This window comes from Actinospineispora eucalypti (assembly GCF_039543365.1).
Taxonomy (GTDB): Bacteria; Actinomycetota; Actinomycetes; order Mycobacteriales; family Pseudonocardiaceae; genus Pseudonocardia; species Pseudonocardia eucalypti.
The window spans coordinates 1-57407 of sequence record NZ_BAABJP010000015.1; the positions used below are offsets into that span (position 1 = coordinate 1).

Annotated in this window: 52 protein-coding genes and 1 pseudogene (1 of these 53 running past the window's edge); 23 read left to right on the plus strand and 30 right to left on the minus strand. The window is 70.7% G+C overall.

Features of this window, described 5'->3' with window-relative positions; translation table 11 throughout:
* Nucleotides 1–180: 180 nt before the first annotated feature.
* Nucleotides 181–1818 (minus strand): NAD(P)-binding protein, encoded by a 1638-nt coding sequence (locus tag ABEB12_RS16065; protein ID WP_185059726.1) that lies wholly within the window; start codon nt 1816–1818, stop codon nt 181–183.
* Nucleotides 1819–1958: 140 nt separating this feature from the next.
* Here ABEB12_RS16065 and ABEB12_RS16070 point away from each other — a divergent pair, with 140 nt between their 5' ends.
* The 4 genes from ABEB12_RS16070 (at nt 1959) to ABEB12_RS16085 (ending at nt 6321) form a co-directional block, all read left to right on the plus strand.
* Nucleotides 1959–2600 (plus strand): TetR family transcriptional regulator, encoded by a 642-nt coding sequence (locus ABEB12_RS16070; RefSeq protein ID WP_185059724.1) that lies wholly within the window; start codon nt 1959–1961, stop codon nt 2598–2600.
* 70 nt (nt 2601–2670) lie between these two features.
* A complete protein-coding gene (locus tag ABEB12_RS16075; protein WP_185059722.1) occupies nt 2671–3663 on the plus strand; it encodes an LLM class flavin-dependent oxidoreductase in 993 nt (330 codons plus the stop codon).
* A gap of 148 nt (nt 3664–3811) precedes the next feature.
* On the plus strand, nt 3812–5113 hold the full coding sequence (locus tag ABEB12_RS16080) for an FAD-dependent oxidoreductase (protein ID WP_185059720.1): 1302 nt from the start codon (nt 3812–3814) through the stop codon (nt 5111–5113).
* A gap of 74 nt (nt 5114–5187) precedes the next feature.
* Nucleotides 5188–6321, plus strand: a complete 1134-nt coding sequence (locus ABEB12_RS16085) for a hypothetical protein (protein WP_185059718.1) — start codon at nt 5188–5190, stop codon at nt 6319–6321.
* A gap of 1249 nt (nt 6322–7570) precedes the next feature.
* Here the strand turns inward: ABEB12_RS16085 and ABEB12_RS16090 are convergent.
* From ABEB12_RS16090 to ABEB12_RS16105, 4 genes are all read right to left on the minus strand, one after another.
* Nucleotides 7571–7954, minus strand: a complete 384-nt coding sequence (locus tag ABEB12_RS16090) for a Rid family hydrolase (protein ID WP_185059716.1) — start codon at nt 7952–7954, stop codon at nt 7571–7573.
* Nucleotides 7941–9230, minus strand: coding sequence for an MFS transporter (locus ABEB12_RS16095; RefSeq protein WP_185059714.1), 1290 nt, complete (start codon nt 9228–9230; stop codon nt 7941–7943). Before ABEB12_RS16095 ends, ABEB12_RS16090 begins: the two co-directional genes overlap by 14 nt.
* Before the next feature lie 97 nt (nt 9231–9327).
* The gene (locus ABEB12_RS16100; RefSeq protein ID WP_185059712.1) at nt 9328–10281 is read right to left on the minus strand and encodes a DUF7064 domain-containing protein; all 954 of its coding nucleotides are present in this window, start codon (nt 10279–10281) and stop codon (nt 9328–9330) included.
* A gap of 1 nt (nt 10282) precedes the next feature.
* Nucleotides 10283–11998: a PEP-utilizing enzyme gene (locus ABEB12_RS16105; protein ID WP_185059710.1), complete on the minus strand. Its 1716-nt coding sequence runs from the start codon at nt 11996–11998 to the stop codon at nt 10283–10285.
* A gap of 99 nt (nt 11999–12097) precedes the next feature.
* Between ABEB12_RS16105 and ABEB12_RS16110 the strand changes: the two genes are divergently transcribed.
* A complete protein-coding gene (locus ABEB12_RS16110) occupies nt 12098–13291 on the plus strand; it encodes a cytochrome P450 (protein WP_221497588.1) in 1194 nt (397 codons plus the stop codon).
* On the plus strand, nt 13288–14436 hold the full coding sequence (locus tag ABEB12_RS16115; RefSeq protein WP_185059708.1) for a CoA transferase: 1149 nt from the start codon (nt 13288–13290) through the stop codon (nt 14434–14436). Before ABEB12_RS16110 ends, ABEB12_RS16115 begins: the two co-directional genes overlap by 4 nt.
* A gap of 428 nt (nt 14437–14864) precedes the next feature.
* On the opposite strand, the gene ABEB12_RS16120 is transcribed toward ABEB12_RS16115, so the two are convergent.
* The 5 genes from ABEB12_RS16120 to ABEB12_RS16140 all read right to left on the minus strand — a co-directional run bounded on the left by ABEB12_RS16120 (nt 14865) and on the right by ABEB12_RS16140 (nt 19866).
* Nucleotides 14865–15671, minus strand: coding sequence for a methylenetetrahydrofolate reductase (locus ABEB12_RS16120; protein WP_345702866.1), 807 nt, complete (start codon nt 15669–15671; stop codon nt 14865–14867).
* Nucleotides 15668–16855, minus strand: a complete 1188-nt coding sequence (locus tag ABEB12_RS16125) for a glycine cleavage T C-terminal barrel domain-containing protein (protein WP_185059706.1) — start codon at nt 16853–16855, stop codon at nt 15668–15670. The genes ABEB12_RS16120 and ABEB12_RS16125 overlap by 4 nt, the downstream gene beginning before the upstream one ends.
* Nucleotides 16856–17192: 337 nt before the next feature.
* On the minus strand, nt 17193–18362 hold the full coding sequence (locus ABEB12_RS16130) for a CoA transferase (protein ID WP_221497587.1): 1170 nt from the start codon (nt 18360–18362) through the stop codon (nt 17193–17195).
* Between the two features lie 4 nt (nt 18363–18366).
* Nucleotides 18367–19647, minus strand: a complete 1281-nt coding sequence (locus tag ABEB12_RS16135; protein WP_185059705.1) for a cytochrome P450 — start codon at nt 19645–19647, stop codon at nt 18367–18369.
* Between the two features lie 36 nt (nt 19648–19683).
* On the minus strand, nt 19684–19866 hold the full coding sequence (locus ABEB12_RS16140; RefSeq protein WP_185059703.1) for a ferredoxin: 183 nt from the start codon (nt 19864–19866) through the stop codon (nt 19684–19686).
* A gap of 103 nt (nt 19867–19969) precedes the next feature.
* Between ABEB12_RS16140 and ABEB12_RS16145 the strand changes: the two genes are divergently transcribed.
* From ABEB12_RS16145 to ABEB12_RS16155, 3 genes are read left to right on the plus strand one after another with little or no spacing between them, the layout of a single operon-like run.
* Nucleotides 19970–20386, plus strand: a complete 417-nt coding sequence (locus ABEB12_RS16145; RefSeq protein ID WP_185059701.1) for a hypothetical protein — start codon at nt 19970–19972, stop codon at nt 20384–20386.
* Complete coding sequence (locus ABEB12_RS16150) at nt 20387–21928, plus strand: AMP-binding protein (RefSeq protein WP_221497586.1); 1542 nt, start codon at nt 20387–20389, stop codon at nt 21926–21928.
* Nucleotides 21925–22701 carry an enoyl-CoA hydratase-related protein gene (locus ABEB12_RS16155; RefSeq protein ID WP_185059699.1) on the plus strand — a complete coding sequence of 259 codons (777 nt, stop codon included), beginning with the start codon at nt 21925–21927 and terminating at the stop codon, nt 22699–22701. The genes ABEB12_RS16150 and ABEB12_RS16155 overlap by 4 nt, the downstream gene beginning before the upstream one ends.
* 329 nt (nt 22702–23030) lie before the next feature.
* Here ABEB12_RS16155 and ABEB12_RS16160 read toward each other — a convergent pair whose 3' ends face one another.
* Both ABEB12_RS16160 and ABEB12_RS16165 read right to left on the minus strand, forming a co-directional pair.
* Nucleotides 23031–23507, minus strand: coding sequence for a pyridoxamine 5'-phosphate oxidase family protein (locus tag ABEB12_RS16160; RefSeq protein ID WP_185059697.1), 477 nt, complete (start codon nt 23505–23507; stop codon nt 23031–23033).
* Nucleotides 23504–24874: an FAD-dependent oxidoreductase gene (locus ABEB12_RS16165; protein ID WP_185059695.1), complete on the minus strand. Its 1371-nt coding sequence runs from the start codon at nt 24872–24874 to the stop codon at nt 23504–23506. Before ABEB12_RS16165 ends, ABEB12_RS16160 begins: the two co-directional genes overlap by 4 nt.
* Nucleotides 24875–24937: 63 nt before the next feature.
* Between ABEB12_RS16165 and ABEB12_RS16170 the strand changes: the two genes are divergently transcribed.
* The 8 genes from ABEB12_RS16170 to ABEB12_RS16205 all read left to right on the plus strand — a co-directional run bounded on the left by ABEB12_RS16170 (nt 24938) and on the right by ABEB12_RS16205 (nt 31569).
* Entirely contained in the window at nt 24938–26278 is a 1341-nt protein-coding gene (locus ABEB12_RS16170) for an FAD-dependent oxidoreductase (protein WP_185059693.1), read from the plus strand.
* A gap of 80 nt (nt 26279–26358) precedes the next feature.
* Nucleotides 26359–27087 (plus strand): hypothetical protein, encoded by a 729-nt coding sequence (locus ABEB12_RS16175; RefSeq protein ID WP_185059691.1) that lies wholly within the window; start codon nt 26359–26361, stop codon nt 27085–27087.
* A gap of 30 nt (nt 27088–27117) precedes the next feature.
* Nucleotides 27118–27732: a cytochrome c oxidase subunit 3 gene (locus tag ABEB12_RS16180; RefSeq protein WP_185059690.1), complete on the plus strand. Its 615-nt coding sequence runs from the start codon at nt 27118–27120 to the stop codon at nt 27730–27732.
* A gap of 8 nt (nt 27733–27740) precedes the next feature.
* The gene (locus ABEB12_RS16185; protein ID WP_221497585.1) at nt 27741–28031 is read left to right on the plus strand and encodes a cytochrome C oxidase subunit IV family protein; all 291 of its coding nucleotides are present in this window, start codon (nt 27741–27743) and stop codon (nt 28029–28031) included.
* 16 nt (nt 28032–28047) lie between these two features.
* The gene (locus ABEB12_RS16190) at nt 28048–30057 is read left to right on the plus strand and encodes an oxidoreductase (protein WP_185059688.1); all 2010 of its coding nucleotides are present in this window, start codon (nt 28048–28050) and stop codon (nt 30055–30057) included.
* A gap of 39 nt (nt 30058–30096) precedes the next feature.
* Complete coding sequence (locus tag ABEB12_RS16195) at nt 30097–30297, plus strand: type II toxin-antitoxin system VapB family antitoxin (RefSeq protein WP_345702867.1); 201 nt, start codon at nt 30097–30099, stop codon at nt 30295–30297.
* Complete coding sequence (gene vapC / locus ABEB12_RS16200) at nt 30294–30701, plus strand: type II toxin-antitoxin system VapC family toxin (RefSeq protein ID WP_185059686.1); 408 nt, start codon at nt 30294–30296, stop codon at nt 30699–30701. The genes ABEB12_RS16195 and vapC overlap by 4 nt, the downstream gene beginning before the upstream one ends.
* Before the next feature lie 70 nt (nt 30702–30771).
* On the plus strand, nt 30772–31569 hold the full coding sequence (locus ABEB12_RS16205; protein WP_185059684.1) for a hypothetical protein: 798 nt from the start codon (nt 30772–30774) through the stop codon (nt 31567–31569).
* On the opposite strand, the gene ABEB12_RS16210 is transcribed toward ABEB12_RS16205, so the two are convergent.
* The 13 genes from ABEB12_RS16210 to ABEB12_RS16270 form a co-directional block, all read right to left on the minus strand.
* Nucleotides 31566–32378: an ATP-binding cassette domain-containing protein gene (locus ABEB12_RS16210; RefSeq protein WP_185059682.1), complete on the minus strand. Its 813-nt coding sequence runs from the start codon at nt 32376–32378 to the stop codon at nt 31566–31568. The two genes, ABEB12_RS16205 and ABEB12_RS16210, sit on opposite strands and share 4 nt — an antisense overlap.
* Before the next feature lie 153 nt (nt 32379–32531).
* Nucleotides 32532–32876, minus strand: coding sequence for a hypothetical protein (locus tag ABEB12_RS16215; protein ID WP_185059680.1), 345 nt, complete (start codon nt 32874–32876; stop codon nt 32532–32534).
* A 551-nt stretch (nt 32877–33427) separates the two neighbouring features.
* Nucleotides 33428–34633: a peptidyl-prolyl cis-trans isomerase gene (locus tag ABEB12_RS16220; RefSeq protein ID WP_345702868.1), complete on the minus strand. Its 1206-nt coding sequence runs from the start codon at nt 34631–34633 to the stop codon at nt 33428–33430.
* The gene (locus tag ABEB12_RS16225) at nt 34630–37038 is read right to left on the minus strand and encodes an RND transporter family protein (RefSeq protein ID WP_185059679.1); all 2409 of its coding nucleotides are present in this window, start codon (nt 37036–37038) and stop codon (nt 34630–34632) included. The genes ABEB12_RS16220 and ABEB12_RS16225 overlap by 4 nt, the downstream gene beginning before the upstream one ends.
* On the minus strand, nt 37038–38354 hold the full coding sequence (locus tag ABEB12_RS16230) for an MlaD family protein (protein WP_185059677.1): 1317 nt from the start codon (nt 38352–38354) through the stop codon (nt 37038–37040). The genes ABEB12_RS16225 and ABEB12_RS16230 overlap by 1 nt, the downstream gene beginning before the upstream one ends.
* Complete coding sequence (locus tag ABEB12_RS16235; RefSeq protein WP_185059675.1) at nt 38351–39685, minus strand: MlaD family protein; 1335 nt, start codon at nt 39683–39685, stop codon at nt 38351–38353. The genes ABEB12_RS16230 and ABEB12_RS16235 overlap by 4 nt, the downstream gene beginning before the upstream one ends.
* Nucleotides 39682–41127 (minus strand): MlaD family protein, encoded by a 1446-nt coding sequence (locus ABEB12_RS16240; RefSeq protein WP_185059673.1) that lies wholly within the window; start codon nt 41125–41127, stop codon nt 39682–39684. Before ABEB12_RS16240 ends, ABEB12_RS16235 begins: the two co-directional genes overlap by 4 nt.
* Before the next feature lie 2 nt (nt 41128–41129).
* A complete protein-coding gene (locus ABEB12_RS16245) occupies nt 41130–42437 on the minus strand; it encodes an MlaD family protein (protein ID WP_185059671.1) in 1308 nt (435 codons plus the stop codon).
* 2 nt (nt 42438–42439) lie between these two features.
* The gene (locus ABEB12_RS16250) at nt 42440–43888 is read right to left on the minus strand and encodes an MlaD family protein (protein WP_185059670.1); all 1449 of its coding nucleotides are present in this window, start codon (nt 43886–43888) and stop codon (nt 42440–42442) included.
* Nucleotides 43885–45135: an MlaD family protein gene (locus tag ABEB12_RS16255; RefSeq protein WP_185059668.1), complete on the minus strand. Its 1251-nt coding sequence runs from the start codon at nt 45133–45135 to the stop codon at nt 43885–43887. The genes ABEB12_RS16250 and ABEB12_RS16255 overlap by 4 nt, the downstream gene beginning before the upstream one ends.
* An 85-nt stretch (nt 45136–45220) precedes the next feature.
* Nucleotides 45221–46069 (minus strand): ABC transporter permease, encoded by an 849-nt coding sequence (locus ABEB12_RS16260; RefSeq protein ID WP_345702869.1) that lies wholly within the window; start codon nt 46067–46069, stop codon nt 45221–45223.
* 13 nt (nt 46070–46082) lie between these two features.
* Nucleotides 46083–46925, minus strand: a complete 843-nt coding sequence (locus ABEB12_RS16265) for an MlaE family ABC transporter permease (RefSeq protein WP_345702870.1) — start codon at nt 46923–46925, stop codon at nt 46083–46085.
* 510 nt (nt 46926–47435) lie between these two features.
* Nucleotides 47436–48392 carry a prolipoprotein diacylglyceryl transferase gene (locus tag ABEB12_RS16270; RefSeq protein WP_185059666.1) on the minus strand — a complete coding sequence of 319 codons (957 nt, stop codon included), beginning with the start codon at nt 48390–48392 and terminating at the stop codon, nt 47436–47438.
* 575 nt (nt 48393–48967) lie between these two features.
* Here ABEB12_RS16270 and ABEB12_RS16275 point away from each other — a divergent pair.
* Nucleotides 48968–49939 carry a substrate-binding domain-containing protein gene (locus ABEB12_RS16275; protein WP_185059664.1) on the plus strand — a complete coding sequence of 324 codons (972 nt, stop codon included), beginning with the start codon at nt 48968–48970 and terminating at the stop codon, nt 49937–49939.
* Between the two features lie 21 nt (nt 49940–49960).
* Here ABEB12_RS16275 and ABEB12_RS16280 read toward each other — a convergent pair.
* A pseudogene (locus ABEB12_RS16280) lies at nt 49961–50878 on the minus strand (DMT family transporter); the annotation flags it as partial.
* Nucleotides 50879–50882: 4 nt separating this feature from the next.
* Between ABEB12_RS16280 and ABEB12_RS16285 the strand changes: the two are divergent.
* Complete coding sequence (locus tag ABEB12_RS16285) at nt 50883–51794, plus strand: LysR substrate-binding domain-containing protein (RefSeq protein ID WP_185059662.1); 912 nt, start codon at nt 50883–50885, stop codon at nt 51792–51794.
* Nucleotides 51795–51820: 26 nt separating this feature from the next.
* On the plus strand, nt 51821–52603 hold the full coding sequence (locus tag ABEB12_RS16290) for a GDSL-type esterase/lipase family protein (protein ID WP_185059660.1): 783 nt from the start codon (nt 51821–51823) through the stop codon (nt 52601–52603).
* 39 nt (nt 52604–52642) lie between these two features.
* On the opposite strand, the gene ABEB12_RS16295 is transcribed toward ABEB12_RS16290, so the two are convergent.
* Nucleotides 52643–52840, minus strand: coding sequence for a hypothetical protein (locus ABEB12_RS16295; protein WP_185059658.1), 198 nt, complete (start codon nt 52838–52840; stop codon nt 52643–52645).
* Complete coding sequence (locus ABEB12_RS16300) at nt 52837–54258, minus strand: amidase (protein ID WP_345702871.1); 1422 nt, start codon at nt 54256–54258, stop codon at nt 52837–52839. The genes ABEB12_RS16295 and ABEB12_RS16300 overlap by 4 nt, the downstream gene beginning before the upstream one ends.
* A 76-nt stretch (nt 54259–54334) precedes the next feature.
* On the opposite strand from ABEB12_RS16300, the gene ABEB12_RS16305 reads away from it, so the two are divergent.
* Nucleotides 54335–54742 carry a MerR family transcriptional regulator gene (locus ABEB12_RS16305; RefSeq protein ID WP_185059654.1) on the plus strand — a complete coding sequence of 136 codons (408 nt, stop codon included), beginning with the start codon at nt 54335–54337 and terminating at the stop codon, nt 54740–54742.
* A gap of 45 nt (nt 54743–54787) precedes the next feature.
* On the opposite strand, the gene ABEB12_RS16310 is transcribed toward ABEB12_RS16305, so the two are convergent.
* A complete protein-coding gene (locus ABEB12_RS16310) occupies nt 54788–55486 on the minus strand; it encodes a TetR/AcrR family transcriptional regulator C-terminal domain-containing protein (protein WP_185059652.1) in 699 nt (232 codons plus the stop codon).
* A gap of 86 nt (nt 55487–55572) precedes the next feature.
* Here ABEB12_RS16310 and ABEB12_RS16315 point away from each other — a divergent pair, with 86 nt between their 5' ends.
* Nucleotides 55573–56244 (plus strand): DUF2306 domain-containing protein, encoded by a 672-nt coding sequence (locus tag ABEB12_RS16315; RefSeq protein ID WP_185059650.1) that lies wholly within the window; start codon nt 55573–55575, stop codon nt 56242–56244.
* Here the strand turns inward: ABEB12_RS16315 and yczE are convergent.
* Entirely contained in the window at nt 56171–56827 is a 657-nt protein-coding gene (gene yczE, locus ABEB12_RS16320) for a membrane protein YczE (protein ID WP_425572253.1), read from the minus strand. The two genes, ABEB12_RS16315 and yczE, sit on opposite strands and share 74 nt — an antisense overlap.
* A 148-nt stretch (nt 56828–56975) precedes the next feature.
* On the opposite strand from yczE, the gene ABEB12_RS16325 reads away from it, so the two are divergent.
* Nucleotides 56976–57407, plus strand: the 5' portion of a protein-coding gene (locus ABEB12_RS16325) for an Hsp20 family protein (RefSeq protein ID WP_185059649.1). 63 nt of this gene lie beyond the right edge of the window; the window shows 432 of its 495 coding nt (coding positions 1–432); the start codon lies at nt 56976–56978; the stop codon falls past the right edge of the window.

Sequence of the window (57407 nt, forward strand, 5' to 3'; positions counted from 1 at the left end):
CTCCACCACCACAAGATCGAGACCCTACCACGAAAGATCACGAAGTGCGGCTGGAGTACTAGTCCGGTGCCGGTGGTGGCCTGCCCGAGCCGTCGCATGGCGGTCCAGTGCCGGCGCAGCTGCGCGGCTCGCTGGAATGCAAGTCGCGCATTGCGGAACGCGCGAACAACATCCAGGACACTAGCTCAGGTTGAAGCTCGGGTAGCCGGCCGACGCCTCCTCCTGGCACTTCCCGCGGTAGACGCCCACGCCTCCGGTGTAGGCCAGGACTCGTCGTGGCTTGCCCGGGACATTCGCCCCGGTCCACCAGGATGAGGACGAGGCGAGCAGGGTGGCCGCCGCGGTCTCCTCGTGGTGGTCGACCCAGGTGTCTTCGCCGGCCGCGGTTGCTTCGATGACGGTCTTGCCGCGCTTGCGGAGGTAGCGCACGGTCTCGCTGATCCATTCGGTTTGCTGCTGCAGGCACGTCGGTGCGTTGCACAGAGCCGCTCCGGGGGCCAGCGGGACCGAGGTGGTCAGCAGGTTCGGATAGCCGTGCACCGCGAGGCCCATCGTGGTGCGGATGTCCCGCCCCCAGTCCTCGGTCAGGCTGCGCCCGCCCCGGCCACGGATGTCAATCCTGGTCAAGGCGCCGGTGCCGGCGTCGAACCCGGTCGCCAGGATGATCACGTCCAACGCGTGCACGGTGCCGTCGGTCAGCTCGATGCCGTCCGGGACGATCCGGGCGATCGGGTTGTCCCGGACGCTGACCAGCTCGACGTTCTCCCGGTGGTAGACCTCCAGGTAGTTGGTCTCCAGCGGCACGCGGTGGGTGCCGAAGCCGTAGTCGCGGGGGATGAGGACGTCGCACAGGTACGGGTCCTTCAACCGCGCCCGCATCTTCTCCCGGATGAACTCGGACACGGCCTCGTTGGCCTCGGCGTCGAAGAAGACCTCGGCGAAGCCGCCCGCGTAGAGCTTGAGCGAGCCGTCCTCGTAGAGCTTCTCGAGCACCTCGTGGCGCTGCTCGGGGGTGAGCTCGGCCCAGGTGTACTCGAAGCTGTGCTCGAAACCGGTGAACGTGTGCGGCACGGTGTCCCGCAGCTCCTCGAAGCGCGCCTTGTAGGCGGCCTGGTCGGCCGGCCCGTACCGGGGGTTGTTCATCGGCAGCACGTACTGCGGGGTCCGTGCGAAGACCGTCAGGTGCTCCACCTGCTCGGCGATCGTCTGGATGACTTGGATCCCGGTCGCGCCGATGCCGACGACACCGACCCGCCGGCCGGACAGGTCCAGCCCCTCCCGAGGCCAGCGGGAGGTGTGCACCAGCCGGCCCCGGAAGTCGTCGCTTCCCTCGAAGACATCGGTCAGCGGGGCCGAGAGGGGACCCGCGCAGGCGATGAAGAACTGCGTGTCGATGACGTCCCCACGGTCGGTCCGGACGATCCATCGACCGCGGTCCTCGTCGAAGTGGGCGCTGACGATCGTCGTGTCGAGCTGGATGTCCCGGCGCAGGTCTAGCCGGTCGGCGACGTAGTGCAGCCAGCGTTCGATCTCGGGCTGGCCGGGGAAGCGCTCGCTCCAGCTCCACTCCTTGTACAGGTCCTCGGAGAAGAAGTACTGGTAGACGTAGCCCTCGCTGTCGAACCGCGCCCCGGGGTAGGCGTTCCAGTACCAGGTGCCGCCGACCTCGCCGGCCGCGTCGTACACCCGGACCCGCAGTCCTTGCTCCCGCAGCTGGTGAAGCTGGTAGAGGCCGGCGACGCCGGCGCCGAGGACGACCGCGTCCAGCTCGATGGTGACCTCGGTATCCGTGCCGGGCGTGGTCTGCGCGACGGTCATTGTCGGGACTCCCTCTCAGGCGGGCCGGAGGCGGCGCCCGTCATCATCTCGGACGACACTGTGTCGAGTCAAGCATCAATATGTTGCTTGAGTCGGCAGACTGTTGCCTGAGTCGAGCGTTCCGGCGGTACGCTCGCCGCATGACCTCGCCGCTGGCGCAGAGCCCGTCCACCCTGACCCGGCCGCGACGGACGCTGCGTGACCAGCAACGCGAGGTCACCCGTCAGCGCCTGCTGGACGCGGCGCGGCTGGTGTTCGAGCGGGAGGGCTACGGCAGGGCGACCGTCGGCGACATCACCAAGCAGGCCTCGATCAACCGGGCCACCTTCTACCTGCACTTCCCCAGCAAGGCGGCGCTGTTCGAGGCGCTCTTCGCCGGCGTCATGGCCGAGGCCGCCCGCTACTGGCGGCTGCTGGACACCGCGCTGACCGCCGACTCGCGCGCGGCCATCCGGGAGTGGCTGGCCAGCACGTTCGCCTGGTGGGACGAGCACGCGGCCATCCTCGGGCCGTGGCAGGAGGCGGCGGCCTCCGACCCGCGCATAGCGGCCGGCTGGAAGGGCATGTACGACCAGTTCGCCGACGAGCTAGAGCAGTACCTGGGGGCGCTCGCCGCGCCGGAGCGGGAGACCGCCCGAACCCGGATCCAGTTCCTGGTCGTCCAGCTCGACCAGATCTGTTTCCGGTGGCGGGTCCAGCGGGTACTCGACGCCGAGACCGACCAGTTGCTCGATCTGTTGACCGATATGTGGTGCTCGGTACTGCGAATCGCCGCTCCGTGACGCCCGGCCGGTCCCTCAACGCGTGATATCCACCTTCATCGGTCCTACGATCCGCGAACGGAGGAGCCTCGTGGAGGTTTCCTGCGCTTTCCCGACAGCCCTTGACTCGCCCGACAACATCGCGCTGGCCGAACGCCTTGGCTACGCCCGGGCCTGGGTCTACGACACGCCGCAGCAGAGCCCCGACGTGTGGATGACCCTGGCGCTGGCGGCGGTGCGGACCGAGCGCATCGGACTCGGCCCCGGCGTCCTGGTCCCGAGCCTGCGCCACCCGATGGTCAATGCCGCCGCGACCGCCACCCTTGCGGCGCTCGCGCCCGGCCGTACCGCCGTCGCTTTCGGGACCGGCTTCACCGGGCGCCGCGCGATGGGATATCGGGCGATCACCTGGTCGTACCTGGAGGCCTACGTCCGGGTGTTCCGCGGCCTGCTCAGGGGCGAGGTGGTCGAATGGGAGGGCGCCCAGATGCGGATGCTGCACCCCGACGGACATGCACCGGCCCGGCCCGTCGAGGTTCCTATTCTCATCGGAGCCCTCGGCCCCAAGGGACACAAGGTCGCCAACGAGCTCGGCGACGGCCTGTTCGTGACCATACAGCTGCCGGAGTTCATCACCGACTATTCATGGGTGCCGTATCTGGTTTGGGGGACGGTGCTCGACGAGGGCGAGGCTCAGGATTCCGAGCATGCCCGCAACGCCGGCGGTCCTGGCTGGGCTTTGGCTTATCACGGTGCCTACGAGTTCGAAGGGCCCGATGCCGTGCGTGAGCTTCCGGGCGGCAACGAATGGATGGAGGTGGTCGACAAGATGCCGGCGGATCGGCGCCACCTGGCCGTTCACGCGGGTCATTGCGTAGAGCTCAACCAGGCCGATCGGGCAGCGTGGTCGGCCGGTGGGCACTCGATGCTCCGGGACGTAACGGTGAGCGGCACCCGCGAGCAGGTCCGGCGCCGCCTGGACGACCTTGCTTCGAGCGGAGTCACGGAGGTCGTGTTCCAGCCTTGCGGTCCTGATACGGGTGCCGAGCTGGAAAGGTTCCTCGAGGCGGCGAGCGCCGTCTGACCGGGTTTCTCGCCCGCTCAGGCGGTGAGTCCTCCGCCGACCCTGGTGACGTCATCTAGCTGGGTCGAGATCGAGATAAATGCTCTAGCTTTCGATTATTGGATGTTAGAGTAAAACTCCTCCACTCGACGCGGGGAGACCGATCCTGATGAAGGCTGCTGTGGTTGGTGGTGGTCCGGCGGGCTGCGCGGCGGCGTACACGCTGCGCAAGCATGGCCACGAGGTGGTGTTGTTTGAGGCACAGGACGGCGTGGGCGGGCGGACTAGCCAGGTGCTCAAGGATGGGTTCAGCCTCGGCTCGGGCGCGTTGTTCCTGATGGGCGGCATCTACCCGCGCACCAATGCCATCCTCAAGGAACTGGGTCGCTACCAGGAGCTGGTGGCGTGGGACGCGGAGACCGAAGTGATCGACGCCGATGGGCAGCGCTACTCGGCGAAGTTCGACCAGGTGATGAGTTTCCTGCGGATGCCGGTCCTGACCTGGCGGGACAAGCTGCGCATCGCCACCGGGGTAGCCGCGCAGTTGGTCCGGCCCGGGCCGAAACTGTGCTTCGACGGCGCGGAGCTGGCGAAGTACGACGGCGGGGAGAACCTGGAGAGTTGGTCGCGGCGGGTGCTCGGTGAGCGGGGCACCAACTACATCACGGTCCCCTACATGGGGTTCTTGTATGCGGTGCCGATGAGCTGGCTGTCCCCGGCGCTGTTCCACGCGGTGGTCAAGCAGTTCTACCGGCTGGCGCTCTCCGTCCCGCCGAAGGGCGTCGGGCAGGTCTGCGACTGGTTGGTGGAGGGCAGCCCCGGGTTGGACCTGCGGTTGTCCACCCCGGTCGACAAGATCACCCAGGACGGCGCGGGCTATACGGTCACCGCGGGCGGCGAGCGGCACCCGGTGGACGCGGTGATCGTGGCGCCCGAACCGGGCGTGGCCGCCGACCTGCTGGTTGACCTGGTCGAGCCGGAATCGACGAAGAAACTGCGTGACTGCATGTACTCCGACTACGCCCACGTACAGCTCTGCTACAAGCGCAACCCCTGGCCGGACCACCGGGCCAGCGTGGCGCTGCCGGCCAACATGGAGCGCGACTGGGGCGCCTGCGTGCTACTCAGCAAACGCCATCCGTCCGCCGTTCCAGAGGGCGGCGAGGCGGTCGGGGTCTACTTCTACACCCCGCCGCTGGAGCGGATGAGCGACGAGGACATCGTGAACTCCGCGCGCAACGCCGTACTGGAGGTCTACGGACCCGGCCCGGAACCGGACTTCGTGGAGCTGTTCCACTACCGGCGCGGGCTGTCCATCGCCAACCCCGGGCACTACGGCACCCTGGACTCACTGCACGCCGAGATGCCCCCAGGCGTCTACCTGGCCGGCGACTACTTCGCACACGCCGGAGTGGAAGCACCGATCTTCAGCGGCGAGTTGGCGGCCAACCGGCTTATCCAGGCGCACTAGAGCCTGTTTGAAAAAGTGGATCTCCCCGTTGACCGTGCGTGTCAGTGAGGGGAGACGAGTGAGGTTTGCGGCCTGTGAGCGAGCGCGCTTTCGAGCAGCTTGACCTGTGGCTGGGAGCTAAAGGCTATGACTGCGACTCGTTGTTGCCGGGGATGGTCTCGCGACTGACCACCGGAGTCGACGGGCTGATGCTTACCCGGGACGACGAGTATGGGCGCTGGACTCGCGTACGGGTCAGGGAGCGGCGGTCCTGGAGTTGCTGGGTCACCGACCTGACCATCGGGGTGTCGCATGAAGGGCCGGCCTGGGTCTGGCTCGATGTCGACGCTCCGGAGGGCACGCAGGCGAGCGCCGGGAACCGGTTGCGGCGGCCGTGGACCAGCGTTCCCAGGCTGGCGCGGGGTTTGGTAGAGGTCGTGGATGCCCATGACGGATGCGCGCGGCTTCGGCCGTCCCCGGTGCATGTCACCCCCGAGCAGCTGCCGCGGCTGCTGGACAGCATCGCCGATCCCGGCCGGCGCGGCCTGGTCTTGGTGGCCGGGTCCGACGAGCGGCTGGAGTTGCCGCTGTGGGCCGACCACATCGCCACCTTGGCCCGTGAGACGGTCAGCTTGGCTGCCACCTACGTTTTGGACCCCGAGGCCACACGGCGGATGTCGCAGCGCGTCGAGCAGCGGTGTGCGATCGCGCCATGGACGCTGTGTGCGTTCCAACCCGGCGCGCGGGCGGGCGATCTGTTCGCCGGCCGACCTCGGATTGTCAGCTTCGAGGACCTCAGCAGCGATCACGGTGCGCGGCGCGTGGCGCGGCGGCTGGGCTGGTGGGCACGGTCGGCCACCGAACACGGCACGTTGCCGGCCGCAGCCACACGAGCTGCCCAGCTTCTGGACCAGGACACCCACCAGATACTCGGGAGGGGGCTGGCCCTCGGTGATCGTCGGCGATGGCCGGCGCCGCGACGGCCTCACGATGCGCACGCGAAGGTGCCGAGGCCACGTTCCCCGGGAGATGTCCCGCTCGGGTGGCCCCAACCTGATGTCGATCTGGCCGAGCGGCTCGCCTCACTCAGCCAACAGGTTCAGCGGCTCACGGCCGAGGGTGAGGCGCTGCGCGAACGTCTGGAAGATGAACAGCTGGCCCATGCCGAGACCTTCAACGAACGAGGTCCGGTCCTTGCCGCGACTTCGTTAATCTCGGCCAACCGTTGATCCGGAATCGCCCGCCGATCCGACGGAAGACGTCGAGGCTTCGCGATCTTGCTCGCCGGATTGTCCAGCATCGTGATCAGCCCGTCAGCTTTCGCGCGCCGGTACACGCAACGCAGTGCCGCGACCATGTGCTCGCCGGCCCCACGTCCCTCACGAGCATTACGACGGACGATCGCGCGTTGGCCGGTCTCACGAACCAATTGATCTAGCTCCGACGGCGATGGCTCATCCAGGCGACGCCTTCCCCACCGATCCACAATCCGGTTCCAGTACGGCCCATAGGTCCGGCGGGTGTTGTCGGTCACCGTCGCTTCCACGATCGGGACATACTCGGCGAAGGTCGGCACCGAACGGGACGGAGCCGCGCGAAAGAGATCCTCCGCCGATACCCCCATGCGCGCCAGCAACAAGCGGGCCGCTTCAATCTCCGCAGCTTGGTTCTGGCCAGCGCCAGAGGCGGTGACGCTCATCCTTGCGCCTCCGCTCCGCGGCAATTCGCGGCGCGAGCTAGCAAGCGATCGAGCACGGCAGGCGGATACAGCACCATCTGGTCCCGAGCCGGATCAGCTGCCAGCAACACCCGATCACCAGCGCTGAGCCCACACCACCGCCGCATCGCGGGCGGAAGCCGCAAATGCCCCCGATGCGTTAGGGCAAACTCACCGGCCGCATCAGCACGCACCACCAATTCGCCCCCAGCGCTGGCCTCTACTGACAAGCGAGCACCAGGCAGCCACCCCATCACCTGAGGGCACACCACATCCGAGACACGCCCCCGATCGTCGACAGACCCGAGCCCATACACCACATCGCCCACACGGCTCAGGGCGAACGAAGGCAGCGGCAGCGCCCGACCCCACACACGGCAGCCACGCGAAACCGCCTCCTGCCGCAGTGTCCGGTTAGGCATGCGCGGCGGGATCAACGGCTTGATCACGCCCGGCCCGCTCACCACCCACACCCCGCTGCGCGGTACCCGAGCCAGCGACCGGTCAAGGGAGGGTGGTTAAACCGGCCCTGACCACGACCACCAAGGTCGTGGCAGATGTGCCACCAATCGGCGACTGAGCCTGCGCTCGATGCGGCGGCCCCGCTCGACCCCCCGTAACCCCACCTTGAGCGATCACCCTGAGTAATCAGCGAACCGCCCCACCCAGCGAGCCGTCCAAGCGATCTGGAAACCCAACCGCCCACCCGAACGCGAGCCGCGATGTGAACATGGGTCACTCCTGGCACAGACGCCGAGTGGCTACGCGCCACCCGCGACCAGCTCGATCTCGACCAGGATGCCGGGCAGCGCCGAGCCCACCGTGGTGCGCGCCGGGTACGGCTCGGCGAAGTGCGCCCGGTAGACCCGCTCGAACCCGGCGAAGTCACGTTCCAGGTTCCGCAGGTGCACGCCGACGCGCACCACGTCGGCGAAGGTCAGGTCGGCCGCGCCGAGGACCGCCCGCAGGTTCTCCAGCGTGGCCTCGGTCTGCTCCTCGACCGTGTCGCCGCGCACCTGCCCGGTCGCCGGGTCGTGGGGGCCGAACCCGGCCGTGTACAGCAGGTCACCGACGCGGACGGCCTGGGAGTAGGAGGCCTTGGGCCGGGCGGCTCCGGGGACGTCGAGGTGCTCAAGCGCGGGCATGGGAGTCCTTTCGGGGTTGGGATGTGGCCGGCAGGTGGCGCCGCAGCGCCATGCCGGAGACGAGGGTGACCGCACATCCGGCGGCCATGTAGCAGGCGATGGGCAACGCACCGCCGAAGCGGGCCAGCATCGCGGTGGCCAGGAGCGGGGCGAACGCGCCGCCCAGCAGCGAGCCGAGCTGGATGCCCAGCGAGACGCCCGAGTAGCGGACGGCACCGGAGAACGCCTCGGAGAACATCGCCGGTTGGGCGCCGTACATCAGGCTGTGCAGCACGCCGAGGCCCACGACCAGGGCGAGCAGCAGCGCCCAGGTGGATCCGGTGTCCACCAGCGCCCAGAACGGGAACGCCCAGGCACCCAACAGCACCGCGCCGGCGCCGAAGACCCGGCGCCGGCCGAACCGGTCGGACGCCCAGCCGGCGGCCGGCAGGCAGATCAACTCGATCGCCGAGGCCACCAGCACAGCGGTCAGCACGATCCTCGGCGAGATGCCCGCGTGCGGCGCATAGGCCAGCAGGAAGGTGTTGAAGATGTAGTAGTTGAGGTTGATCGCCAGGTAGCAGCCGGCGGCGAGCATGATCGCCCTCGGGTGCCGGCGGACCGCTTCCAGCACCGGCGAACCGGCCTGCCCGGCCGGCCGGATCTCGCCGGTCTCCTCCAGCCGGGCCTGGATGAGCACCGCGACCGCAACGACCAGCAGGCTGGCCAGGAAGGGCAGCCGCCAGCCCCAGGCCCGGATCTCCTCCGGCGACAGGGCCGAGGCCACGGCGAGGAAGGCCAGGTTGGCCAGGATCACCCCGCCCGGCGCGCCCGCCGAGGCGAAGCTGCCGTACACCCCGCCCCGGTTGGCCGGCACCGCCTCGGTGGCCAGGACGACCACGCCGCCCTGCTGTCCGCCGACCGCCATGCCCTGCACGAAACGCAGCACGACCAGCGCGATCGGCGCGGCCACTCCGATCTCGGCGTATCCGGGCAGCAGGCCGATGAGCGTGGTCGCGCCGCCCATGGCCACCAGCGCGGCGATCAGCGCGCGCTTGCGCCCCCGGCTGTCCCCGATGTGCCCGAACAGCGCGCCGCCCAGCGGGCGGGCGACGAACGCGACCCCGAAGGTGGCGAAGGACAGCAGGGTGCCGACCAGCGGCAGCTGGCTCGGGAAGAACACCGACGGGAATACGGTCGCCGAGGCGGTGCCGTAGATGAAGAAGTCGTACCACTCGATGCTGGCGCAGACCCAGCTGGCCAGCGCCACCCTGATGGGGCGGCGTTCCGGCGTCATTGCCGTTCCGTTTCGGACATGTGCCTCAGTCTGAGGCGGTCCGATCAGACCGACAATGTGGCTTTCTTATGCTCAGCCTTCGCGCCGGCCGAAGGCTTCAGCGCTGGGAGAAGCCCTCCGTGTGGTTGGCGGCCAGGGACAGCGACGGCGCGGTCGAGCCGTTGCGGGCGTTGTTGGAGATCTCGAAGTCGCACACGGCGGTGCGGCCCTCGTGGGTGACCCGGCACAGCGAGTCCACGTAGTGCGCCGAGTGCAGCTTGGCCGCCACGCCGTCGATCAGCTCGGCCTCCAGGCGCAGCTCCTCGCCGCCCGGCAGGTACCAGGTGACCACGCCGCCGCGGTGGGTGTAGGCGTCCGGCTCCATGTAGGTGACCACGTCGACGTCCTCGGCGAAGGTGATCTCCCCGTCCCGCACCACGTAGCCGACCTTCACGAACGACCCGTCAGCGGCGTGCCAGACCGTCGAGCCGAAGGACAGCGCGGGGCCGAAGGTGCCGGAGACCCAGCGGTGCGAGAGCAGCGTGGCGGTCTTGCGCACGCCCCACGAGTGGTCCCGGTGGAAGGTCGCCTCGACCGGCCGCGTCGCCCCCTGGACGGTCACCGTGCCGACCGCCCGCCCGGACGACTCGTAGTGGTGCGCGGCGAACTCCTCCACCAGCGAGCCGCTGGACGGGAAGAAGCTGGTGATCGGGTAGAAGTCGTGCAGCTCCAACTCGAGGTCCAGGCCCGGCTCGTGCACCTCGATGCGCGGCACCGGGCCGTCCACATGCCACTCGCTGCCGCCGGCGCGGAAGCCCCGTTTGGTGCGCGGCTCGCGCATCGGCAGCTCGTCGTTGCTGCGCCGGTAGCGCAGCCCGTCGGAGCGGAACAGCGCGCACTGCAGGGCGGCCCGCCCACCGGGAGCCGCGTTCGGCTCGTGCCCGAGCCGGTGCACCCCGCCGATCCCGGCGGCCAGGTCGTACCAGTGCACGAAGACGCTTTCCTGCCAGTGCGGGTCGGTGGTGCCGATGTCGTGGGTGCCCTCGTCGCCTGTGTCGTACTGGACCGGCATGTCACTCCTCGTCGGTGTTCAACAGGACCTCGCCGGTGGACCCGTCGACCGTGACGGTGCTCCCGTCCCGGATCACGGCGGTACCGGCCTTCACGTTCACTACGCACGGGATGCCCAGCTCGCGGGCCACCACCGCGCCGTGGGAGAGCCCGCCGCCGATGTCCAGCACCACCGCGCCGGCGCAGGACAGCGCGGCCGCCCAGCCCGGGTCGACGGTCTTGGCCACCAGCACGTCACCGGGCTCGAAGTCGTCCAGCGGGTCGGTGAGCACCCGCGCGGTGGCGGTGACCCGGCCGGCCGAGGCGCCAACCCCGGTGAGCTTCGAGGCGTCCGGCCGCACGTCGTCCTCGGGCAGCAGGCCGCGCGCCCGGATCTCTCCGGCGGTGATCGGTACCGCGTAGCCCGGGCCGGCCTCGATCAGCTCGGGCATGGTCAGCTGCAGGCAGCGGCGGTGTTCCTCGACCCGCCGGGAGATCTCCGCCGGGACCGGGGCCCGGGCGCCGGCCAGCACGCCCTTGAGCTCGTCGTAGCGCAGGTAAACGGGTTCCGGTACCCCCCGCTCGACCAGTGCGGGACCGGCCGCCTCGAGCACCCGGCGCAGCTCGTCGAAGATCAGCACGATCGGGGTCTTGGCGTTCTCCCGCAGGGCCATCTGCCGGCGGGAGAAGGCGAGCAGCCGGGTCACCGCGGGGCGCAGCGCGCCACGCACCGACGCGTCCAGCTCGGCCTCGGCGGCCGCGCGCACCGAAGCGGCCCGGTCGCCCTCGACGGCCGGGCGGTGCAGCGCGCGGGCGACCATCGCTAGCAGCTGCTCGGGCTGCTGCCGCCAGGTCGGCTGGGACAGCTCCAGCTCGGGCGCGGTGTGGTGGCCGAAGCGGTCCAGGCCGGCGCGCAGCGCCACGTCGAACGCCGGGTCCAACCCGGTCACCTCGGCCGCCGGGTCGCCGGCGGTCAGCGCGGCGACCAGCTCGGGGCGCTGCCGGGCCAGCCCGGCCAGCCGGGCCACCAGCCGGCCGGCCTCGGCGCTCTCGTTGCCGCCCGACCCGGAGTGCAGCCGGTTGGTGAGGTCGGCGGCCGGCTTGCCGATGGCCTTGGTCAGCAGCTTCTGGCAGGCCTCGAAACTGGCGCTGGCGATCCCCGCGCCGATCATCAGGCTCTCCCAGGCCGACGTGGTGACCGACTCCAGGCGCAACAGCCAGGGCAGGCACTCCACCGGGTCGGGCGCGTCCGAGGGACGCATCGAGCGGATGGCCGCGATCTGCGCGTCGAACCGCCGCTGCGCGCCGGACGCCGACGCGGCCATCCCGACCAGCACCGGCCCGACGGTGCGCAGCGAGTCCAGCCGCTGCCGCGCCGCCGGCCGGGGCACCCGGAACGCCGGGTCCGGGCGCAGGCCCATGTACTGCTGGTAGATGGACTGCCGGGAGCTGCCGGGCAGCGCCGCGCCCAGGTTCGCCATCTGGTCGGCGTTGATGTAGATGTGCCCCCACATCGCCCACATGTAGGGCGCGGGGGCGTCGGACGGCTTCATCGCGCCCAACGTCTCCTCGAAGAACCGCCGCACCCCGGCGTCCTCGAACCGCACGATCAGGTCCTGACTCAGCGGGGTCAGCGCGCGGGGATACCCGTCCGCGGCGTTTGCCCTGGTCAGAACGGTGCGCTCGGCTGGCCAGGTGGTCAGCCAGTATTGCCAGTCGAACAGGTTCACCTCGGCCACCGGATTAATCTAACATCGTCGGGTAACTCGTCGACAAGGTTGGTAGGATTCTAACCTAACGGTGATGGCTTATGTCCCCCAAGCTGAGGAGAGTGGCCGGTGGCTGAACAACCCGAGAACGACCCGGGCACCCTCCTGAGCAGCTACGACATGTTCAGCCCGGAGCACGAGCGGGTGAAGTGGGGGGTGTTCGAGCACGCCCGCCAGGCCTGCCCGGTGGCGCACACCGACGCGGACGGCGGCGGGCAGTACGTCATCACCCGGTATGAGGACGTGCGCCGGGTGCTGGAGGACCCGGCGACCTTCTCCTCGGCCGGAGTGGCCCCCCGGCCGTCCCCGGTCACGCTGAACCCGCTGGACGCCGACCCGCCCTACCAGCTGGACCTGCGCAAGCTGCTCAACCCGCTGTTCTCCCGCACCTTCCTGATGAAGTTCGAGCCGCAGATGCGCAAGAGCGCCACCGCGCTCATCGACAACTGGGTGAGCCGCGGCCGGGTGGAGCTGATCAGTGAGTTCGCCGCGCCGTTCGTGGGCAGCGTGCTGGCCCAGATCGTGTTCAACGAGACCGACTCGACCAAGATGCAGCGGGCCATCGAGATCGTCACCGCGGTGGCCCTGAACAGCGACGACGAGTCCTACTTCAACCTCGCCTCATTGGCCGCCGAGTACATCGTGGAGCGCGAGGACAACCCGATCGACCGGGACGACGTGCTGAACGCGATCACCACCGGCACCGTGCTCGGCGGCCGGCCGCTCACCGAGGACGAGCGGCTGGGCGTGGTCACCGTGCTCTTCCTCGGCGGCCTGGACACCACCCGGGGCGCCATCGGCGCGATCGCCTACCACCTGGCCCGGCGCCCGGAGCTGGAGCACCGGGTGCGCGACCCGAAGTGGATACGCCAGGACATGGACGAGTTCATCCGCCTGGAGTCGCCGGTGGGCTGCCTCGGCCGCACCGCCACCCGGGACGTGGAGCTGGGCGGGGTGCGGATCAAGCAGGGCGAGCAGCTGCTGGTCCGGTTCGACTCGGCCAACCGGGACGACACCAAGTTCCCGGACGCCGCCGAGCTGCGGTTCGACACCGTGCGCAGCGGGCACGCCGGCTTCGGCCTCGGGGTACACCGCTGCCTGGGCGCGCACCTGGCCCGCATCCAGATCACCATCGCGTTCGACGAGCTGCTCAAGCGGATCACCAACCTGCGCTTCGCCTCCGGCGGCCCGGCCGACGTGCACTGGGCGCCCGGCATCGCCAACGGCCCGGAGGCGCTGGACCTGGCGTTCGATCTCGTATGAGCTCACCGCTGCACGGCGTCCGGGTGCTGGACCTGAGCGCGCTCGGCCCCGGGCCGTTCTGCTCGATGCTGCTCGCCGACTTCGGCGCCGACGTGGTCTCGGTGGAGCGCCCGGACACGCCGCCGTTCGACCCGGCCAAGTTCTTCGCCCGGGGCAAGCGCTCGGCGATCGTGGACCTGCGCGCTGACGGCGGCGCCGAGGTGATCGCCCGGCTGGCCGACCGGGCCGACGTCCTCCTGGAGAGCAACCGCCCGGGCACCATGGAACGGCGCGGCCTCGGGCCGGACGTGCTGTGCCGGCGCAACCCCCGGCTGATCTACACCCGGCTGACCGGCTGGGGGCAGACCGGCCCGTACGCCAACCGGGCCGGCCACGACATCAACTACCTCGGCGTCTCCGGGGTGCTGGGCGTGCTGGGCGGCCCGGACGCCCCGGCCCCGGTGCCGCCGCTGGCGCTGCTCGGCGACATCGCCGGCGGGTCGCTGTTCGCCACACTGGGCATCGTCATGGCGCTGTACCAGCGGATGGCCACCGGGCGCGGCCAGGTGATCGACTCGGCCATCGTGGACGGCGCCGCGCTGCTCAACACCCCGCAACTGGCCGAGCGGAACGCGGGCATCTGGGCCGGCCGGGCCGGTCACCTGCTGTCCGGTGCGGCGCCGTTCTACGGGGTGTACGAGTGCTCGGACGGCGCGCACTTCACGGTCGGCGCCATCGAGCCCAAGTTCTACGCGGCGTTCCTGGCCGGGCTGGGCCTGGAGGAGGAGGTACCCGCCGACCCGGCCAGCCAACTGGACCCGGCTCGCTGGCCGGCCCTGCGCGCCCGGGTGGCCGAAGTGTTCGCGGGCAAGCCCCGGGCGCACTGGTCCGCCGTGTTCGCCGAGCTGGACGGCTGCGGCGCCCCCCTGCTGGAGCTGGACGAGCTGCCCGACGACCCACACCTGCGTTCCCGGGGCACCGTCCGCCGCGAGGACGGCCAGCTGCACGCCGCCCCCGCCCCCCGCCTGTCCGACGCCCCACCGGAGTCGCGCCCGGCGCCCCGGGAGCGCGGCGAGCACACCCGCGCGGTCCTCACCGAAGCCGGCTTTGCCCCGGAGGAGATCGGCGCACTGGCTGCCACCGGCACCATCGTTCTTCCCGGCTGAGTGTTCGGCGCGGCCTACGCGAGCGTTTCGGTTCCGGCGGTGCCGGTTCAAAGAGCGCTTGGACGGCGCGGCTGGGCGGTCTGCCGCCGCTTCGGCGCGGCCCGTCACCCTTCGCCCGGTGCCGGTTCTCGCGGCTCGATCACGGAGCGTGCCCGGGTCGCCGGCGACCCGGGCGGTCGCCTTCATCGAGTGCTGGCCCAGTCGCTCTTGATCATGATTTTGCGGCGACTGAGCCACCACTCGGCGAAATGCGGCGCCGTACCTCCCCCGACACCCCTCCCTGTCGTCACCGTGCGTAGTGAAGAGGGAACCGGCACCCGGGCCAGAGGCGAGAGGCCGCTCCCAGGCGGCGGCAGACCGCCCAGCCGCGCCGTCCAAGCGCTCTTTGAACCGGAACCGCCCGGAACCGCAATACGGCGGGCCGGGACTCAGGCGGCGGCGCGGCGGCGGGCCTCGGCCAGCCAGCGCAGCGTGGGTTCTACCTGGTTGAAGGTGAACAGGTGCAACCCGGCGAACTCGCCGGAGTCCAGCTCGCCGAGCAGGGTGTCCGGGCGGTACCTACCGGGACGCAGCAACGTGCCGGCCACGCCCCGGTGCCCCAGGGCGAACCGCAGCGAGTCCCCCACTCCGATCCGCACGCCCAGGCGCAGCAACGTCCCCGCGTCCACCGCCCCCGGCAGCCCGACCAGCACCGGCAGCGCGATCCCCCGCCGCCGCGCTTCCGCCACAAAACCCCGCAGCGCGGCCGCGTCGAAGCACATCTGGGTCACCACGTAGTGCGCGAACCGCTGTTTCTCCCGCAACGCCGCCCAGAGCGCATCGTCCGGCACCGACGGGTGGCCCTCGGGATAGCCGGGCACGCCGATCCGGGTCAGCGAGTGGCCCAGCCGGTCCATCGCGCGCAGCAGCGCCGGCCCGTCCGGGAACTCGCCGGCCGGTACGACGGCATCCCCGGCCACCACGAACGCCTCCCGCACGCCGGCGCGGTCCAGCCGGCCCAGTGTCTCGGCCAGCTCGGCGGCATCCCGGACCTGCCGCGCGGCCAGGTGCGGCACCGCGCGGAAACCGCGCGCGGCCAGCCGTTCCACCAGATCCAGGGTGGGGGCGAGGCCACGCCGGGGCGCGCAGGTGACGGTGACCGTCGCCCCCTCCGGCAACCCCTCGAACCGGTCGGCCGCGTCACGCGTCGGCATCAGCTCGAGTTGGGGGGCGGCGAGCAGTTCCGCGACGCTCACCCCTTCGGAATCTCCTTGCCCGGGTCCACGAACGGCTTCGGCACCACCACCGCGCGCTGGCTACCGGTGGGCGTGGCGACGACCAGCTCGGTGCCCAGCTCACTCAGCCCGATCGGCACCATCGCCAGGCCGATGTTGTACTCCAGCCGGGGCGAGTGGCAGGCGCTGGTGACCGAGCCGACCAGCGTCCCGTCGCCGGTGCGCACCTCGAACGGCTCGATCATCGTGCCGTCCACGTAGGAACCGAGCGGCGGGCCGTCGATGCGCACACCGACCAGCTGGCGGGTGATGCCGCGCGCCTTGGCCTCGATGAGCGCCTGTTTGCCGATGAAGTCGGCCTCCTGCTCGAGGTCGACCATCCACCGGTAGTCGTAGCCGACTTCCAGGGGGTTGGTGTCCAGGGTGATGTCGCAGCCGTAGGCGAGCATGCCGCCCTCGATGCGCCGGATGTGCGAGGGCCCGATGGGCCGCAGGCCGTGCGGCTGGCCGACCCGCCAGACCACGTCCCACAGCTGGCCGGCGTTCTTGGTGGCCTCGTACAGGTAGATCTCGTAGCCGATCTCCGAGGTGTAGCCGGTGCGGCTGACCACGACGTCCAGCCCGTCCAGCCGGTAGTGCCGCAGGTGGTAGTAGCCGATGTCCAGAATGGTCGGCCCGAGCAGGTCCACCATCAGGTCCTTGGCCTTCGGCCCCTGGATCTGCACCGGCGACACGTCGATCTCCTTGACCGTGACGTTCCAGCCGCCGGCGTGCGCCACGCCGAGCGCCCAGAGCAGCACGTCGCTGTCCGCCAGGGACAGCCAGAACCGGTTCCGCTCCACCCGCAGCAGCACCGGGTCGTTGATGATCCCGCCGTCCGGCGCGGTGATGAACACGTACTTGCACTGGCCCACCGCGCACTTGGTCAGGTCGCGCGGCACCAGCAGGTTGGTGAAGTCGAACGCGTCCGGCCCGGAGATCTCCACCTGCCGCTCGACCCCGACGTCCCACAGCGTGACGCCGTTCAGCAGCGACCAGTACTCGCCGATCGGGTCGCCGTAGTGGCGCGGGTGGTACGTGTGGTTGTACACGCTGTAGGACGCCACGCCGTGTTCACGCGACTTCCAGAAGTACGGCGATTTCCGCAGCCGGGTGTACAGCAGCACCTTCGGCTCTTCGACCTTCGGCGTAACCAGCTCGGTCACCGGGCCTCCTCCGCGTTGAGGATATGTTGCGTATTACGCACTCTTTGCACATAAAGCAACAGCCGCCCCCACGATGGCGCGCGAAAGACCCCCCGTCAATACGCCAACCAGGCCACCCCCTTCACCCTGATTCAGTGGGTTCAGCACGGTGATTCAGTCACTTCAGCAGGCTGATTCAGTGGGTTCAGCAGGCTGATTCAGTCACTTCAGCTCACGGACGGACCGGACAGACCCGCGGAACCGACCGAACCCGCCTGCCGAAGTGACCGAACCGGACTGCGGAACCGACTGAATCACCCTGCTGAAGTGACTGAATCAGCGTGCTGAACGCACTGAATCAAGTGGTGGGGGTGGGGGTGGGGAGGTAGTGGGGGTTGTGTTCGCCCAGGAGGGGGGCGCCGCGGGTTAGGGCGCCGGGGGTGGCGGAGAGTTTGGGGACGACGCCGGGCATGGGGACGGTCTCGCCGCCCAGGCCGGGCTCGGGCACGTCGACGATCATTTCGCGCGCCTTGTAGTGCGGGTCGCCCAGGATGTCCCGCGCGGTGTAGATCCGGCCGGAGGGCACGCCCGCGTCGGCGAGCAGCGCGAGCAGCTCGTCGGCCGAATGATCACTGGTCCAGGCGGCGATCGCCTCGTCCAGCTCGGTCTGCGCGGCGCCCCGGCCGACGTGCGTGCCGTACGGCGAGTCGTCGGCCAACCAGTCGTCGCGGTCCATCGCCGAAGCCAGCCGGCGGAACACCGAGTCCTGGTTGGCGCCGATGATCAGCCACTCGCCGTCCCGGGTCGGGTAGACGCTGGACGGCGCGATGCCGGGCAGCAGCGCCCCGGTCGGGCCGCGTTCCCGGTCCAGCTTGACCAGCTCGGCGACGGTGGACTCCAGGTACATCCACATCGCCTCGTACAGCGCCACGTCGACCACCTGGCCCACCCCGGAGCCGCCGGGACGGTCCCGCCGCCACAACGCCATCAACGCCCCGACCAGCCCCTGCGTGCCGGCCAGCGCGTCGCCGATGGAGATCCCCACCCGCACCGGCGGGCGGCCCGGCTCGCCGGAAAGGTGCCGGAACCCGCTCATCGCCTCGGCCACCGAGCCGTAACCGGCCCGGTCCGCGTACGGGCCGTCCTGGCCGAACCCGGTGATCCGCACCATGATCAGCCGGGGGTTCACCGACGCCAGCTCGGAAGGACCCAGGTTCCAGCGCTCCATGGTGCCCGGCCGGAAGTTCTCCACCACGACGTCGGCCGTGGCGGCCAGCGTTCGGAACGCCTCCTGCCCGGCGGCCGACCGCAGGTCCAGGGTGACCGACTTCTTGCCCCGGCCGATGATCGACCAGTACAGCCCGACGCCCCGGTACAACCCACCCCACACCCGCATCGGGTCGCCGACCTCGGGGGGTTCGACCTTGATCACCTCGGCGCCGTGGTCGGCGAACAGGTGGCCGCAGAACGGGCCGCCGATGATGTGGCCGACCTCCAGGACCCGCAGGCCGTCCAGCGCTCCGGGCACCGGGTCAGCCCACCGACGAGGCGGCGCGCACCGGCAGCTTCTCGTCGAACCCGGTGAGCGACTTCGGACCGGGGGTGAACGTCGCGGGCATCGCGATGTACCCGTTGACCAGAGGGATCGTCGGGTAGCGGCGGACCGCGTCCAGGTCGATGGTGTAGTCCGGCAGCCGGCGCAGCACCTCCTGGAGCAGCAGGGTCATCTCCGCCGGGGCGAGGAAGGCCCCGAGGCAGCGGTGGATTCCGTTGCCGAAGGCCAGGTGTTTGCTGTTGTTGTCCCGGTCCAGCCGGATCTGGTCCGGTTCCGGGAACATCTCCGGGTCGTTGTTCGCCGAGCCCAGCGCGAGCAACACCCGGTCGCCGGGCCGCAGCTCGATCCCGCCCAGCTCCACCGGCTTGCGCACGGTGCGCGCGACCCCGGTGCCCGGGGTGAAGTAGCGCAGCATCTCGTCCACCGCGGTCGGGATCAGCGAGGGGTCGGCGGCCAGCGCGGTGCGCCTCTCCGGGTGCTCGCCCAGGTAGAGGAACATGCTGGCGATCAGCGCGGTGGACGTGTCGATCCCGCCGTTGAGCAGCATGAACAGCAGCTCGGTGACCAGCTCGTCGCCCAGCGGCCGCCCGTCCACCCGGGCACTGAGCAGGCGGTCCACGATGGTCTGGTCGTCGGCGTCGGCGGCGGCGCCGGACCCGACGCGCTCGCCGAGGGTCTCCCGCCGGTCGGCCACGGTGGCCCGCAGGTCGGCGAGCAGCTCCATCACCGCCTTCACCGAGCCCTTCTCCCGGTAGGCGGCCTTGTGCAGCGCGGTGGCGTAGAGCTCCCAGCGGTCCAGCGGCAGGCCGAAGTAGTCCAGGGAGACCAGCGCCGGCAGCGGGTTGGACAGGTCGTCCACGAAGTCGATCCGGCCGGACTCGATCACCCGGTCGACCACCCAGGTGACGATCTCCCGCATCCTCGGCAGATACGCGTTGATCGCCTTACTGGTGAACCGGGCCGCGACCAGCCGGCGGTAGGCCTGCGACTCCGGCGGGTCCATCTCCATGAAACCCATGCGCACCGGGTTCACCGGTACGGTCACGCCGCCGGTGCGGGAGCCGTCGAACTCGAGGTCGCGCCCGCAGGCGAAGGTCTCCGGATCGCGGAGCACCTGTTGCACGTCGGCGTACCGGGTGACGACCGAGAAGCCGCCGTGCGCGTCGCTGTGCGCCACCGGGCAGCTGCCGCGCAGCTCGGCGTAGGTCTCCCGCCAGTGCTCGGCGAAGTGTTCGGTGTGGTGATCGAACCGGGCCATGCCGCCACAATACCCAACGACGTTAGGTAAAGACAATCACCGGACATGGATGGCGTTCTCCGGACAGGTCAGCACGGCCTCGTCCACGTCGGCCTCGGCCGCCGGCGGCACCTCGTCCACCAGCACCAGACCCATGCCGAGGTCGTCGACGTCGAACACCTCGGGTGCGATCAGCGCGCAGCGCCCGTGTCCCTGACACTTGGCACCGTCGATACTCACGTGGCTCACGATGCCCGCCCCTTTCTGTCGCCGGCCGTTGCACACGCCGCCGGCGCCGCGCTAACCTAACGCCATTTGGTGAACCGGGTCAAGGAGGACTGGCGTGCCGGTATTCAGCTCCCAGCAGGAGGCCGAACAGGTGCTCAGCGAGTTCCTGGAGCACATCACTTCCGACCCGGAGCTGCGTCCCAAGTTCGTCGCCGCCGCCACCTCGTTCCGCGCCAACTACCACGACCCGGACTGCTTCGTCAGCCTGGCCACCACGGTGGACCCGCCGGCGGTGCGCAGCGGTGACGCCGCCAAGGCCAAGGAAGTCGACGTGAACATGTTCATGTCGGCCGACGACGGCCACAAGTTCTGGCTGGGCCAGCTGAACCTGCCGATGGCGCTGGCCCGCAAGAAGGTGCGGGTGGAGGGCCAGATACCCAAGCTGCTCAAGCTGCTGCCGGCGATGCAGCCGGCGTTCGGGATGTACCGCACCTTCCTCAAGGAGCGCGGCATGGAAGACAAGATCGGCTGAATGATGGGATTCGGCGCGCACGACTGGGTGGCCCGGCACGCGGACCACCAACCGGACGCCATGGCGCTGGGTTGCGCCGAGGACGGCCGGCGCCTGCGTTGGCGGGAGCTCGACCATCGGGTGGGCCGGCTGGCCTCGGTGCTCGCCGGGCTGGGGGTGGCCAAGGGCGACCGGGTCGCCCTGATCGCGGAGAACGACCCCCGGGTCTTCGAGGTGCAGTTCGCCGCGATGCGGCTGGGCGCCCTGTTCGTCCCGCTGAACTGGCGGCTGTCCACCCACGAGATGGCGGAGATCTGCCTGGACGCGGAACCCGCCGTGCTGGTGCACGACGCCACCTGGGCCGCCGCGGCCACCGAGATCGCGGAGAAGGCCGGCGTGGCCCGCCGGCTGGCCTGGGGTCTTCCGGCCGACGAGGCCGAGGACTACGAGGAAGGCCTGGCCGCCGCCGACTACCGGGACCCCCGGGGCACCACCACGCTGGACCTCGAGGACCCCACCCACATCCTCTACACCTCGGGCACCACCGGTAAGCCCAAGGGCGCACTGTCCACCTTCCGCACCCTGATCTGGCAGTCCCTGAACAACGCGCACACCACCGGCTACTCCCAGCCCGGCTGCCACCAGCTGAACGTCATGCCGCTGTTCCACGCGGGCGGCCTGCACGTGATGGCCAACCCGATCCTGTACTTCGGCGGCGCGGTCACCACGATGACCCGGTTCGTGCCCGACCTGGTGCTCGCCGCACTGACCTCGTCCGCTCCCCCGGTCACCCATTTCGCGGCGATCCCGCTGATGTACCAGGCGATCGCCGCCCAGCCCGCGTTCGCCTCGGCCGACCTGTCCCGCGCCCGGCACTTCATCGTGGCCGGCGCCATCGCCACCCCCGAACTGCTCCAGCTGTGGGCGGACAAGGGCACGCCGCTGCAACCCCAGTACGGCGGCACCGAGATGGGCCCGATGGCCACCGCGCTGGACCACGAGTTCGGCACCCTGGACAAGGCAAAGGCCGGGTCCACCGGGCGCAAGGCGTTCCACACCGACATCCGGCTGGTCTCGCCCACCGGGGAGGACGTGCCGGACGGGGAGACCGGGGAGATCTGGCTGCGCGGCCCCAGCGTCACGGTCGGCTACTGGCGGCGCTCCCGGGACGACTACTTCACCGGCGACTGGTTCCGCACCGGCGACGCCGCCCGCCGGGACGCCGACGGCTTCTACTACCTGGCCGGCCGGACCAAGGAGATGTACAAGTCGGGCGGGGAGAACGTCTACCCGGCCGAGGTGGAGAACGTGCTGTCCGTGCACCCTTCGGTCGCCGACGTCTCGGTGATCGGCGTGCCGGACCCGCGGTGGCAGGAGGTCGGGCTGGCCGTCGTGGTCCCGGTTCCGGGGGCGACCCCGACCCTGGACGAGCTGTGCGCCTTCGCCGAGGCCCGGCTGGCCCGGTTCAAGCTGCCCAAACGCCTGGTACTGGTGGACGAGCTGCCGCGCAACGTCACCGGCAAGGTGTCCCGGGCCGCGTTGAAGGAGCAGTACGGCCGGTGATCCACGAGAAGCTCGACGAGCACGGCGTGGCCGAGCTGGTGGTGGACAACCCGCCGGTCAACGCCTTCGACCTGGCCTCCATCGACGCGCTGATCTCCGCGCTGCGCGGGTACGGGTCGCCGGACTCCGGCGTGCGCGCGGTGGTGCTGCGCGGCGAGGGGCGCGGCTTCTGCGGCGGCGGGGACGTGAAGGAGGTGCAGCGGCTGCCCGGGTATGAGGGCATCCTCGGCCAGATTCACGGCTCGCAGAACCTCACCCTGGCGATCGCGGAATGCCCGGTGCCGGTGATCGGCGCCATCCACGGCTACTGCATCGGCCTGGGTGTGCTGGTGGCCGGCGTGTGCGACATCCTGCTCGCCTCACCCGGCACCCCGTTCGTGCTGGCCGAGGCCGACAACGGCGCCACCAGCGGCATCATCCAGGCGATCGGCCTGATGCCGGAGAAACGCCTGCGCGCCGCGCTGTTCACCTGCGAGCCGGTGCCGGCCGAGGAACTGGCCGCCTTCGGCTCCGTATTACGCCTGGTCGACCCGGAGGAGCTGCCCTCGGCGGCGCTGGCTCTGGCCCACACGGTGGCCGGCAAACGCACGGCGGTGATCCGCGGCCTCAAGTCCGCGATGGCCGGCAGCATCGGCCGGGACATCCGCACCGCCTACCGCCAGGAGCTGAGCTACACCCTGGAACTGAACATGTCCGGCGAGGCCCGCGACGCCCGTTCCGACTTCACCGAACACCGCCGCCCCGGCTACCTCCACGGCGAGTCGGGAAATTAGGTACAGCGAGTCGGGGATCTGGGTACGGCGAGTCGGGGCTTGAGGTACGGCGAGTCGGGGTTTGGGGTACAGCGAGTCGGGACTTGAGGTACAGCGAGTCGGGACTTGAGGTACGGCGCGGTTTTGGACGGCGAGCCCTCGCCGAGCGATTGCGCCGAAGGGACGGGCGACACCCGCGGCCGACGACCAGACTCCGCCGTCCGGGTTCTCTTGAACTCACGGCGGGCCCAACCGCACGGAACCGCGCGCACCCGCTCGTTCCCAAATCCCCGACTCGCCGTACCCCAAGCCCCGACTCGCCGTACCCAGATCCCCGACTCGCGGAGGGGTTAGGTGGTTGTGCGGGCCAGGGAGCCGTCGAAGGCGTTGGTGATCTTTTCCGGGGTGAAGCGGAGGACCACTCGGCCCGGGGAATCGGCCGCCGTTACGTGCGCCTCCTGCGCCTGCTCGTCCTCCGGGTCGTAGCGGCGGGCGATGTCGCGGAGCACCCGCAGCACCACCGACCGGTCCTCGATCACCGCGGTGTGCCCCTTGAAGGAGAGGGTCCTGGAGCGGCCGTGCGCGGCGACCACCACGCAGGATCGGGGGTCGCGGCGGACCGCCCGGACCCGGGCGCGGGAGGCCTCGGAGACCATCCAGAACTCGCCGTCCCGGTAGACGAAGGCCTGGGTGACCGCCGCCGGGTGCCCGGACGAGTTGGTCCAGCAGAAGGTGCAGTCGGTCTGCGAGTCGAGCAGCCGGGCCTGCCGCTCGGGACTCAGCGCGAAGCGGCTGGCGTCGGCCAGCGACTCGAACTTCGTGCTCACCGGGCCACCGCCGACCCGACGGAACCGCCGGCCAGCACCCGAGCCACGCGCCCAGCGGCCTCCTCGCCGGCCACCGCGCAGGCGTTGGTGGACGAGGCGGACAGGTAGTCGCCGGCCAGCTGTATCCGCCCGCCGGCGTCGGCCAGCTCACCCAGCCGCGCCACGTGGGTGTACCAACCCGGGTAGCTGCGCACCACGGCCGGGTCCCACCGGTCCAGGCGGGCGAACACCAGGTCCTCCTCGATGCTCGGCACCACCTTCGCCATCGCCGGCAGCATCTCGGCGATCACCTCGTCGTCGGTCCGCAAACGCCGCGACGAGCTCCACTCGTGCAGCCAGTAGGTGGAGAGCAGCCCGGCCGAAGGGGACGGCACGCACGCCTCGCCGGCGTTGTGGCTGAACACCACCACGCACAGGTTCTCGTCCTCGGCGCGCGGCACCGGCACCACCAGCGACGGCTCCGAGGGCCGCCGGCGCAGCGCGAAGTGGCCGGCGTAGGTGACGCAGTAGCGCAGCTTCGAGGTCAAGATTTCGCGCCGCGAAGCGTCCAGCCCCGGGTAGAGCGCGGGCACCACCGCGCCGGACACCGCGAGCACGCAGGCGTCCGCCGACTCGACCCGCGAGACGCCGTCCGGGCCGGTCCAGCTCACCCGCACGCCGTCCGGCTCGTCGGTCACCGAGGTCACCCGCGCCGAGAGCCGCACGTCCAGCCGCGAAGCCAGTTCGCGAACCAGGAAGTCGATGCCGCCCGGGTAGCGCATCATCCCCGAGCCGACGAAGTTCACCGCCGCGAAGAAGAAGTCCACGATGGACACCGTGTCCGCGTTGCACGTGAACAGCGCGCGCAGGATCGGTTCCACCAGGTAGTCGCGCACCTCCGGGCTGAGCCGGCGCTCGCAGTACTCGGCCACGGTCTCCGTGTCGAACCGGGCCGCCGCGCCCAGGTTGGCGTAGCTGAGCGAGCCCTTCATGCGCAGCGCGTCCACCAGCATCCGGCGCAGCAGCAGCTTCCCGCGCACCGACAGCAGGGACGTGCGCAGGCCGTCCACCAGCATCCCCGGGCCGCTGGCCCGCAGCCGGTGCATCCGCCCGTCCCGGGGCACGCCGAGCACCACCGGCATGGCGCCGATCCGCCCGCCGAGCCCCACGTCCTGAGCCAGCCCGCGCACGGCGGCGTAGGAGGAGGGCAGGATGTTGGCCGCCCGGTTCACCACGTAACCGTCTCGGCGGACGCTGCTCATCTTTCCGCCGACCGCGTCCGAGGCCTCCAGTACGAGCACCTCGAAGCCGCGATCCCGCAGCCGGTACGCGCAGCTCAGGCCGGTGATACCGGCCCCGACAACCACCACTCGCTGACCCGGGGACATACCAGTATCCTATCGCTGTATGGTTTTTCGCACTAGTGAGCCCTCGGCTCCGGAGGGAGTGCCATGCCCGAGGTGATCGTGGTCGGCGCCGGGGCGGCCGGCGTGTCCGCCGCGTTCTGGCTACGAAGGGCGGGCGTCACCGTGCGGATACTCGAAAAGGGCAACCAGGTCGGCGGGCGGGTGCGCACCGTGGCGCGCGACGGCTTCCGGTTCGACGTCTCCGCCGGGGCCCTGCCCACCACCTACGCGGCCATGCTGCGGCTGATCGACGCGGTCGGCGCGCGCGGCGAGATCGAGCACCGGGGCGCGGTGATCGGCGCGCTGCGGGACGGCCGGGTGCACCGGATCGCCCGGCGCAACCCGCTCACCTTCCTGTCCGCCCGGCACATCCCGGCCCGGGACAAGGCCTCGCTGTGGCGCCTCGGCCGGGACCTGGCGAAGGCGTACCGCTCGATCAACTACACCGACCTGGGCAGCGCCGCGCACCTGGACACCCGGACCATGCACGACTACTGCGTGGCCAACTACCCGGACTCGGTCCGGGAGAACCTGCTCGAGCCGATCACCCGCGCGCTGCTGCTCACCGAGCCGGAGCAGAGCTCGGTGGTGGACCTGTTCGCCGCCTGCCGCAGCCTGCTGGTGGCCGGGCACATCGTCACCCACCCCGCCGGCCTGGGCTTCTTCCTGGACCGCGCGGCCGCCGAGCTGGACATCCGGCTGGAAGCCCAGGTCGAAGAGGTGCGGACCCAGGCCGACGAACGGGTCCAGGTGCGCTGGACGGAGAACGACCAGCCACACGAGAGCACGGTGGACGGGGTGGTGCTCGCGGTCCCGGCGGGCGCGGCCGTCGAGATGTACCCGGACCTGGACCCGGCGCGCCGCAAGTACCTGGAGAACCTGCGCTACTCGACGTCCATCGTGGTCTCCCTGGGCGTCGAACCGGCACCGGACGAAACCGCGTCGATGGTGCTCATCCCGCGCGACCTGGAGCCGGACCTGTGCGTGGTCGGGCTCGGGCACAACCTGGCCCCCGGGCGCGCCCCGGCCGGCACCGGCATCCTGACCGCCTACTGGATGACCGACTGGAGCACCCGCCACTACGGCGACCCGGACGAAGAGGTGGTCGCGGCCACCCGGGCGACGATCAACCGGCTGCTGCCCGGCTGGGCGGACCGGGTGCGCGCGTCCCACGTGGCCCGGTGGAACCCGGCCCTGGTGGCCAGCGAGGTGGGCACCTACGCCGGCCTGGTGGACTTCCACGCGCACGCCGACCCCGCCGCGCGCATCCAGCTGGCCGGCGACTACCACGCGCAGACCAGCGTCAACGCCTCGATCGCGGCCGGCGAGCGGGCGGCCGCCGATCTGGCCCACACGCTGCGTCACGCACCGGCCACGGCGGGGTGAGCCGAATTGACCCGGACGTCAAATCCTGAGAATCTAACACCGTTAGCCAGCGGCTACCAACCACGAACGAAGGTCTGGCGATGAACGCGACAACACAGCGGTTGTGCGCCTGGAGCGGAACACTGATGATCCTGGTGTTCTGCATCGGTTTCTGGTGGATCGGCGGGATGGTGCCGCCGCCGGCACCCAGCTGGTCGGCGACCGAGGTGGCCCGGTTCTACGCCGACAACGTGACCAGCATCCGGATCGGCCTGGTGATCTCCCTGCTGGGCACCGGGTTCGGTTTCCCGTACGCGGTGGCCATCCTGCTGCAGGTGCGCCGCATCGAGGGCCGGTGGTCCCCGCTGGCCTTCACCCAGCTCGGCGCCGGGTGGACCACCCCGCTGCTGCTCGGCCTGCCCATGTTCGTCATGGCGGCGGCCGCGTACCGGCCGGAACGCGACCCGGAGCTCACCCAGGCCCTCAACGACCTGGCCTGGCTGCCGTTCGTCGGGTTCGCCGCGCCGGCCGCGATCCAGTCGCTCGCCATCGGCCTGGCCATCCTGCGCGACCACCGGGAACGCCCGGTGCTGGCCCGCTGGGTCGGGTACTACAACGTGTGGCTGGCCATCGGTTTCCTGGTCGGCGCGCTGGTCATGTGCTTCCACACCGGACCGTTCGCCTGGAACGGGGTTATTGCTTTCTGGTTAGCACTCACTATCTTTGGTACGTGGTTCCCGGTGATGGGGTACGTGCTGCACCGCGCGATCGGCGAGCAGGAGGCCGAAGCGGCGGTTAGCGTCCCCCATCAGGAACCACAGACGGCCTGACCGCTACCGCCGAGTGGAACTGGGAGACCCGTGACCACGCTTTCGAAGAACGTCCAGCGGCCCGAAGCATCCGGCAAACCGGCAAAACACCTGCCCGGCGAGGAAGGCACCTGGGTCTTCATCTTCGGCGACATGATGGTGTTCGCCGTCTTCTTCTGTACCTACCTGTACTACCGGGGGCTGGAACCGGAGCTGTTCAACGAGTCGCAACAGCAGCTGCGGCAGATCTACGGCGTGGTGAACACGCTGTTGCTGCTGACCAGCTCGCTGTTCGTGGTGGTCGGCATCCGGGCCATCCGGAAGCGGGTCGCCGGCGTCGCGCCGTGGATGTTCAGCGGGGCGCTGGTGTGCGGCCTCGGGTTCTCCCTGATGAAGTTCCTGGAGTACAGCGAGAAGCTGGGCAAGGGCCTCACACCCAACACCAACAGCTTCTTCATGTACTTCTACGTGCTCACCGGCCTGCACTTCTTCCACCTGATCATCGGCATGGCGGTGCTGGTCTACCTGATCGTGAAGTCGCGGGCGGCAGAAACAACCCAGCTGACCACCAAGCAGTTCGCCTTCGTGGAGGGCGGGGCCTGCTTCTGGCACATGGTGGACCTGCTGTGGATCGTGCTGTTCCCGCTGCTCTACCTGGTGAAGTGAGGTTGGGAGTGACCACTGCATCGAGCACCCCGCTGAGCCTGCTCCGCGCGCGGTTCACCGGCATCTGGTTCGTGCTGATCGCGGCCACCCTGCTGTCCTTCTGGCTGGGCACCGACCACGGCATCGACTCGCCCCAGGCGCGGTCGGTGCTGATCTTCCTGGTGGCCTTCGTCAAGGTCCGGTTCGTGGGGCTGTACTTCATGGAGCTGAAGGACGCACCGCTGCCGCTGCGGCTGATCCTGGAGGCCTACTGCGTGGTGATCTGCGCGGCGGTGATCGGCTTCTACCTCTTCGCCTGAGCCACCGGGGGTCGGCGTGTACGAGCACGTGCTGAGCCCGTTCCGGATCGGCCGGGTGGAGCTGCGCAACCGGGTGGTCCGCACGTCGCAGGGCACCGGGTTGGCCGCCGGCCAGCAGGTCAGCGACGAGCTGGTCGAGTTCCTGGTGGCCCGGGCCAAGGGCGGCGTGGCGCTGGCGTTCGCCGACATCGGGCAGATCCACTGGAGCTCGCCGGGCATGATCGACCTGTCCAGCGACCGCTGCCTGCCCGGGCTGCGCCGGCTCACCGAGGCGTCCCACGCGCACGGCATGCACCTGTTCCAGCAGGTCTGGCACGGCGGCCCGACCCAGCTGGCCTGGGACAGCTCCGCGCCGTGGGCGGCCTCGCACGTGCCCGACCCCGGGCTGGGCATGCTGCCGGTGCCGATGACCCAGGCGATGATCGACGAGCTGACCGGGTGTTTCGTCGCCGCCTCGGTGCGCGCCATGGAGGGCGGCATCGACGGGATCGAGCTGCACGCCGGCCACGGCTACCTGTTCTCCTCGTTCCTCTCCCCGGCCACCAACCTGCGCACCGACCGGTACGGCGGCTCGGCCGAGAACCGGTCCCGGTTCCTGTTCGAGGTGCTGCGCAAGATCCGCGCCGCCGTGGGCCCGGACTACCCGGTGGGCGTGCGGGTCTCCCCGGACGGCCCGGCCGACCAAACGACCACGGAAGACCTGGTCGAGCTGACCGGGCGGCTGGAGCGCTCCGGCCTGATCGACTTCCTGGACGTCTCGCTGGGCTCCCACTACGGGCGTGACCTGTTGATGGGCGGCGGCCACGAGCCGCCGGGCTACCAGCTGCCGTCCAGCGAGAAGATCACCCGGCAGACCGCGCTGCCCACCATCGTGGCCGGCCGGTTCCACACGCTCGAGCAGGCCGACCGGGTCGTCGCGTCCGGGGCGGCCGACCTGGTGTCCATGGTGCGGGCCACGCTGGCCGAGCCGGAACTGGTGGTGAAGTCGGCGGACGGGCGCACCGGCGAGGTGCGGCCGTGCATCGCCTGCCTGCAGAGCTGCGCCGGCGGGCTGAACACCCGGGCCCGCGCGATGTGCGCGGTGAACCCCGCCGCCGGCCGCGAGCTGACCCACGGCGACGCGCTCATCCCGGTCGCGCCGAGGTCGCTGCGCGTGGTGGTGGTCGGCGGCGGGCCGGCCGGCATGGAAGCGGCCCGGGCGGCCGCCATCGCCGGGCACCGGGTCACCCTGCTGGAAGCCGCCGACCAGCTTGGCGGGCAGCTGAGGCTGGCCCCGCGCCCCGAGCTCCACGCCCTGGCGGACTTCTACGCCGGCGAGCTGGCCCGGCGCGGGGTGGACGTGCGGCTGGGGGTCCACGCGTCGGCCGAGGACGTGGCGCGGCCGCGGCCGGACGCGGTGCTGGTGGCCACCGGAACCACGCCGCGCCGGGACGGCTTCCAGACCCTGCGCCCCGCCCTCCCACTGCCCGGCCTGGCCGAGGTCAGGGCGCACACCGGCTGGGACGTGCTGCGCGGCACCGCCGAGCTGGGGCCCACCGTGCTGCTGCTGGACGAGATCGGGCACTACGAGTCGGTGGACGTGGCCCGGCGGCTGGTCGACGAGGGTCACCGGGTGCTGCAGGTGAGCCGGTTCGCGCTGGTGGCGGCCAACCTGGAGATGCGCTGGGAGATGGTCGGCGCACCGCTGCTGGCCCGGCTGATGCGGGGCGACTTCACCTTCTTCCCGCGCAGCGTGCTGCGCGGCCTCGAGGCACCGGGCCGGGCGGAGATCGCCCCGCACGAGGCGCCGTGGCGGGCGCACACGGTCGACTTCGACGACCTGGTACTGATGTCCGGCGGGGTGCCGGACCGGGTACTGGTCGATTCGTTGAAAGGGGTCGCTCCGGTGCTGCGGGTGATCGGCGACGCGAACAGCCCGCGCCGCCTGGAGGTGGCCTTCGTGGAGGGCCGCCAGTCGGTGGACGCGCTGACCCCCGAGTGGTCGCCGCCGCTGGCCCGCTACGGCTGGTCCGGATCGGCCACGTAATAACACACCATTCATACACCTGAGGTGTAAACTTGGTGTGTGCGGACGAACATCGACATCGACGACGAGGTGCTGGAAATGGTCATGCACCGATACCGGTTGCGCACCAAGACCGAGGCCGTGGATCTCGCCCTGCGCCGGCTGGCCGGCGAGCCGATGAGCCGGGAAGAGGCGCTGGGCATGCGGGGCGCGAACGCGATCGGCGAGCCGCCGGCCGACGGGTTCCCGGCGCCCCGGTGATACTCGCCGACACCTCGGCGTGGGTAGAGTACGACCGGGCCACCGGAAGCGCGGTCGATCTGCGGCTCACCGAGCTCATCGACAGCGCCGGGCCGGTCGCGGTGACCGAGCCGGTGATGATGGAGGTGTTGTGCGGCGCCCGGGACAACTACCGGGAACGCGACCTGCGCCGCCTGCTGGACCGCTTCGAGCTGCTGCGCTTCGAGGCGACCAGCGACTTCGCCGGGGCGATGCAGATCTACCGGGCATGCCGCCGCGCCGGGGTCACGCCCCGGGGGCTGGTCGACTGCATGATCGCCTCCGTCGCGCTGCGGAACAACGCCGCCGTACTGGCCCGCGACGGGGACTTCCCCCACATCGCCAAGGTGATGGCCCTCGACCTCGACCCGGCAACACCCCACTGACCGCTGCTCAAAGGCGCATCTTCCGGCATAATCCTAACAACGTTGGTTTATGCGACGAGAAGGAGCGAGCGTGGGGATTCCGGGAGCGCAGCCGCCGTGGGACATGGTGATGAACTCGACCGGCCAGGTCATCTTCACCGTGTTCGTGATCATCCCGTGGGTGGCGCTCATCGCACTGGCCGTGCGGGCACTGCTGCGGGACCGGCAGGCCGCTCCGATGCTGTTCCTGCTCGGCGGCGCGTGCTCCATCGTGATGGAGCCGGTGGTCGACGTGATGGGAATGTGCTTCTTCCCGTTGCACGGCCAGTGGGTCGGCCTGGAGACGTTCGCCGGCCGGCCCGTGCCGATGTTCATGTGGCCGGTGTACAGCTGGTTCGTCGGCGGCCAGGCGTTCCTGCTCTGGCGCATGCTGCAGCGCGGGAACATGACCGGGCGACGGCTGTGGACGCACTGGTTCACCGCCTGGGGCGTGAACATCGTGCTGGAGACGCCCGGCGTGCTGATGGGCGTGTACACCTACTACGGCGCGCAGCCGTTCAACTTCTGGGGCCTGCCGCTGTGGTGGCCGGCGGTGAACGCCACCATGCCGATCGTCGCCGCGTTCCTGGTGCACATGTCGATGCCGTACCTGCGCGGCTGGCGGCTGCTGGCCATCGTGCCGCTGGCACCGATGGCAGACGGGCTGGTCAACGGCGGACTGGCCTGGCCGACCTGGAGCGCGCTACACAGCGACATCGGCTACGCCGCCACCTATCCGGCCTCGCTGGTCACCCTGGGGCTGGCCATGCTGGCGGTCTGGGTGCTCGCCAACCACCTGCCGAAGCAGGCGCCAGCGAGTACGGAAGAGCGGGTCCAGGTGGCGGCTTAGTCCATGCCGAGGGGGCCGGCGGATTCGCCGGAGAGGAACTGGCGAACAAACGGGTCCTCGGAAGCGAACGCCTCCTCGGCCTCCCCGTAGTGGACGACCTTGCCCTTCCAGATCAGCCCCACATAGTCACTGACCTTGCGCGCGGTCCGAATATCGTGAGTCACCAACATGTAGGTGCCCCGATGCTCCGCGTGCATATCCAAAATCAAGTCGTTCAACAAGCTGGTCCGCACCGGGTCCAGACCCGAGTCCGGCTCATCGAAGAACACGATCGACGGATCCATCACCAACGCCCGCGCGAAACCCGCCCGCTTGCGCATACCACCGGACACCTCGTTCGGCAGCTTCGACCACGACCGCTCCAGGCCCACCTCGGTGAGCCGCTTCATCACGATCTCCCGGATCTCGTCCTCGGACTTGTCCGTGTGCTTACGCAACGGGAACGCGGTGTTGTCATAAATGTTCATCGACCCGAACAACGCGCCGTCCTGGAACAACACACCCATCCGGGTCCGCAGCTCGTAGCGCTCCTTCTCGGAGATCTTCCACAGATCCTCCCCGAAAATCAGCACCTCACCGTCGTCCGGCTCCAGCAACCCCACCAAGTGCTTGATCAACACCGACTTACCGGTACCCGAAGGCCCCAAAATCGTGGTGATCGCATCATCCTGGAACTGCAGATCCAGACCGGCCAGCACGTGGAAGTTGCCGAACGACTTGTAGACGTTCCGCACCTCCATGCTGTGCGTGGTATCGCCGTTCGTGGTCGGCGCCGCACCCTGGTTGCCCACGGTCTGGTTGGAGGACATGCCACCCCCTGTTGAGATGAACCGGCCGTCGATCTCGCGCCGAACAGCCTGTCTATGATGCCGGCCACAGCATACGTGAACAACGCTTGGTTATGGACGTCAGGCCGACACTACACCGGAGCGGGTGGTGATCTCTCTACCTCTTGCGGGTTATCACTGCTGAGGGAGCCCGTCCGCCCCCTGACCGGGGGGTGCACCGGTCACCCTGGAGGTGGACGGGGAACCGGTTCCCGCGGCGGAATGCGACGGGTTCTCCCCAACGGCGCTGGGCTGGCGGACACCGCCCCAGCGGTTGTAGGCGCGCTTGTTCAGCTTCGGGCGGTAGCGCAGCAGCCGGTCGCCGCCGGGGTCCGCGTCCGGGCCGAAGAACATCACGATGTCGATCAGCACCGCGACCACGAACACCACGATCATCAGGGTCACCGACGCCACCGTGACCATGTGCGACCCCTGGATGGCGAACAGCAGGACGATCAGACCGATCGCGATCAGCGTCATCCGCCCCGCCTCCCCTCGAACAGGTCATCAGGCTACCCGAGGTAGGCGTTGCAACAGTAGGACGAAATCGACGCATGATCGCCATCGATGCGGTGGCGGCTCAAAACCGGCCTCGACGGCGCGGCCGGGCAGTCCGCCGCGCCGTCGATGCGGCCGTTCTAATCCAGGTGTCCGCAGCCTTGCTACGCACTGTGACCATCGGGGTGGCTTCCGGACGAGTCCGCGCCCAGCTCTACTCACCGAGCGCAGGCCCAGTCCGGTTCGATCATGGGATTCACCGGACTCAGCTTGCGCTCGATGAAGTCGTCCGCCCCGGACAGCCGCAGTCCAACCACGGTCCGTAACCAAGGCCCGGAACACCGGCACCCAACGCAAGCGGCCGCACCCAAGCCGCGACACACCGCCCACCCGCGCCGTCCAAGCCGATCTCCAGACCGCCGCCGGCCTCGCCCGACGCCGCAAAGGAAGCCGTCACGCCGCACAGGCCGCACCATATGCGGCGTCACGGCTTGTTATGCGGCGTCGTTGCTCGAGCGGGCGCCGGGGGCGGGCTACCGGCCCGGCGCCGGAGCGGCCCCAGGTGCCGGAGCCGGGGCGGCCGGGGCAGGCACGCCCGGAGCGGGGGCTGGGGCGCCGGGAGCCGCGGGGGCGGGGGCGCCCGGAGCGGGAGCGGCCGGGGCGCCGGGGGCCGCGGGGGTGCGCTGGTCGGGGGGCGGGCCGAGGCCGGTCGGGTCGTCGGGGCGGTAGGCGTCGGCGTACCGCACGCTCACGTCCTCGAGGCGCTCGTGCAGCCAGTTGTTCCAGACCTCGCCCTGCTTGGTCTGGTAGAGGTACGAGCGCAGCATGTCGCGCATCTGGTCGAGGGCGAGGGGCGTGCCGGGGGCGACCTCGAGCACCTGGCCGACGCCCCAGATGCCGGTCTGGGTCTTCACCGGGCCGAAGTAGGTGTTCGGGCCGGGGGTGGCGAACGCGGCGTCCGCGAAGGGGCGGTCGGTGACCTGGTCGTGGGTGGCCACGCCCAGCTCGCCGCCGACGTCCTTGGTCTTGCTGTCCTGGGACCACTGCTTGGCCGCGGCGGCGAAGTCGGCACCCTGGTCCAGCTGAGCGCGAACCTGCTTGGCCTCGTCCTCGGTCTGCACCGCGATGATCCGCAGGTGCCGCTTCTCCGGGCTGACCATCTCGGCCTTGCGCTGCTCGTAGGTCTGCGCGATCTCCTGGTCGGTCGGCGGCTTGACGTCCTTGGTCACCTGCTCGAACAGCCGGCCGCTGGCCTGGCGCCGCTTCAGCTCGTCCAGGAAGTCCCGCTCGGTGACGCCGGCCTGTTGCAGCCCGGCGAGGAACTGGTCCCGGCCGCCGGGGAAGCCCCGCTCCATCAGCTGGTTCAGGTTGTCGCTGGCGGTCTTGTCGGCGATGACGATCTTGCGCTCGGCGGCGGCCTGGTCGACCACGGTCTGCACGGCGATCGCCTTGGCCACCGCGCGGTGGTACTTGTCCAGCGTGGCCGGGTCGTTGGGCGGCGCGCCGAGGCCCTCCAGCAGGCCGTACAGCTTGGCCCGGGTGACCAGCTCCGGCTCGGTGAGCACCGTGTCGCCGGCCCGGAACACCGCGCCGTCCGGCACGCCGTAGATCCGGTCCAGCGCGATCGCGGTGCCGGACCCCAGGGCCAGCAGCCCGAGCAGCACGATGCCGACGACCATCCCGGCCAGCCCGGACGGCAGCACCGGGTGTCGGCGCACCCAGGTCAGCAGGGAATTCATGCCTTCACCTCCACAGCGTCCGCCGATCGGCCGGACGGAACCGGGTCAACCTCGGCGGCCCTCGGGGGGACCAGCCAGACGACCAGCTTGGCAGCCAGATACGAGAGCACCACGGCCGCCCCCAGCACCAGGCCGAACTCCCGCACCACCCACAGCCGGGACGGCACCAGCGCCAGGTAGCCGAGCACCGAGGTGGCGCACGCGATGCCGACGCTGCGCCACAGCCAGCGCCGGGCGGTGCGGCGGGCCTCGGTGAGCAGCGCGACGAACTCGCAGCCGGTGACGCTGACCAGGGAACCCAGTCCGATGGTCAGCGGGCTCAGCGCCAGGCCGAGCGCCCAGATCACGCCCAGCCCCCAGCCGGTGGCCAGCAGCGCCGCCGCCACCGCGCGCGCCGCGTCCCAGCGCCGGCGCAGGCCCAGCGCGAGCACCAGGCCGGCGATCACGATGCCGGCCAGGTTGGCCAGGTACCGGTCGTCCAGCAGCAGTTGGTAGCCGCGCGCGGCGGCCACCGGCAGGCCGACCACCTCGGCCTTGAACCCGGGCGGCGGCGGGGGCAGCGCGGCCGTGACGTCGCGCAGCATGCGCTGCTGCGCACCCAGGTCCTGCAGCCGCACCCCGTACATCAGCAGCGCGGCCGACCGGTCCGGCTTGACGATCGACGAGCTCAGGTAGGGCGGGATCAACGCGACGGCCGAGTCCACCTGGCCGGGCGTGGGATCCGGCCCGAGGAAGCCGAACAGGTTCGGCACCCCGACCACCGGCCGCAGCTGCTCGGCGAACCGGGTGGCCAGCACGTCCTGCGTGGCGCTCGCCCACCTCAGCGCGTCCGCGCTGAGCGTGTCCGGGCCGGACAGCCGGACACTGATCTCAGCGGAGGCGCCGAGCGCGGACTCCACGATGGACGCGTCGTTCAGCGCGGGCAGGCCGGCGGCCAGGTCGGTCGGGTTGGCCGCCACGTTCACCCGGGGCAGCGCCACCCAGCCGACCAGCGCCAGCGCCGAGGCCAGCACGGCGGTGCCGATCCGCGCGGCCCGTGGCACCGACCCGGCGGCGGCAATCCCCGCGGCCCGTGGCGCCGGCGGGGCGGCCGGCCGGGGCGCCGGCTCTTCCGGCATCGCGGCCGGCCGGGGCGCCGGCTCCTCCGGCATCGCGGCCGACGGGGGCCAGTACCGGTTCAGCAGCAGGGCGACGCCGACCGTGGCCAGCACACCCAGGCACAGCGCGTAGCCGAGGTCGCGGACGAACGGCAGCGGGGACAGGGCCAGCGCCAGGAAGGCCACCGACGACGCCACCGACATGACCACGATGCGCCGCCGGTTGGGCACCGCCGCCAGGTAGAGGGGGAACGAGCTCCCGATGCCGAGCAGCAGCGGCAGCAGCACCACCGCGCCGAACGACAGCGGATGGCCCGACCAGCCGAAGAGGCCGACCGTCGCCGCGCTGCCCAGCAGCGAGGCCACCAACGGCCGCAGTCGCTGCCACCGGTTACCCGGCGCGGGAACCAGCAGGTAGCGCAGCAGCACCGCGAACGCGACCAGCGCACCGATCAGCGGTGACTGCTTGGCCACCTCCCCGGCCAGCGACGCGGTGACCGTGGGCACCCCGCTGACGGTGACCGAGGTGGTGTCCAGCCGGGCGCCCGCCACGGTGTCCCGGATGGCCTGCACCAGCCGCTGGGTGCCGTCCTGGTCCAGGTCCTCGCGCGGGCGGACCAGGACCACCGCGGTGTCCGGGCTGGGCACGATGAACCGCCAGTTGGGCCGCGTCTGGCCGTCGTCGCCGAACAGCACGGTCTGGGTGAACGACGGGTTGGACAGCGTGGGCAGCCCCACCTTGAACCCGTAGACCAGCAGCGGCGCGTAGCGCACGTTGACCTCGGTGAGTGCCGCCTGGCCGGCCTGCGCCACGTCGGCCGGCGACCTGCCGGCCGCCCGCGCGGCCTCCTCGGCGCCCGCCCGCGCGGCCTCCCGCTTCTGCACGATGGACAGGATGAAGTTGTGCCCGGCGTCCGCCAGCTGCTTGAGCACCGTGCCGGGGCCGTAGACGGCGGCCACGTCCGGGAGCTGGGCCAACGACTCCTCGGCGCGCAGCAGTGCCTGGGTGTTCCGGCCCTCCCGGACGAACTGGTAGTTCTGCGAGTAGCGGAGCATGACGATGACCGGGTCACCGCCGAAGTCCCGGGCCTTCTGCTCGACGGCGGCCATCGCCGGGTCGCCGGCCGGCAGGAAGGACTCGGTGCTGGTGTCCACCCGGACCATCGGGATCCCGGCGACGAGCACCAGCCCGAGCACGCCGAGCAGCACGGCGGCCACGCCGCGCCAGCCGTCCCTACGGATCGCCGCGCCCCCCGCCGGCCAGTGCTTCCCCAGCCGGCGGGAGAACCGCGGTAACCGCCCGAACATCAATTGTCGCGGTGGATCCGGGGGAACTCGCCGGTGAACGGCTTGAGCGGCTTGTCGTAGCTCCCCGGAGCCGGGTACGGGTTCTTGATGAAGATCGAGCTGGGCATCTTGATCGGGTTCGGGCGCAGCGAGCGCGCCCCGACGTACGGCTTGAGCCGCACGCTGATCTCACCGTCCGGGTCGAAGTAGTGCAGCGTGCCGCCGAAGTTGGTGAAGAAGGCGGTGATCTCCTTGCCGTACGGCCGGATGTAGCGCAGCGCCGGGTTCAGGTCCTTCAGCACGCTGGTGGCCGGCGGCAGGAAGTCGTGCGTCTCGTCCTTGAACTTCCCGGTGCGGTGCAGCGTGGGCGGCGCGTCGTCGAGGATGTCGTCCAGCGGCCCCATGGCCCGGCGCAGGTCGTGCGTGGCGTCGGGCAGGTCGTCCAGCGCCTCGCTCAGGTCGGGCGCCGCGTCGCGCAGGTCCCGGGCGATCGGGCGCAGCGCGTGCGAGATGTCGCTGATGTCGTCGCTGGCGGCGGTGGCACTGTCCAGCACGCCGGGCAGCTTACGCATGGCCGCCTCGAGCGCCGGACGCTGCCCCGCGGTGGCCGAGGTGAGCCGGTCCGCGCTGGAAACCAGCTGGGCGATCTGCCCCTGGCCGACGTCGGCCGCGTCCATCACCGAGGACAGCTGCCGGGACACCTTTTCCAGGTCGGCGGACTGGTCGGACAGCGACTGGAGCACCGTGTCGCCGTTGCGGCCCAGGTCGGACAGCCCGGCCATGATCCCGGAGATGTCCTGCTGCCGGCCGTCGGTGCCGGTGGACAGCTGCCGGACCACGCCGCCGAGGGCGTCCCGGGTGGGCTTGTCCAGGCTGGCCAGCACGTCGCGCAGCTGCACGGTCGGCTTGACCGCCGACTCCGGCAGCACGGTGCCGGACGGGTAGGTGTTGGGCCCGGTGCCCGGCTCGATCCGCACCATCGGCTGGCCGGTCAGCGACTTCTCACTGATCTGCACCTTGGTGCCCTCGTGCAGCGGGGCCACCGCGTCGTCCAGGGCCAGGGTCAGCCGGATCTTGTCGTTGGCCACCCGGTCGATGGCGTCCACCTTGCCGACCGGCACGCCGGCGGTGTACACGTCCACGAACGGCACCACGTTGGCCACGGTCGGCACGTCGAACGCGACCTTGTAGTCCCGCTGCTTGCTGAAACCGGGCACGTAACCACCCGCGTTCGCGTACAGGTAGCCGGTCAGCGCCGCGATGCCGAGCACGAAGGCCAGCAGCGTGACGGTCCGGTAGACCGGCGCGGAGATCTTGCTCTTGCCCGGGGCGCTCACCGGCACTCACCACTTCCCTTGGGGGGGTACGGCAGACCGGTGGTGACGCTGGGCGCGTCCTGGTACCGGTTGGTCAGCGCTTCGCCCGCCCCCGCCTTGTGCATGCCGCCGAGCGGGCTGGTGGGGTCGAAGGTGAGGAAGCCGCGGGGGAAGGCCCCGTTGATGTCCCGGGTGCCGAAGCTGGAGTTCGTGTTGTAGGTGAAGGCGCCGAAGTCGTACATCCAGGGCGCGATCTTCTGGGTGTACTCGTCCAGGCAGGCGGTCACCGGCCGGAGGTCGTCGAACGCCTCCTTGAGGTCACCGATGCTGGCCTTCAGGTCCTTCACGAACGGCTTGGCCTTGTCCACCACCGGCCGGGCCGAGTCGACCGTGTCGTCCAGCGGGTCCAGCGCGTCCCGCAGCTCGCTCAGCGCCTTGGGCAGCTCGTCCGAGGCGTCCTTGACGTGGTCGAGGGTCGGGTTCAGCTGCTGGCTCAGCTCGGAGGTGTTGTGCAGCGCGCGCTTCAACGCGTCCGTGGTGCCGGGCAGCTCGGCCAGGGTGCGGCCGAACTCGTCGTTGCGCTCGGCCAGCGTGCCGAGCGTGTACTGGGTGGAGTCCACCAGGCTGGTCAGCCGGGCGTCGTTGCGGCCCAGACCGGTGGTCAGCTGGGAGAGCCCGCTGACCAGCTTCTCGATGTTGTCGTGCCGCTTGGCCAGCCGGTCCACCACGGGCTTGAGCGTGTTCAGCGACTGGTCGGCGGCGCGCAGCCCGACCGGCAGCGTCTCCGGCGCGTTGGCCAGCGCGTTGTCCGACTCGGCGAGCAGGCTGGTGAGCGCCGCGCGGGCCTTGTCGTCCAGCTTGTCCAGCACCTCGTCGGCCTGGATCGGCCGGGAGGTCTGGGACAGCGGGATCAGGTCACCGGAGTTGAGCGGCTTGCCGGGCGGGCCGCCCGGGTTCAGCGTGAGGTACATCTGGTTCAGCGGGTTCACCGGGCGCAACACCGCGCGGGCGTTGTCGTAGACGGTGTGACCGGGCTCCAGTTCCATGGTGATGATCGAGGTGTTGCGGTCGGTCGGCTCCACCTTGGTGATCAGCCCGATCTTCACCCCGGCGATCCGCACCTCCTGGGCGTTGCCCGGGCTGATGGCGATCGCGTCGGCCAGCTCCGCCCGGACCTGGTAGCGCTCCACCCACGGCAGGGTGAAGTTCACCTGCGACAACAGGAACCCGGCCGAACCGAGGCCCAGCGCCACCATGACCACCAGGGCCAGCACGTCCCGGCCGAGGCCCGGCACGGTGCGCAGCCGGCGCCAGCGCTCGGCCAGCGTCTTGTGCGTACGGGGCGTGCTCATTTCCCTGGTCCTTTACCTAGCAGGCCGTTGGGATCAACCACCGGGGCAGGTACGCCCGGATCGGGCGCGGGCACCCGGAAGCCCTGTCCGGTGCCGGGGATGATCGGCGGGTTCTTCGAGCCGCCGTCCGGTCCCTGCGACGGGAGCCCGAACATGGAGTGCAGCATCCGCTCGAAGCTCTCCGCCGCCGTGCCGTGGCCGAGCACCGTGGAGCTGGAGCCGGCGAACTCGAAGCCGAGCATGTGTGCCGTGCTGTCGCTGTACTGGGTCAGGCCGTTGGTGTTGGTCAGCAGGTACATGAGCTCCTGGTAGAACTTGGAGCCGGTGCGGCCGCCGTTGGTGTACTTCGGCCCCTCGCCCTTGAACTCGCTGTTCAGCTCCTTGAGGATCGGGCCGTTGACCGTGTCCAGCGGGCGGCCCTGGATGTCGTCCAGCACCTCGATGCCCTTGCGCACCGTGGGCACCAGCTTGTCCAGCAGCGGCCGGGCCTCGTGCAGCACCTCGCGCAGGTCGGAGGCCAGCGGGCGCAGGTCCTCCAGCACCGGCTCCAGGCGCTTCAACGTCGGGTCCAGCTCGCGCACGGCGGGCCGGGCGTCGTCGGCGGTGTCGATCAGCTTGTCCAGCGTGGTGTTCAGGTCGGCCGCGCCCCGGCGGGTGGACCGCAGGGTGTCCGGCAGGTCGGCGATGGTCCTCGCCAGCGGGCCGGAGTTGGCGCCCAGGGTGTTCGAGGTGTTGGCCAGCGAGTCCACCACCGCGCGCAACTGGCCCGGCTTGGCGCTGAGCACCTTGGCCAGCTGGTCGGCGTTGGTGGTCAGGGCGGCCAGGTCGCCGTCCTTGTTCACGCCGCGTGCCGCGTCCAGCACCACGCCGGCCGGCCGCAGGGTGTCCGGGGCATCCTTGACCAGCTTCTTCATCTCGCCGCCGAGGCCGGCCTTGAGCGTGGTGTCCAGCCGCTCGGTCATCCCCTGCAGGCCCTTCTGGGCCTCCGGCGGGATGGCCGCGAGCACCTTGTCCAGCTCGACCGGCAGCTTGGCCCGCTCCGGCGGGATCGTGCCGGTGAACTCGCCCGGCTGCCCGCCGCTGGTCAGCTCGATGTAGTACTTGCCGCCCAGGATGGTGACCGGCCGGATGGTCGCGCTCGGCTCGGTGCCGAGCAGCTTGCGGGTGCCGTGGGCCACCTTCAGCGTCACGGTGACCGGGCCGTTCTCCTGCTGCTCGATGCTCTGCACCTTGCCGACCGGCGACCCGGCGATCTTCACCTCGGTGTCGTTCGCGGTCATCCGGTAGTTCTCGGCCAGCTGCACGGTGACCGTCTCACCCGGGGTGAGCGCGGTGATCAGGTCGTTCTTGTAGGAGAGCAGCACGCCGATCACGGCGGCCAGGCCCAGCATGACGAACGCGGCCAACACCGGGCGCGTACGGAGGAATCGGGAAATCCGCATGGCTACTTGCCCACCGCCTTCTGGACTCCCCGGCCCAGGGCGTCACCGGGGATGAATGCGCCGTCCTGGTCCCGGATCTGGAGGTTCTGCCGGGGCTTCGGGTACGGCAGCACCGAGTCCTTGATCGGCAGGTCGGTGAGCGAGGTGGCCGACGGCATGGCCAGCGCGCCCCGGAAGTGGTGCGTCCAGCCCTCGTGCGACACGATCAGGCTGCCCACGTCGGTGAAGAACGAACCGATGTCCAGCGCGTACGGCTTCATGTACTGCAGCGGCACCGCCGCGTCCTTCAACCCGCCGCCCAACCGGGGCACGAACGGCCGCAGGTCGGAGAAGGTGTCCTTCAGGTTGCTCACCGCCGGCTTGGCGTCGTCGGCGAAGTCCGGCACGCCGTGGAACGGCTCCTGGGCCTCCCGGAAGGTGCCGCGCAGGTCGTCGGTGGACCGGCCCAGCGCCCCGGCGCCCGGGGTCAGGTCGCGGGTGCCGGCGGTCAGGTCGGCCAGCACCGGCCGGGCGTTGTCCAGCGCGCCGCGCGCGGTGCGCAGCGTGTTGGGCGCCTTGGCCAGGGTGGCGCCCAGCGCCTTCCCGTCGTCAGTGCCGATGGCCCGCAGGGTCTGGTCGGTCTGCCGCAGCAGCTCGCCCAGGATCTGCTCCCGGCCGGTGAACCGGCTGGACACCCGGTCGGTGCTGCGCAGCAGCCCGGGCAGGTCGGTGCGGTCGGAGACCAGCGTGACGCTCAGCTTCCGCACGCTGTCCTCGGTGGTCGGCAGCGAGGCCAGGAAGTCGTGGAAGCCGGGGCCGTAGTCGCCCATCAGCATGCCCCCGCCGATCTGGCGCAGCGCGTTGCCCAGGGCGTCCCGGGTCGGCTGGTCGAACACGTCCAGCACCTCGACCAGGTCGTGGGTGGACTCGGTCTGGCCGACCGGCAGCACCGCGCCGCCGAGCAGGCCGCTGGCCTCGGTGCCCGGGCGCAGCTCGACGAACTTCTGCGCCAGCGAGGACTGGTCCCAGATGCCGGCGTAGCCGTCCTTGTACATCGGGACGCCGCCGGTGACGTCCATGACCACCACCGGCTTGCCGTCGACCAGGTCCACGGCGGCCACCTGGCCGATCTTCAGGCCGTTCTGCCGGACCTCGGAGCCCGGCGCGAGCTGGCCGATGTTCTCGAAGGCGGCCCGGATCTGGGTGGGTTCGGTCCACGGCAGCCGCGCCTGGTTCGCGGTCACCGCGACAACCATGACCATCGCAAGGGCGAACAGGGCGAACAGACCGATGACGAACCGGCGGGCGGCGTACTTGGTGGGAGCAGACATGACTACTTACCCCCGCCCAGCAGCGATTCGAACATGTTGCCTTCCTGCCTCGGCGTCAGCCCGGAGGCGCCGCCCGAGTCCTTGTTCTTCGGCGGCGTGTAGTCCGGCGGGGCATCGCTCTTCGGCTGGGTGTCCGGGGTGATCGGCGCCAGGCCCGGTATCCCGGGCAGCCCGGGCGTGGCCTTCTGGCCGTAGGTCCCGCTGGGGTCCTGGCGGACCGGGTTGAACGGTGCGTCCCGGCCCGTCGAGGGCAACCCGCCCGCCCCGATACGGGCCAGCTCGTTCGGCTCGAAGTTGAGGATGGCGCGGAAGTGGTGCCCGATGCCGTCGTAGTCGGCGGTCGCCATGGCCCAGTTGCCGACCGTGGTCATCAGGTTCTCCAGCTGGCCGGCCTCGCCCGGCTTGTGCTTCATCACCTGGTGGCCGATGGTGCCCACCGAGTCGCTCACCTGGGCCAGCGCCCGGGCGGCCTCCACCAGGTCGTCCACCACCGGGCGGCCGTCGTCCAGCATGGTGTTGAGCCGGTCCATCACCTCGGGCACCGCGTCCAGCGCGGGCTCGGCGGCGTGCGAGAAGTCGTGCAGCTCCTCGCTCACGTCCTCCAGGTTGTCGGTGATCGGCCGGATGTCCCGGAGCACGTCACCGGCGTGGTCGGCGGTGCCGGACAGCTCGTTCAAGGTGCCCCGCGCGCTGGAAAGCGTGCTCGGGGCCTCCACCAGGGTGTCGTTCAGTGCCTGCCGGTTGGCGGCCACCGCACCCAGGGTCCGGTTGGCGCTGTCCACCAGCGGGTCGATCGGCGGCGCGAAGTGGTCCAGGTTGCGCTGCACCTGCACGATGAAGTGGTCGAGCAGGGCGTTGTGCTTGTCCAGCAGCGCGGAGATGTCGTCCACGCTCCGGAACGTCGGCTCCAGGCCGCGCAGCGCCTTGGCCGTGGTGTCCCCGTTGCCCTCCAGGCCCTGGCCCAGCGTGCTGACCATGGCGGCCAGCGCGGTGGAGGTGGGCTTGTCCAGCGTGTTCAGCAGCTGGTCGAGGTCGACCGCCGCGCTGGTGTGCTCCAGGGTGATGGTCGCCGGCTCCGGCATCACCGGGGCGGACGGGGTGCCCTTGTTCAGCGCGATGAACCGCTCACCGAGGAGGCTGACCGGCTCGATCTTGGCGCTGGCATCGGTGTGCAGCGGGAAGATCGAGCGCTCCACCTCCATGGTCACCTGTGACTTGCCGTCCACCAGGTTGATCGCGGTGATGGTGCCGATCTGGGCGCCGTTCATCTGCACCCGGTTGCCCACCACCAGCGGGCTGGAGTCGGTGAACGTCGCGGTCAACGTGGGGTTCTTGTTGCCGCCGAAGGTGCTGAACGCGAACCAGGCGACCAGCGCGGCCACCACCAGCACGCCCAGGACCACAACCAGGCGCCGGCCCAGCGACGTCTTCACGGCCAGGGGGCTGCTCATTTCGGGCCACGCTCCTCTTTCGGGCCGTCGGGGTTCGCGTCCCACCACGGCTGGTCGGAGTTGATCCCCGGCGGGACCTGGCGCTTCGGCCAGTAGCCCGGGACCCCGACGTCCGGCACGTTGCCCAGGCTGTACGGGCCTTCCACCACGATGGCCCTGGCGAACATGCCCACCGAGTCGTAGGTGGCGAAGCCGTTGGCCCAGTTGCCCAGGAAGCCGATCACCTCGGGCGTGTACGGGCGGATGAAGGTCACCGCCGGGCCGGCCTTGTCCAGCGTGGTGCGCAGCTGGGGCAGCACCTCGTTGGCCTTGTCCAGGAACTCGGGGGCGTCCTCGAGCAGCTTGTCCGCGTCCTTCAGCACCGGCACCAGGTCGTCCAGCGCGGGCTTCAGGTCGTGCATGACGTGCTTGAGGTCGTGCGCGACGCCGGGCAGCCGGTCGGCGGCCGGTTCCAGGTCGTGCAGCAGCGGGATGGTCTCGTCGGCCGCGGCCGGCACCTTGTCCAGGGTGACCTTGACGTCGTCCAGCGTGGCGGGCAGCTCGTTCAGCCCGTCGGACAGCGCCTTCTGGTGCACCGCCGCCGCGCTGGTCATCCGGTTCAGGTCGAGGATGGTGGAGGAGATCGCGCCGCGCCGCTCGCTGAGCACCGAGGTGACCTTCTCCAGGTTGGCCACCAGGGTCTTGATCGACTGGCCGTCCTGGCCCACCCCGTTCAGCACCGCGCCGAGCGCCTGCACGGAGGGCCCCGCGGCCTGCAGCGTGCGGTTGAAGTCCTGCTCGCTGCCGGCGAAGGCGGTGCGCAGCTGCTGCATCATGCCCTGCAGGTGCGCCCGGGTCGGCGGGTCGAGCGCCTCCAGCAGCTCCTCGACCAGCACCTGGTGCGAGCCGGTGCCGACCATCGCGCCGTCCGGCAGCACCGCGTTCTTCGCCGGCCCCGGGTTCAGCTGCAGGTAGCGGTGGCCCAGCACGGAGCTCCAGGCGACCTCGATCGTGGTCCCCTCGTGCAGCGGCTCGGGCAGCTCGTCGACGTCCACCTCGATGAACGCCTGGTCGCCCCGGACCTCCAGGTTGGTGACCTTGCCGACGTCGAAGCCCTTGAGCTGCACCGGCGAGCCCACCCCGATGCCGATGGCATTCGGCAGGACGGCCGAGATCTTGTGCTTACCGCTCAGCTGGCTGTACGCGAAGCCGCCCACCAGGGCGACCGCGATCAGCACTATGACGAGCAGCGGAGCTAAGCGCCTCATGGCGTCAGCTCCTGACCCGGCTCGGGGGCAGGGCACACTTGCACGAACATTCAAATCCTCCGGGGAGCGGAGAGGAGATACTTATTCAGTTACCGATCGGGGCGTTGGGGAAGCCACCCCAGAAAGCCTGCTGACAAATCAATCCGACAACGCTGACCATCACCATGTTCACGACCATCGACTTCGCGGTGTTCTGCCCGACACCAACCGGGCCGCCGCGCGCGTGATAACCGTAGTAACAACCGACCAGAATCACGGTCAGCCCGCACATCAGGCCCCACAATGTGGACAGCGCCATGTCCAGCGGGGTCTGGTAGGTCCACAGAATGTTCCAGAAACCGCCCTCGGAAACCGTGCGCAGCAGGTGCACGCAGGCCACGTAGGCGCCGAAGTAGTAGAGGATCAGGCCGATGGAGAACAGGAACGGCATGGCGATGATCGCCGCCAGCACCCGGGTCGCCACCAGGTAGACCTTCGACTCGATGCCCATCACCTCGAGCGCGTCGATCTCGTCGCTGATCCGGGCCGAGCCGATCTCGGCCACCAGCCCGCAGCCCACCTTCGCGGCCAGGATCCAGCCGGCCATCTCCGGGATGCAGAACCGCAGGCCGCCCAGCGCGGGGAAAACCGCGACATAACCCTGGGCGCCGAACTGGCGAATGATGTAGTGCCCCTGCACGCCGAAAACAAAGCCCTGGATCAGCTGGATGAACACCACCACGAAGCCGCTGGACAGGATCATGATCCCGGTCTGGCGGAAAACCTCGCTGGAGTATTTCCAGGTGCGGGGGATGGCGGTGAGAATCTGGCCGGAGAAATAGACCATCTCCACCATGTTCTTGAGCTTGCCCTCGATGCCACGCCAGATCACATCGAGCGGCTGGACACCCTGCCCGGATTCCTCGGGCGGCCGGACCTCAGCGGTCGTAGTCACTTTGAATAACCCTTTACCGGAGAATCTGCAGCTGCGGGAACAGGCCGAGCATGATCATGTTGAACACGCCGTCGATGAGGAAGACCAGCACGAAGGAGAGCACCACGGCCTGGTTCACCGCGCGGCCGACGCCGATCGCGCCGCCGGAGCAGTGCAGGCCCTTGTAGGCGCACACCACGCCGATCACCAGACCGATCATGATGCTCTTCAGCCAGGCCCCGACGAGCTCCACCACGGTGAGGTTCGAGTAGACCAGGGTCAGGTACTCGTTCGCCGGCACGCCGCCGTAGCTGACCGAGCTGATCAGCGCGCAGACCATGCCGATGATCACCGAGACCACCATCAGCATCGGGGTCAGCAGGGTGATGGACACGATCCGGGGCAGCACCAGCTCGCGGACCGGGTCGGTGCCGAGCACCTGGAGCGCGTCCAGCTCCTCGCGGATCTTCCGGGCACCGAGGTCGGAGCAGATGGCCGCGCCGATCACGCCGGCCACCACCATGGAGTTGATCCACGGGGTGAACTCGCGGATGTTCACGATGAAGAAGTACTGGCCGTACCGGTTGCCGGCGCCGAGTGGGCGGGTGAAGTTGAGGCCCACGATGCCGACCATGATCCCGAAGGTGAACACGGCGGCCACGATCGGGAACCACGAGGTCTTGAGCACGAAGTACATCTCGTCGCGCACCGCGCGCCAGTAGCCGACCGGCCGCATGACCGCGGAGGCCAGCACCCGCCCGCCGAGCTGCGTCATGCCGCCCAGCAGCTCGATCGGGTAGAAGATCAGGTTGGGCACCAGCCCGGCCCATCGGCTCTGCGTCCTGGGCACGTAGCCGGCCGACCTCGCCACCGTCACGGCACTGCTGCCGGGCGAGGCGCCACCACTAGCCATTTCCGCTGTCCCTTCTCCCTGGCCAAACGACGCTGCGCGCGGGTTGGACCAGTGCCCCGACCAACAGACACCGCGTGACTCGACGCCACCGTCCCGGTGTCCGGTGAATCCGCGGCTACCGTGATAGCACTTGTCTCAATGCCCGCGTGATCCACCTAACAGAACAACGATCGGCTTACGCAAGAGTTACGCCGAACAGCGCTTGATTTCTTCGTGACCTTTCACCCAGAGCGAGATCTTCGCGGATTGCCGTGAAACGGGCGATTGGCCAGGTCAGAAGCCTAGCAACCCGATATAAATCCCCCCAAAGGGAGACCGCCGACTCCCGCCGATCGAGTGGTTAGGGCTCGCTAGCGGGCATTGTTTAGGTCAGCAATGCGTGACTTTGGGCGTCACGGAGCGCAACGCAAAGACGTTGTGGATGAATAGATAGTGCGCTAGACTTCACAGTGCGTGACCGAGTGGGGTGAGTACTCACCGCCCCGCGAGCAGTGACTCCCGGTTCGGGATGCACGAGGTGCACGCGGTGAATCCCTCTTCCCGCGCCTCGTCCAGGCTGATCTCCTCGGGCTGCTTGCCCTCCAGCAGGCGGCAACCATCCAGGTGGAACCGGCGGCGCCCCGGCACGACGTGCACGACGCGGTCCCCGTTCAGGGTCGTCGCGCGGGTGGTCGAGCCGTTCCCGTTCGCGGCGGCGCGCTTGGTGGGCTTCGCTCCGGCCGGCTTGACCTGGGAAGTTGTGGCTGCACCCGGCTCGCCGGTTGTGGCCACATCCGGCTTCCCGGACGCGGCGGCGGCCGGCTTCCCGGCGCCAGCTGGCTTCTCGGCGGCGGCTGGCTTCTCGGCGGCGGCCGGCTTCGCCGCGGACGCGACCGGCTCGGCCGGCTCGGCGGCGGGCTTCTCGGCGGACGCGACCGGCTCGGAGGCAACCGGCTCAGCGTCGGCGTCTTCGCTGGTGGCGGGCTTGGTCCCGACGGAATCCGCACTGGTCACGGACGCGGCGGTTACCGACTCCGGCTGCCCGGCCCGCTCGGGGCTGGCCGGCTCGGCATCGGCGGACTCGGTGGCGGCCAACTCGGTGGCGGCCGGCTCGGCACCGGCCGGTTGGGCGTCGGCCGGCTCGGCGGCCGTTTCCGCGTTAGTGGGCTCGGTAGCGGCCGTGGTGGGCTCGGTAGCCGTCGTTTCGGCGGTGGAGGACCCGGTGGTGGGCTCGGCGCCGGTCGTTTCGGTGGCGGCCGGGCCGGCTGCCAGGGCTTCGGTGGCCCCGGAGGGCCGGTCGCCGGTCCGCGTGCGTCGCCAGAGCAGTGCGCCGAGGCCCAGGGCACCGACGAGACTGAGGCCGAGCGCGACGTAGACCAGGAGCATGTTCCCGGTCATCAAACCGGCCGCAAGGCAGGCCACCACCGCGACGATCAACAGCACCATCAGCATCCCGAAACCTCCTCTGGCGACGCGGTCGAGCGTCTCACCTGGGCAAACGTGGCGGCGTCTTTGCCGCCGGGAGCGCGCTCACCGGAACCCCGGGCCCTCACACGGTCTCACTCGCCGCGCGCGCCGCCGCGCCGACCCCATACATGCGGCGGGGGCAACTCAAACAGCGTTGGGGCACACGGTCAAACGGCGTTTAGAAACTGCCCACCGCGAGGCCCTCCGCACTAGGTGAGAACGAGGCGCACGAAGGAAGGTTGCCCCCTCCGCAACACCAGCCCGGCCGACCGTCGCCAGCTCGGTCACGGAGCGCGACCCGCGCCGGCCTGGTCGCGCCGGGGTCGCGCACCCCGAGCGGCAGCCCAGTCGCTTTTCGATCATGAGAGCGGGCGACCCTGCTGCCACTCGGCGAAGCCAACCCGGAAACCGGCTACCCTCCCCCCACCCGATCCACCTGGCGGCGGCCGCCGACAGGGGAGCGATCGGGCCAGGCGGAAATCGATCTCAGCGGAAAATTGACCATCCCTTAAGATCAGCCGTGCTCGCCGCTGGGGCGGCGACTCGGGGGAGGTCGGGGAATGGCGGTACGCGCCACACTGCACGATGTCGCGCTGGCGGCCGGGGTCTCCCGGTCGACGGCATCCAGGGTGCTGGCCGGTACGGATCGCAACGTCGATCCGGAACTGGCCCGGCGGGTGCTGGCGGCCAGCGAGCACCTGGGTTACCGGGCCAACCCGGTGGCCAGGGCACTACGCCGGCAGTCGACCGGCAACTACGGAATCCTGGTGCCGTCCATCCGCAACCCCTACTTCGTCCAGCTGGTCGACGCGTTCACCGAGGCCGCGAGGTCCGCCGGGCACGGCGTGATGCTGGCCGAGTCGGCGGACGACCCGGATATCGAGGCGGCCCGGATCGACGGGTTCGGCGAGGCGTTCGTGGACGGCCTGGCCGTGGTGCCCACGTCGATGGCGCGCAGCGGCGTGGCCATCCGGCGCGCCGAGGGCCGTTCCCGGGTGGTGCAGATCGACCGCTGGGCCACCGGCGCGGGCTGCGGCTTCGTCGGGGTGGACAACGACGCCGGGGTGGCCGCCGTACTGGACCACCTGCGCGCCTCGGGCCGCCGGAGGATCATCTACATCGGCGCCGAGCAGGAGGCGTCGGCGGGCGCCGAGCGGTTGGCCGCGTTCCGGTCCCGGGCCGAACCGGGCGACGGGGAGATCCTGCTCCCCCGGTTCTCCACCACGGCCGGCCGGGAGGCCGCGCACCGGCTGCTGAGCCAGGACTCGCTGCCGGACGCCGCGCTGTGCACCGCCGACGTGCTGGCCGTCGGCCTGCTCAGCACGCTGCAGCGGGAGGGCGTGCGGGTACCGGAGCAGATGGCGGTGACCGGGTTCGACGGCACCGACCTGCTAGAGCTGGTGGATCCGCCGGTCACCGCGCTGCGCCACCCGATGGAGGCCATCGCCACCCGGGCGCTGGGCCTGCTGCTCAACCCCACCGAGGAGCACCACCGGCTCGCCCCGGAGCTGGTCGTCCGCGCGTCCAGCTGACCCGCTGACCGCCACCCAGATCGCGACGACCACCACCAGGCAGCCGGCCAGCTGGGCGAGCGTCGGGCGCTCGCCCAGCAGCGCCACCCCGAACAGCACGGCCAACACCGGTTGCAGCAACAACAGCGCGCCGCTGATGTTCGGCGCCAACCGGCGGCTGCCGTAGCTGATCAGCAACCAGGCCACGACCTGGCCGAGCAGGGCCAGCCCGATCAGCCAGGCCCAGGTGGCCGGTGGGTGGTCGAAGGTGAGGCCGCTGGTGAACGGGGCGATCACGCCGGCGGTCGCCGCCGCCGCGAACGTGGCCAGGCAGACCGGCGTGACCAGGTGCGTCGGCCGGCGCCCGGTGGACAGCCGGTTCAGGTACAGGTACCCGGCGTAGGCCACCCCGGCGGCCAGCGAGAGCAGCGTGCCGCGCACCGGGTTGGTCATCCCGGCGCCCGCTCCGAGCGCGCCTCCGGCCAGCGCGACCCCGGCCAGCATCACCGGGCTGGCCAGCAGGAACCGCCGGGGAATCGGCGTGCCGCCGAACATCAGCGCGAGCACCGGGAAGACGATCACCTGGACGTTCACCAGCACGGTGGCGATGCCGGCGCCGACGTCGAAGATCGCCACCGTCCACATCAGGAAGTCCAGCCCGAGCAGCACGCCGGATGCCAGCCCGACGCACACCGTGCGGGCGTCCAGCCGGCCGCGCCGATACAGCTCGTAGCCGGCCATCGGGACCAGCACGACCAGCGCCATGGCGCAGCGCAGGAAGGCCGTCGAGCCCGGGTCGGCGCCGGCCAGCTTGACGAATCCGGCGGATGCGGAGATGCAGGCGGCGCCGGTGGCCACCCACAGCGCGGGAGCGGTGCGAAGCGGGTTCACACCTCGAGGCTGCCATCTGCCGTGCGCAACTTGTACTTCGTATTTATGTGGCTTATTGAGTAGTTTCACTTAGGTGATTTCTTGGGAAAGGCTGCGGGTGTTCGCCTCGGTCGCCGAGCACGGCTCGATCACTTCGGCCGCCGAGGCGCTGCACATCACCGGCCCGGCGGTGTCCCAGCACGTGCGCAAGCTGGAGCGGGAGGCCCGCTGCCGGCTGGTCGAACCGGACGGCCGGGGCATCCGGCTGACCCCGGCGGGGCGCCTGCTCGCGGCCACCGCCCGTTCGATGGTGGCCGCCGTGGCCGACGCCGAGCGGGACCTGGCCAATGCGGCCGACCGGATGGTCGGCCCGCTGCGCATCGGCGCGGTGGCCAGCGCGGTGCGCACGCTGCTGCCCGGCGCCCTGCGCGCGCTCACCGCCAACCACCCCCGGCTGCGCCCGTGGATGCGGGACGGCGAGATCGTGGACATGATTCCCGAGCTGCGCGCCCGCCGGCTGGACGTGGTGGTGATCGAGAGCTGGACGGCCCGCCCGGCCGCCATGCCGCCCGGTGTGCGGGTGACCCCGCTGCTCACCGAGGAGGTCCGGCTGGCGGTGTCCGCCAACCACCCGCTGGCGGAAACCGAGCCGGTCCGCCTGGCCGGGCTGGGCGACCAGGTGTGGAGCGCCTGCGCATCGGGCACCGACCAGCACGACGCGCTGGTGCAGCTGCTGCGCCGGCACGGCGTGGAGCCGGACGTGCGCTACCACGTGTACGACTACGCCACCATGCTCGCCCTGGTCGCCGCCGACCTCACGGTGACCCTGGTGCCGCGCAGCGGCGCGGTGGCCATGCCCGGGGTGCGCTACCTGGCCTGCCGCCCGGCGGTGACCCGGAGCCTCGCGGTGGCGTCCGCGGCGGCCGGCGACACCCCGGCCGTCCGGGCGTTCACCGCCGAGTTGGCCAGGGTGGCCGAGCACGACCTTCCGCCGTGGCCGGACTGAGCAATAACACTGTTACGATCGGCCTCATGACTCCCTACCACCGCTACGTCGCGATCGGCGACAGCCAGACCGAGGGCGTCGGGGACGGCGACGACCGGGTCGGCCTCCGGGGCTGGGCCGACCGCCTGGCCGAGCGGCTGGCCGCCGCCAACCCCGGCCTGGAGTACGCCAACCTGGCCGTGCGCGGGCGGCTGGCCGGGCAGGTCCACGCCGAGCAGCTGGAGCCCGCACTGCGCCTGCGCCCGGACCTGGCCACCGTGGTCGCCGGCCTGAACGACCTGCTCCGGCCGGGCTTCGAGGCCGGCGAGGTGATCGGCCACCTGGAGGCCATGTTCGCCGAGCTGACCGGGGCCGGCGCCCAGGTGGTGACCATCTGCTACCCGGACATCGTCAAGGTCGCCCCGATGGCCCGGCCGCTGCGCGGGCGGGTGTTCGACTTCAACGCCCGCATCCGGGCCGCCGCCGCCCGCCACGGCGTGCTGGCGGTCGAGACCGACGGTGTCCCGTTCAGCACCGACCCCCGGTCCTGGAGCCCGGACCGGCTGCACCTGAGCCCGCTCGGCCACCGGCTGGCGGCCGCCGCCGTGGCGCACGCACTCGGCCTGCCCGACGTGGACCCCGCCTGGCGCGAGCCGCTGCCCGCGCTGCCGCCGCCCGCGCCGTGGCAGACCGCCGCCACTGAGCTGCGCTGGACGGGCAGCTTCCTCGGCCCGTGGGTCTACCGCCGCATCCGGGGCCGCTCCTCCGGCGACGGCCGCACCGCGAAGCGCCCCGAGCTGGCCCCGGTCACCCTTCGGCGGGCGGACTGACCCGTGAGTGATTTGTGTGGCCCTGGCCACACAAATCACTCACGGGTCGAAGATCAGCGCGGGCGCGGTCTCCGGCGCCGCCCGGACCGCCTCGTGCAGCGCGTCCACCGCCGCGCGCAGCGCCCGGTGGTCCGCCGCGAGCCCGGCCAGCTGCCGCTCGTCGGCCAGCGCCGCGCCCTCCTCGTCCACCAGGCCGAACCACGCGAGCTGCGTTCGCACCCATTCGACGTCGCTCATGCCGCCGCCCCCTCCACCTCGGCCGCCGGCCGCCGGTGCCACTCGGTGTGCCGTTGGAACGCGTCGGCCGCGCGCAGGATGGTCGCGTCGCCGAACACCGGGCCGGCCAGCTGCCCGGACAGCGGCAGGCCGGACTCGGCCGGCCCGATCGGCACCGCCACCACCGGATTGCCCAGCGCGTTCCAGTACGGCGTGCGCACCTGCCCGAACAGGCCGGCGTTGTCCTGGTGACCCGCCTCGGTGACCAGCGCGTCGAACGGCGGGGCACCCACCACCGCCGTCGGCGTGAGCACCACGTCCACCCGGCCGAACAGCTCCGCCACCGCCCCAGCCGCCAGCCGGCGCACCCGTTGCGCCTGCACGTAGTCCGCGCCGGTGAAAAGGGCGCCGCTGGCCAGCAGGCCCCGGCTGGCCGGGAAGTAGTCCGCCCAGTGCGCCCGCAGGTCGGCCCGGTGCTGCGCCAGGCCCTCGCAGACCGCGGTCACGATGGTCGCGCCGATCAGCTCGGACCAGTACGGCAGCGTCACCTCGGCCACCTCGGCACCCAGGCGTTCGAACACCGCGACCGCGTCGGCCAACCGGCCGACCAGCGCCGGGTCGCTGCCGAGCGGCAGGTCCCGCACCAGGCCGACCCGCAGCCCGGCGAGGTCACCGCCGTAGCTCCGGTCGTCGTCGAAGGGGGCCTCCGGCGGAGGCACCGCCGTCGCGGCGGGGTCACCGGGGTGCGGCCCGGCGATCGCGGCCAGCACCGCCGCGCAGTCCCGCGCGGTGCGGGCCAGCGGACCGATCCGCCCCAGGCTGTAGCCCAGCGGCACGCTGCCCGACCGGGGCACCCGGCCGTAGCTGGGCAGCAGCCCGGTGACCCCGCAGAACGCGGCCGGCATCCGGATGCTGCCCGCGGTGTCGCCGCCGAGCGCGGCCAGGAACATCCCCGCCGCCACCCCGCTGGCACTGCCCGAGCTGGACCCGCCGGCCCACCGGTCGAGGTCGTACGGGTTGCGCGGCACCGGGAAGGGCTTGCCCGGGTCCGGGATGCCGCAGCCGAACTCCATGGTGGTGGTCTTGCCGGTGATCACCGCGCCGGCCGCGCGCAGCCGGGCGACCACGGGGGCGTCCGCCGCCTCGGGCGGGGCGCCGGCCCGGACCAGGCTCTGCGCGGTGGTCGGCACGCCGGCCACCGCAATCATGTCCTTCACTCCCACCGGGATGCCGTGCAGCGCACCCCGGTCCCGGCCGGCGCGCAGCTCCGCGTCGGCCCGTTCGGCTTCCTCGAGCGCCGACTCGTCCATCCTGGTCAGGTAGACGCCCAGCGCGCCGTCGCGCCGGTCGGCGGCCTCGATGCCCGCTTCTACCAGCTCGACGCTGGTCAGTTCGCCGGCCCGCAGCATGCGCCCGGCCTCGGTCAGCGTGTGTGCCACTTCCTCCCCTTTCGATGAGGTTAGGCTCACCTTGTCCGCTGAACCGTGGTTCAGCTCAACTGGTCGCATGCCGGGAATGAACGAGCTCACCGAGATCACCGAGGCCGCCGGGCGGTTCGGCCTGGCCCTGTCCACGCTGCGTTTCTGGGAACGCCGGGGCCTGCTCGGCTCCCACCGGCGGAGCGGTCGGCGCTGCTACGACGCCGCCCAGCTGTACCGGATCGCCCTGATCCACCTGTGGCGGGAGACCGGCCTGATGAGCATCCGGGACATCGGCGCGCTGGTGAACCGCCGGGCCGCCGATGCTGACTGGCGGGACCGGGTCACGACCCAGATCGATGCCGTGGATGCCCAGGTAGCGAAGCTGAATGCCGCCCGGGAGTACCTCGCTCACCTGCGGGAATGCCCGCACGACGGCCCGCCGGAGGAGTGCGCCGGCTTCCGTGCCCTGGTGAACCACCACAAACGGCGATCAAACCGGTAGGCCACGCGCCCCGACGGATTAACCGGCTCCGCCGTCCAGGCGCCTTTACGACCTGGTCCCGTCGACCAGCCGCCGCACGCCGTCCAGCACCAGCCCCAACCCGAACTCGAACCGCTCCACGGCCGCGCCCTCCCCGCTAGACAACCCCGCCAACGCGCCCAGGAACAGCGGGAACGCCGCCAATGCCTCCGCCCCGGGCAGCCTCGGCGCGGCCGTCTCCCCCGCCGCGGCCGCCCGCACGAAGCCGTTCACCACGACCAGCACTTCCAACCGGCGGGCCGGCGGCAGGCCGGTGGGGTCCAGTGCGCGTAATCCGGCCTCGGTCCATGCGAGCTCGTTCGGCCCCATCATCCGCGGACCGCCGACCAGCGGCAGCACCCACGGGTGCCGGCGGAACACCTCGCGGTTGCCGCGCGCCCACCCGGCCAGCGCCTCCCGCCACGGCGACCCCGACGGCGGCTCGGGCGGAGAGCCGGACGGAGACCCGGACGGCGGCTCGGGCGGCGCGCCGACGGCGGCGTCCAGCATCAGGCTGATCAGCTCGTGCTTGCCGGGTACGTAGCGGTAGAGCGCCATGGTGGCCACGCCGAGGCGTTCCGCGACGCGTTGCATGGCCAGCGCTTCCAGGCCGTCGGCGTCGGCGGCCGCGATCGCCGCGCGTACCACTTCCGCCCTGGTCAGGGACGGTTTCGGCCCTCGGCGCGGACCGGGCTCGGCGCGCCAGAGCAAGTGTTCGGTATCCATCCCGGCCAATTATTGCGTATCTGATACGTAGTTTTCCGGACAGACTTACCGCGTAGCTCATACACAGTTTCTGTCCGGGAGACTCGATGCCCACTCGCCAGCACCTCTGGCTGCCGCCGCTGATCGTGATTTCGGTGGCGTTCCTGGCCTTCTCGCTGCCCCGCTACCTGGGGTTCGACCCGGCGCGGTCGCTGATCCCGCCGCACCCGGGCTACCCGTTGCACTATCCGCTGCTGGTGGGGCACATCCTGTTCGGCTCGGTCGCACTGGTCACCGGCTGCCTGCAGGTGTGGCCGTGGCTGCGCAACCGGTACCGGGTGGCCCACCGGTGGATCGGGCGGCTCTACCTGTTCGGCGGGGTGTTCCCGGCCGGCGTCCTGGTGCTCGGCGTCGCCCCGGTGAGCAGCACGGGCTTCTTCTCCTCGGTGGGCAACACGATGCTGGCCGTGCTGTGGCTGTTCACCTCGTTCGCCGGCTACCGGGCCGCCCGCCGGCGCCGGTACGCCGACCACCGGGCCTGGATGGTGCGCAGCTTCGCGCTGACCTTCTCCATCGTGGTGAACCGGGCCTGGCTGGTGCTGTGGATCGTGGTGCTCGACCCGTTCACCGGCACGCTTTTCGGCGGGGACGAGGCCGCGATGAGCCGGGCCGCCGCCGGGGCCAGCGTGTGGCTGAGCTGGATCGTCAACCTGCTGGTGGCGGAGTGGTGGCTGCTGCGCCGTCGCGGTACGCCAGCCAGGGCAGGAAGAACTGGGTGAGCGGGCCGATGCTCAGCGCGTACAGCACCGTGCCGACGCCGACCGTGCCGCCGAGCAGCCACCCGGTGGCCAGCACGGCCACCTCGATGCCGGTGCGCACCAGGCGCACCGACTTCCCGGTGCGCGCGTGCAGCCCGGTCATCAGGCCGTCCCTCGGCCCCGGACCCAGCCGGGCACCCACGTAGCAGGCGGTGGCCACGCCGTTGAGCACCACGCCGAGCACCATCAGCGGCACCTGCCACCACAGGCTGGTCGCCGCCGGCAGCACGGCCAGCGCGCCGTCCACCGCCACCGCGATGACCAGGATGTTGGCCACCGTCCCGATGCCGGGGCGCTGCCGCAGCGGCCACCACGCCAGCAGCACCAGCGCGCCGACCAGGGCTGTGATGGTGCCGAAGCTCAGCGGGACGTGGTTGGCCAGGCCCTGGTGCAGCACGTCCCACGGGTCGAGGCCGAGGCCGGCGCGGATCATGAACGCCATGCTCACCCCGTACAGGGTGAGCCCGACGATCAGCTGGATCAGCCGGCTCACCGGGCGACGGGCCAGGGAGACCGGGGTCAGCTTCGGGGTCACGGTAGCCACGACCTCGATGCTGCGCGGGAATTGGCCTCGACGTCGAGAGCCAATTCCACATGATTGGCTCTCGCGTGGCGCACGTCACCCTCCTCGCTGGAATTGAGTCGCTTCAGCTCAAGTTATATGAGCGAAAGCTTCGGAACTGGAGGAGATCATGAGCAACGTTTCCCTGTGGAGCCGCCGCGACCCGTTCGCCGACTTCGACGCCCTGGTGCGGCGCGCCTTCGGTGGACCGGTACCCAGCTGGCCGGCCACCCCGAGCGCCTTCGTGCCGGCCGCCGATGTGTCCCGGGACGGCGACGACGCGGTGGTGACCGTCGAGCTGCCGGGCGTGGACGTGACCAAGGACGTCACCGTCGAGGTGGACGGCGACCAGTTGGTGGTGCGCGGCGAGCGGCGGGACGAGCGCTCCGAGGAGCGCGGCCGCGGCGCGCTGCGCGAGGTGCGCTACGGCTCGTTCCGTCGCGCCTTCACGCTGCCGGCGCACGTGACCGCCGAGGCGGTCAGCGCGTCCTACGAGGCCGGCGTGCTGCGCGTGCGAGTGGCCGGCGCGTATGCCGCCAACGGCGGCGCCACCCGGATCGAG

Bases quoted from the DNA above. Each gene is read 5' to 3' on its own strand.
- ABEB12_RS16270 (WP_185059666.1), bottom strand. From the start codon at position 48,392: ATGCTGATGGTGCTGTTGATCGTCGCGGTGGTGGCCTGCCTTGCGGCC.
- ABEB12_RS16165 (WP_185059695.1), bottom strand. From the start codon at position 24,874: ATGTCCCCGGGTCAGCGAGTGGTGGTTGTCGGGGCCGGTATCACCGGC.
- ABEB12_RS16115 (WP_185059708.1), top strand. From the start codon at position 13,288: ATGAGCTCACCGCTGCACGGCGTCCGGGTGCTGGACCTGAGCGCGCTC.
- ABEB12_RS16070 (WP_185059724.1), top strand. From the start codon at position 1,959: ATGACCTCGCCGCTGGCGCAGAGCCCGTCCACCCTGACCCGGCCGCGA.
- ABEB12_RS16295 (WP_185059658.1), bottom strand. From the start codon at position 52,840: ATGAGCGACGTCGAATGGGTGCGAACGCAGCTCGCGTGGTTCGGCCTG.
- ABEB12_RS16150 (WP_221497586.1), top strand. From the start codon at position 20,387: ATGATGGGATTCGGCGCGCACGACTGGGTGGCCCGGCACGCGGACCAC.
- ABEB12_RS16250 (WP_185059670.1), bottom strand. From the start codon at position 43,888: ATGAGCAGCCCCCTGGCCGTGAAGACGTCGCTGGGCCGGCGCCTGGTT.
- ABEB12_RS16245 (WP_185059671.1), bottom strand. From the start codon at position 42,437: ATGTCTGCTCCCACCAAGTACGCCGCCCGCCGGTTCGTCATCGGTCTG.
- ABEB12_RS16170 (WP_185059693.1), top strand. From the start codon at position 24,938: ATGCCCGAGGTGATCGTGGTCGGCGCCGGGGCGGCCGGCGTGTCCGCC.
- ABEB12_RS16310 (WP_185059652.1), bottom strand. From the start codon at position 55,486: ATGGATACCGAACACTTGCTCTGGCGCGCCGAGCCCGGTCCGCGCCGA.
- ABEB12_RS16100 (WP_185059712.1), bottom strand. From the start codon at position 10,281: ATGCCGGTCCAGTACGACACAGGCGACGAGGGCACCCACGACATCGGC.
- ABEB12_RS16210 (WP_185059682.1), bottom strand. From the start codon at position 32,378: ATGTCCTCCAACCAGACCGTGGGCAACCAGGGTGCGGCGCCGACCACG.
- ABEB12_RS16305 (WP_185059654.1), top strand. From the start codon at position 54,335: ATGAACGAGCTCACCGAGATCACCGAGGCCGCCGGGCGGTTCGGCCTG.
- ABEB12_RS16225 (WP_185059679.1), bottom strand. From the start codon at position 37,038: ATGTTCGGGCGGTTACCGCGGTTCTCCCGCCGGCTGGGGAAGCACTGG.
- ABEB12_RS16135 (WP_185059705.1), bottom strand. From the start codon at position 19,647: ATGGCCCGGTTCGATCACCACACCGAACACTTCGCCGAGCACTGGCGG.
- ABEB12_RS16235 (WP_185059675.1), bottom strand. From the start codon at position 39,685: ATGAGCACGCCCCGTACGCACAAGACGCTGGCCGAGCGCTGGCGCCGG.
- ABEB12_RS16240 (WP_185059673.1), bottom strand. From the start codon at position 41,127: ATGCGGATTTCCCGATTCCTCCGTACGCGCCCGGTGTTGGCCGCGTTC.
- ABEB12_RS16255 (WP_185059668.1), bottom strand. From the start codon at position 45,135: ATGAGGCGCTTAGCTCCGCTGCTCGTCATAGTGCTGATCGCGGTCGCC.
- ABEB12_RS16065 (WP_185059726.1), bottom strand. From the start codon at position 1,818: ATGACCGTCGCGCAGACCACGCCCGGCACGGATACCGAGGTCACCATC.
- ABEB12_RS16215 (WP_185059680.1), bottom strand. From the start codon at position 32,876: ATGACGCTGATCGCGATCGGTCTGATCGTCCTGCTGTTCGCCATCCAG.
- ABEB12_RS16080 (WP_185059720.1), top strand. From the start codon at position 3,812: ATGAAGGCTGCTGTGGTTGGTGGTGGTCCGGCGGGCTGCGCGGCGGCG.
- ABEB12_RS16220 (WP_345702868.1), bottom strand. From the start codon at position 34,633: ATGAATTCCCTGCTGACCTGGGTGCGCCGACACCCGGTGCTGCCGTCC.
- ABEB12_RS16315 (WP_185059650.1), top strand. From the start codon at position 55,573: ATGCCCACTCGCCAGCACCTCTGGCTGCCGCCGCTGATCGTGATTTCG.
- ABEB12_RS16090 (WP_185059716.1), bottom strand. From the start codon at position 7,954: ATGCCCGCGCTTGAGCACCTCGACGTCCCCGGAGCCGCCCGGCCCAAG.
- ABEB12_RS16175 (WP_185059691.1), top strand. From the start codon at position 26,359: ATGAACGCGACAACACAGCGGTTGTGCGCCTGGAGCGGAACACTGATG.
- ABEB12_RS16275 (WP_185059664.1), top strand. From the start codon at position 48,968: ATGGCGGTACGCGCCACACTGCACGATGTCGCGCTGGCGGCCGGGGTC.
- ABEB12_RS16290 (WP_185059660.1), top strand. From the start codon at position 51,821: ATGACTCCCTACCACCGCTACGTCGCGATCGGCGACAGCCAGACCGAG.
- ABEB12_RS16095 (WP_185059714.1), bottom strand. From the start codon at position 9,230: ATGACGCCGGAACGCCGCCCCATCAGGGTGGCGCTGGCCAGCTGGGTC.